The sequence below is a fragment of the Vibrio sp. PSi01 genome, from assembly GCF_054960695.1.
Genome location: NZ_JBHNYN010000017.1, coordinates 1 through 57,671 on the forward strand (window position 1 = coordinate 1; position 57,671 = coordinate 57,671).

At 44.0% G+C, this 57,671-nt stretch carries 46 protein-coding genes, 1 tRNA gene and 1 pseudogene (1 of these 48 running past the window's edge); 28 read left to right on the forward strand and 20 right to left on the reverse strand.

Annotated elements, in window-relative coordinates; genetic code table 11:
* Positions 1-26: 26 nt before the first annotated feature.
* Both ACFI6G_RS18120 and orn read right to left on the reverse strand, forming a co-directional pair.
* Positions 27-102: transfer RNA gene (locus ACFI6G_RS18120), tRNA-Gly, on the reverse strand.
* Between the two features lie 179 nt (positions 103-281).
* Entirely contained in the window at positions 282-827 is a 546-nt protein-coding gene (orn, locus tag ACFI6G_RS18125; RefSeq protein ID WP_462710386.1) for an oligoribonuclease, read from the reverse strand.
* A gap of 150 nt (positions 828-977) precedes the next feature.
* Between orn and rsgA the strand changes: the two genes are divergently transcribed.
* The 5 genes from rsgA to ACFI6G_RS18150 all read left to right on the forward strand — a co-directional run bounded on the left by rsgA (position 978) and on the right by ACFI6G_RS18150 (position 7,983).
* Positions 978-2,033: a small ribosomal subunit biogenesis GTPase RsgA gene (gene rsgA, locus ACFI6G_RS18130; RefSeq protein ID WP_010434062.1), complete on the forward strand. Its 1,056-nt coding sequence runs from the start codon at positions 978-980 to the stop codon at positions 2,031-2,033.
* A gap of 125 nt (positions 2,034-2,158) precedes the next feature.
* The gene (asd, locus tag ACFI6G_RS18135) at positions 2,159-3,076 is read left to right on the forward strand and encodes an archaetidylserine decarboxylase (RefSeq protein WP_010434059.1); all 918 of its coding nucleotides are present in this window, start codon (positions 2,159-2,161) and stop codon (positions 3,074-3,076) included.
* Positions 3,077-3,369: 293 nt separating this feature from the next.
* Positions 3,370-4,785, forward strand: coding sequence for an SLC13 family permease (locus ACFI6G_RS18140; protein ID WP_016790130.1), 1,416 nt, complete (start codon positions 3,370-3,372; stop codon positions 4,783-4,785).
* A 295-nt stretch (positions 4,786-5,080) separates the two neighbouring features.
* Complete coding sequence (locus ACFI6G_RS18145) at positions 5,081-6,961, forward strand: methyl-accepting chemotaxis protein (RefSeq protein ID WP_010434053.1); 1,881 nt, start codon at positions 5,081-5,083, stop codon at positions 6,959-6,961.
* A gap of 134 nt (positions 6,962-7,095) precedes the next feature.
* Positions 7,096-7,983: a DMT family transporter gene (locus ACFI6G_RS18150; protein ID WP_065612690.1), complete on the forward strand. Its 888-nt coding sequence runs from the start codon at positions 7,096-7,098 to the stop codon at positions 7,981-7,983.
* Positions 7,984-8,152: 169 nt separating this feature from the next.
* Here the strand turns inward: ACFI6G_RS18150 and epmA are convergent, their stop codons facing one another.
* Positions 8,153-9,124, reverse strand: coding sequence for an elongation factor P--(R)-beta-lysine ligase (gene epmA, locus ACFI6G_RS18155; protein WP_016793743.1), 972 nt, complete (start codon positions 9,122-9,124; stop codon positions 8,153-8,155).
* Positions 9,125-9,641: 517 nt separating this feature from the next.
* Here epmA and frdA point away from each other — a divergent pair.
* Genes frdA through frdD form a run of 4 tightly spaced genes read left to right on the forward strand, consistent with a single transcriptional unit; the run spans position 9,642 to position 13,013 of the window.
* Positions 9,642-11,465, forward strand: coding sequence for a fumarate reductase (quinol) flavoprotein subunit (gene frdA, locus ACFI6G_RS18160; RefSeq protein WP_010434045.1), 1,824 nt, complete (start codon positions 9,642-9,644; stop codon positions 11,463-11,465).
* Positions 11,465-12,229 carry a succinate dehydrogenase/fumarate reductase iron-sulfur subunit gene (locus ACFI6G_RS18165; protein ID WP_016787274.1) on the forward strand — a complete coding sequence of 255 codons (765 nt, stop codon included), beginning with the start codon at positions 11,465-11,467 and terminating at the stop codon, positions 12,227-12,229. Before frdA ends, ACFI6G_RS18165 begins: the two co-directional genes overlap by 1 nt.
* Before the next feature lies 1 nt (position 12,230).
* Complete coding sequence (gene frdC, locus ACFI6G_RS18170) at positions 12,231-12,614, forward strand: fumarate reductase subunit FrdC (RefSeq protein ID WP_010434039.1); 384 nt, start codon at positions 12,231-12,233, stop codon at positions 12,612-12,614.
* A 12-nt stretch (positions 12,615-12,626) separates the two neighbouring features.
* On the forward strand, positions 12,627-13,013 hold the full coding sequence (gene frdD / locus ACFI6G_RS18175; RefSeq protein ID WP_010434036.1) for a fumarate reductase subunit FrdD: 387 nt from the start codon (positions 12,627-12,629) through the stop codon (positions 13,011-13,013).
* Positions 13,014-13,287: 274 nt separating this feature from the next.
* Here the strand turns inward: frdD and efp are convergent, their stop codons facing one another.
* Positions 13,288-13,854: an elongation factor P gene (efp, locus tag ACFI6G_RS18180; protein ID WP_009847919.1), complete on the reverse strand. Its 567-nt coding sequence runs from the start codon at positions 13,852-13,854 to the stop codon at positions 13,288-13,290.
* Positions 13,855-13,887: 33 nt separating this feature from the next.
* Here efp and epmB point away from each other — a divergent pair, with 33 nt between their 5' ends.
* Together epmB and ACFI6G_RS18190 are read left to right on the forward strand one after the other, a co-directional pair.
* The gene (epmB, locus tag ACFI6G_RS18185) at positions 13,888-14,910 is read left to right on the forward strand and encodes an EF-P beta-lysylation protein EpmB (RefSeq protein ID WP_010434032.1); all 1,023 of its coding nucleotides are present in this window, start codon (positions 13,888-13,890) and stop codon (positions 14,908-14,910) included.
* Between the two features lie 202 nt (positions 14,911-15,112).
* Positions 15,113-15,601 carry an MgtC/SapB family protein gene (locus tag ACFI6G_RS18190; protein ID WP_016787276.1) on the forward strand — a complete coding sequence of 163 codons (489 nt, stop codon included), beginning with the start codon at positions 15,113-15,115 and terminating at the stop codon, positions 15,599-15,601.
* A gap of 205 nt (positions 15,602-15,806) precedes the next feature.
* Here the strand turns inward: ACFI6G_RS18190 and ACFI6G_RS18195 are convergent, their stop codons facing one another.
* The 7 genes from ACFI6G_RS18195 to ACFI6G_RS18225 all read right to left on the reverse strand — a co-directional run bounded on the left by ACFI6G_RS18195 (position 15,807) and on the right by ACFI6G_RS18225 (position 25,982).
* A complete protein-coding gene (locus ACFI6G_RS18195; protein WP_081304418.1) occupies positions 15,807-17,267 on the reverse strand; it encodes a sensor domain-containing diguanylate cyclase in 1,461 nt (486 codons plus the stop codon).
* Between the two features lie 252 nt (positions 17,268-17,519).
* Entirely contained in the window at positions 17,520-18,077 is a 558-nt protein-coding gene (locus ACFI6G_RS18200; RefSeq protein ID WP_016787278.1) for a VC2662 family protein, read from the reverse strand.
* Between the two features lie 265 nt (positions 18,078-18,342).
* Complete coding sequence (locus ACFI6G_RS18205) at positions 18,343-19,989, reverse strand: methyl-accepting chemotaxis protein (RefSeq protein WP_010434020.1); 1,647 nt, start codon at positions 19,987-19,989, stop codon at positions 18,343-18,345.
* A gap of 351 nt (positions 19,990-20,340) precedes the next feature.
* A complete protein-coding gene (locus ACFI6G_RS18210; RefSeq protein WP_016801074.1) occupies positions 20,341-22,038 on the reverse strand; it encodes a two-component system response regulator in 1,698 nt (565 codons plus the stop codon).
* A 16-nt stretch (positions 22,039-22,054) separates the two neighbouring features.
* Positions 22,055-22,483 (reverse strand): response regulator, encoded by a 429-nt coding sequence (locus ACFI6G_RS18215; RefSeq protein WP_010434014.1) that lies wholly within the window; start codon positions 22,481-22,483, stop codon positions 22,055-22,057.
* The gene (locus ACFI6G_RS18220; protein WP_016787280.1) at positions 22,480-24,279 is read right to left on the reverse strand and encodes a sensor histidine kinase; all 1,800 of its coding nucleotides are present in this window, start codon (positions 24,277-24,279) and stop codon (positions 22,480-22,482) included. The genes ACFI6G_RS18215 and ACFI6G_RS18220 overlap by 4 nt, the downstream gene beginning before the upstream one ends.
* A 140-nt stretch (positions 24,280-24,419) precedes the next feature.
* Entirely contained in the window at positions 24,420-25,982 is a 1,563-nt protein-coding gene (locus ACFI6G_RS18225; RefSeq protein WP_010434009.1) for a sensor domain-containing diguanylate cyclase, read from the reverse strand.
* 767 nt (positions 25,983-26,749) lie between these two features.
* Here ACFI6G_RS18225 and ACFI6G_RS18230 point away from each other — a divergent pair.
* Positions 26,750-28,093, forward strand: coding sequence for a sensor domain-containing diguanylate cyclase (locus tag ACFI6G_RS18230; RefSeq protein ID WP_462710387.1), 1,344 nt, complete (start codon positions 26,750-26,752; stop codon positions 28,091-28,093).
* Between the two features lie 54 nt (positions 28,094-28,147).
* Here ACFI6G_RS18230 and ACFI6G_RS18235 read toward each other — a convergent pair.
* Positions 28,148-29,209, reverse strand: a pseudogene (locus ACFI6G_RS18235) (sensor domain-containing diguanylate cyclase).
* A 338-nt stretch (positions 29,210-29,547) separates the two neighbouring features.
* Here ACFI6G_RS18235 and ACFI6G_RS18240 point away from each other — a divergent pair.
* Positions 29,548-30,843 (forward strand): methyl-accepting chemotaxis protein, encoded by a 1,296-nt coding sequence (locus ACFI6G_RS18240; protein ID WP_016795236.1) that lies wholly within the window; start codon positions 29,548-29,550, stop codon positions 30,841-30,843.
* 420 nt (positions 30,844-31,263) lie between these two features.
* Here the strand turns inward: ACFI6G_RS18240 and groL are convergent, their stop codons facing one another.
* Together groL and ACFI6G_RS18250 are read right to left on the reverse strand one after the other, a co-directional pair.
* Positions 31,264-32,910 (reverse strand): chaperonin GroEL, encoded by a 1,647-nt coding sequence (gene groL, locus ACFI6G_RS18245; protein WP_010433999.1) that lies wholly within the window; start codon positions 32,908-32,910, stop codon positions 31,264-31,266.
* A 206-nt stretch (positions 32,911-33,116) separates the two neighbouring features.
* The gene (locus ACFI6G_RS18250; protein WP_010433998.1) at positions 33,117-33,407 is read right to left on the reverse strand and encodes a co-chaperone GroES; all 291 of its coding nucleotides are present in this window, start codon (positions 33,405-33,407) and stop codon (positions 33,117-33,119) included.
* A gap of 218 nt (positions 33,408-33,625) precedes the next feature.
* Here ACFI6G_RS18250 and ACFI6G_RS18255 point away from each other — a divergent pair, with 218 nt between their 5' ends.
* Both ACFI6G_RS18255 and ACFI6G_RS18260 read left to right on the forward strand, forming a co-directional pair.
* The gene (locus ACFI6G_RS18255; protein ID WP_016790146.1) at positions 33,626-34,969 is read left to right on the forward strand and encodes an MATE family efflux transporter; all 1,344 of its coding nucleotides are present in this window, start codon (positions 33,626-33,628) and stop codon (positions 34,967-34,969) included.
* An 83-nt stretch (positions 34,970-35,052) separates the two neighbouring features.
* Complete coding sequence (locus ACFI6G_RS18260; RefSeq protein WP_462710388.1) at positions 35,053-35,574, forward strand: methylated-DNA--[protein]-cysteine S-methyltransferase; 522 nt, start codon at positions 35,053-35,055, stop codon at positions 35,572-35,574.
* A gap of 93 nt (positions 35,575-35,667) precedes the next feature.
* Here the strand turns inward: ACFI6G_RS18260 and ACFI6G_RS18265 are convergent, their stop codons facing one another.
* The 3 genes from ACFI6G_RS18265 to ACFI6G_RS18275 all read right to left on the reverse strand — a co-directional run bounded on the left by ACFI6G_RS18265 (position 35,668) and on the right by ACFI6G_RS18275 (position 39,757).
* Positions 35,668-36,237 (reverse strand): hypothetical protein, encoded by a 570-nt coding sequence (locus ACFI6G_RS18265; protein ID WP_016790148.1) that lies wholly within the window; start codon positions 36,235-36,237, stop codon positions 35,668-35,670.
* A 496-nt stretch (positions 36,238-36,733) separates the two neighbouring features.
* The gene (gene gpmM / locus ACFI6G_RS18270) at positions 36,734-38,266 is read right to left on the reverse strand and encodes a 2,3-bisphosphoglycerate-independent phosphoglycerate mutase (protein WP_016787290.1); all 1,533 of its coding nucleotides are present in this window, start codon (positions 38,264-38,266) and stop codon (positions 36,734-36,736) included.
* A gap of 447 nt (positions 38,267-38,713) precedes the next feature.
* On the reverse strand, positions 38,714-39,757 hold the full coding sequence (locus ACFI6G_RS18275) for an alkene reductase (protein WP_462710389.1): 1,044 nt from the start codon (positions 39,755-39,757) through the stop codon (positions 38,714-38,716).
* Between the two features lie 183 nt (positions 39,758-39,940).
* Between ACFI6G_RS18275 and ACFI6G_RS18280 the strand changes: the two genes are divergently transcribed.
* From ACFI6G_RS18280 to ACFI6G_RS18320, 9 genes are all read left to right on the forward strand, one after another.
* The gene (locus ACFI6G_RS18280) at positions 39,941-40,405 is read left to right on the forward strand and encodes a DUF6998 domain-containing protein (protein ID WP_462710390.1); all 465 of its coding nucleotides are present in this window, start codon (positions 39,941-39,943) and stop codon (positions 40,403-40,405) included.
* Between the two features lie 634 nt (positions 40,406-41,039).
* Complete coding sequence (locus tag ACFI6G_RS18285; protein WP_462710391.1) at positions 41,040-41,687, forward strand: hypothetical protein; 648 nt, start codon at positions 41,040-41,042, stop codon at positions 41,685-41,687.
* Between the two features lie 166 nt (positions 41,688-41,853).
* A complete protein-coding gene (locus ACFI6G_RS18290; RefSeq protein WP_462710392.1) occupies positions 41,854-42,753 on the forward strand; it encodes a helix-turn-helix transcriptional regulator in 900 nt (299 codons plus the stop codon).
* On the forward strand, positions 42,750-43,661 hold the full coding sequence (locus ACFI6G_RS18295; protein ID WP_462710393.1) for a dynamin family protein: 912 nt from the start codon (positions 42,750-42,752) through the stop codon (positions 43,659-43,661). Before ACFI6G_RS18290 ends, ACFI6G_RS18295 begins: the two co-directional genes overlap by 4 nt.
* A gap of 49 nt (positions 43,662-43,710) precedes the next feature.
* Positions 43,711-45,999 (forward strand): dynamin family protein, encoded by a 2,289-nt coding sequence (locus tag ACFI6G_RS18300; protein WP_462710394.1) that lies wholly within the window; start codon positions 43,711-43,713, stop codon positions 45,997-45,999.
* Positions 46,000-46,050: 51 nt separating this feature from the next.
* Positions 46,051-46,989: a hypothetical protein gene (locus ACFI6G_RS18305; RefSeq protein WP_462710395.1), complete on the forward strand. Its 939-nt coding sequence runs from the start codon at positions 46,051-46,053 to the stop codon at positions 46,987-46,989.
* 10 nt (positions 46,990-46,999) lie between these two features.
* On the forward strand, positions 47,000-50,242 hold the full coding sequence (locus ACFI6G_RS18310; RefSeq protein ID WP_462710396.1) for an ATP-binding protein: 3,243 nt from the start codon (positions 47,000-47,002) through the stop codon (positions 50,240-50,242).
* A 2-nt stretch (positions 50,243-50,244) separates the two neighbouring features.
* The gene (locus ACFI6G_RS18315) at positions 50,245-50,931 is read left to right on the forward strand and encodes an HNH endonuclease (RefSeq protein WP_462710397.1); all 687 of its coding nucleotides are present in this window, start codon (positions 50,245-50,247) and stop codon (positions 50,929-50,931) included.
* A gap of 17 nt (positions 50,932-50,948) precedes the next feature.
* Positions 50,949-51,365, forward strand: a complete 417-nt coding sequence (locus tag ACFI6G_RS18320; RefSeq protein WP_462710398.1) for an SMI1/KNR4 family protein — start codon at positions 50,949-50,951, stop codon at positions 51,363-51,365.
* Positions 51,366-51,729: 364 nt separating this feature from the next.
* Here the strand turns inward: ACFI6G_RS18320 and ACFI6G_RS18325 are convergent, their stop codons facing one another.
* From ACFI6G_RS18325 to ACFI6G_RS18335, 3 genes are all read right to left on the reverse strand, one after another.
* Positions 51,730-52,494 (reverse strand): hypothetical protein, encoded by a 765-nt coding sequence (locus ACFI6G_RS18325; RefSeq protein WP_462710399.1) that lies wholly within the window; start codon positions 52,492-52,494, stop codon positions 51,730-51,732.
* Between the two features lie 58 nt (positions 52,495-52,552).
* On the reverse strand, positions 52,553-52,918 hold the full coding sequence (locus tag ACFI6G_RS18330; RefSeq protein ID WP_372007068.1) for a hypothetical protein: 366 nt from the start codon (positions 52,916-52,918) through the stop codon (positions 52,553-52,555).
* Positions 52,919-53,035: 117 nt separating this feature from the next.
* Complete coding sequence (locus ACFI6G_RS18335; protein WP_241904387.1) at positions 53,036-53,596, reverse strand: hypothetical protein; 561 nt, start codon at positions 53,594-53,596, stop codon at positions 53,036-53,038.
* A gap of 200 nt (positions 53,597-53,796) precedes the next feature.
* On the opposite strand from ACFI6G_RS18335, the gene ACFI6G_RS18340 reads away from it, so the two are divergent.
* From ACFI6G_RS18340 to uhpC, 4 genes are all read left to right on the forward strand, one after another.
* Entirely contained in the window at positions 53,797-54,111 is a 315-nt protein-coding gene (locus ACFI6G_RS18340) for a hypothetical protein (protein WP_372007067.1), read from the forward strand.
* Between the two features lie 179 nt (positions 54,112-54,290).
* Positions 54,291-54,917: a response regulator gene (locus ACFI6G_RS18345; RefSeq protein WP_372007066.1), complete on the forward strand. Its 627-nt coding sequence runs from the start codon at positions 54,291-54,293 to the stop codon at positions 54,915-54,917.
* 3 nt (positions 54,918-54,920) lie between these two features.
* Entirely contained in the window at positions 54,921-56,558 is a 1,638-nt protein-coding gene (locus tag ACFI6G_RS18350) for an MASE1 domain-containing sensor histidine kinase (protein ID WP_462710400.1), read from the forward strand.
* A 148-nt stretch (positions 56,559-56,706) separates the two neighbouring features.
* Positions 56,707-57,671, forward strand: partial view of an MFS transporter gene (gene uhpC, locus ACFI6G_RS18355; protein ID WP_171343879.1) — the 5' portion only. It continues 367 nt past the right edge of the window; the window shows 965 of its 1,332 coding nt (coding positions 1-965); its start codon is at positions 56,707-56,709; its stop codon lies beyond the right edge, outside the window.

Here is a 57,671-nt window from a genome sequence, read left to right on the forward strand (position 1 = left end):
TCCAACATCAATCCTAAGAAAGAAATTGGAGCGATACATCGGGTTCGAACCGATGACCTCAACCTTGGCAAGGTTGCGCTCTACCAACTGAGCTAGTATCGCAATCTGAAACGTCTTTCGCCGTTCAGGGCTGCGAATTATAAGAGCATTTTTTTGTGATGCAAGTCCTTAATGCAAAATTACGAAAGTTTTTACTCAACTGCTGTAAAAGCACACAGATTTGCAAAAAAATTGGCTCTTATGTCCCTGAAAAGTTAGATAAACGTGATCGTTTGATCTGATTAGATGTTAATAATCGTTTTTCGGTAGTACTGCAGCTCAGCAATCGACTCACGAATATCGTCTAATGCAAGGTGGCTTCCCGACTTAGAAAACCCATCTAACACTTCAGGTTTCCAACGGCGAGTCAGCTCTTTCAAAGTGCTTACGTCAACATAGCGGTAGTGGAAGTACTCTTCCAACTCAGGCATGTGTTTGTATAGGAAACGGCGGTCTTGACCAATGCTGTTACCACAAATCGGTGACTTACCTTTTGGTACCCATTTCTCAAGAAACTCAATGGTTTGTTGAATCGCATCTTGCTCTGAAACCGTGCTTTCTTGAATTCGCTTAACTAGACCACTGCCGGTATGAGTCGTTGTGCACCACTCATCCATCTTGTCCAATTCACTCTGAGGTTGGTGAATAGCCAAAACAGGTCCTTCAGCCAGGAGGTTAAGCTCACTATCGGTAACGATAGTCGCAATTTCAATGATTTTGTGAGTTTCAGGATCAAGTCCAGTCATCTCTAGATCAACCCAAATCAGGTTCTGATCGCTAAAGGACATAAGGCGTCGCCTATTTGTTTATGTGTAAAAGAGGTACTATACCCAAATAACTATACTCAAACTAGCTCTAGGGCCATCGAAATCATATGGCACCAGCAACACCTTGTTTGAGTCCCCAATCATCAAGTTAGATGTGTTAAGTGAAAAATTGTGGCTAAAAAAAAGAAGTTAACTAAAGGTCAGGTACGTCGTGTACGTAGCAACCAGAACAAGCGACTCAAGAAAGAAGATTCTATCCAATGGGATGAGAACATGCTTGGTGGCACAAAAAGCGGATTGGTCATTACGCGCTTTGGGCAACATGCTGATATCGAAGATCTTGAAACTAACGAAGTTCATCGTTGTAACTTACGCCGTAGTATCGAAACCTTAGTTTCTGGTGACCGAGTAACTTGGCGCGCAGGCTTAGAGTCGATGGCTGGTATTTCAGGTGTAGTAGAAGCGGTTGAGCCAAGAACTTCAATGCTGACTCGCCCTGATTACTACGATGGCCTAAAACCAGTTGCTGCAAACGTTGACCAAATGGTTATCGTATCGGCAGTGTTACCCGAGCTATCACTTAATATTATCGACCGTTACTTAATTGCCTCAGAAACCGTCAACATTGCCCCACTTGTGGTTCTCAATAAAGTCGACCTACTGACTGAAAAACAGATTGCTGAATACCGCGAAACACTGAAAGTGTACGAAAAAATCGGCTACAAGGTGATGTTTGTGAGTAAAGAGTCGGGTTACGGCATCAAAGAGCTGGAAGCTGAACTCAAAGATCGCATCAACATTTTTGTTGGTCAATCTGGCGTGGGTAAATCAAGCTTAGTGAATGCACTCATGCCAACACTAGATATCGAGGAAGGCGCCGTTTCTGAAAACTCAGGACTGGGTCAACACACGACAACGGCAGCACGTTTGTATCACTTCCCTTCTGGTGGTGATCTTATCGATTCCCCAGGGGTACGTGAATTCGGCTTATGGCATTTAGAACCAGACGAAATCACTGACGCTTTCATTGAATTCAAGCCATTTCTAGGTGGTTGTAAGTTCCGTGATTGTAAACACAATGACGACCCAGGATGCCTTCTACGTGAAGCAGTAGAAGACGGTAGAATCAGCCGTTTACGTTTTGCTAGCTACCATCGCATTATTGAAACCATGGCTGACAACAAAGATAACCGTCAATACTCACGAAGCAAGAAAGCCGATCTCTAATCGCGTTTTTGTGAACAAATGTGTGCATTTACTGACAATTGGCGTGAATTTAAGTAACATCTCGCGCCCTAAACCGTCATCGACAGATTTAATTGAAAAACAATTAGCATTGGAAAATTAATACAATGGATAAGATTAAAGTTGGATTGCAGTACTGGATCCCACAGCATGGGCTAACTCGCCTAGTCGGTAAACTGGCGTCTGCTAAAGCGGGTGGCTTAACGACAGCGATCATCAACTGGTTCATCAAGCAATACAAAGTAAACATGGATGAAGCTCTGCATAGCGATCCAAAACACTTTAAAACATTCAATGAATTCTTCGTACGTGAATTGAAAGAAGGCATGCGTCCTATTGCTGAAGGTGAGTCTGTTATTGTTCACCCTGCTGATGCACGCGTAAGCCAATTTGGCCCAATTACTGACGGCCAACTTATTCAAGCTAAAGGCCACAACTACTCAGCTCGCGAACTATTGGGCGGTGATTCAAGCCTAGCGGATGAGTTCAAAGACGGCGAATTCGCGACACTTTACTTATCGCCAAGTGATTACCACCGTGTTCACATGCCATGCGATGGCACACTGCGCCAGATGATCTACGTTCCTGGTGACCTTTTCTCTGTAAACCCGCTAACGGCAGAGAATGTTCCAAACCTATTCGCACGTAATGAGCGTGTGGTTTGTATCTTCGATACAGAGTTTGGCCCAATGGCACAGGTGCTGGTTGGCGCAACTATCGTCGGCAGTATCGAACAAGTATGGGCTGGCACTATCACACCACCTCGCGGTAACTCTGTTTACAAATGGGACTACCCTGCACAAGGTGATAAAGCAATCGTCTTGAAAAAAGGTGAAGAGATGGGTCGCTTTAAACTTGGTTCAACGGTTATCAATCTATTTGCTAAAGATGCCATCAAGTTTGACGAAACGATGCAGAATGGTGAGAAAACCGTTCTAGGCACCCCTTTCGCGCATATTGCAGGCAAAAACGCTGAAGTAAGTGAAGACGCGGCTGAAACAGTTGAGAACACAGACCAAGCATAGCTTCTTGAGTTCGTTCATAGACATTCTAAAGGCGCGTTATTTCTAGTAAATAACGCGCCTTTTTCGTCACTGACCATACTGTTCGTAGCGCTTCGTAACAAGTTAATAGCCATAAATAACAAGCTCATAGCCCTTCGTAACAAATACAGACCTCTTCATTAAAAAATTGACCAAAAACAAAACAATTGTCGAAACCTTCAACAACTTTTCGATTTTACAACCCGTCTCCAAGTACCAAAAATCCAGATAACTTACTCTATTTGAAGATATTTTATTCATAGGGTCTTTGTATCATGCCTAAACTCAATGTTGGCGTATTGGTCAAGCTATTGATTTGTTTTGCGATTCCCTTGGGCGTGCTATTCATGCCTATCGACTCGATCCCCATAGATAACCTCACCTTGATTCAGCACCGCTTACTGGCGATATTTCTATTAGCTGCGCTACTTTGGGTTCTGGAACCGGTTCCGGTATTCGCGACGTCAATCCTGATCATTGCACTTGAATTGGTGATGATTTCCGACAAAGGCTTACATTTATTCAGAAGCCCACCAGCAGGACACGATCTCGGTGAGTTAATCAAATATACCGACATATTCGGTGCGTTTTCGTCACCAATCATCATCCTCTTCATGGGTGGTTTTGCACTCGCTATCTCGGCATCCAAGTACGAACTCGACAACAACTTAGCCCGAGTACTGCTCAAGCCATTTGGTACAGAGCCGCGCTTCATTATGCTTGGCTTAATGCTGATTACTGCCGTGTTCTCGATGTTTATGTCGAACACCGCGACCACAGTCATGATGCTTGCTCTACTAGGCCCAATCGTGGCTTCTGCGCCTAAAGGCGACATGGGGATTAAAGCACTCGTGTTGTGTATTCCAATTGCGGCCAACACCGGTGGTATCGCCACTCCAATCGGTACACCGCCCAACGCAATAGCATTGCAGTATTTAACTGGCGAAAACAGTATCGACTTCTTAAGTTGGATGATGATGGGCTTGCCCTTCGTAATCATTCAACTCACTATCGCTTGGTTCCTTCTTCAGAAACTCTTTCCTTCCAAGCAGAAGAACATGGTACTCAAGCTCAATGGACAGTTTAGAAAAAGTTGGCGAGCGATTGTCGTTTACATCACCTTCGCCGCAACGATTCTGTTGTGGATGACGACAAAACTGCATGGTATGAACACCTACGTAGTCTCTATTATTCCACTGGCCGTCTTTACACTGACCGGCATCATGGGCAAAGAAGAACTTAAGCTAATTAACTGGGACGTGTTGTGGTTAGTCGCCGGTGGTATCGCGATTGGTATCGGTTTGGATAAAACAGGCTTAGCGGCGGCATTGGCACACGCGATTGACTATGAATCGCTCTCACCTGCAGCTGTGGTACTGACATTGTCTATCGTGTGTTGGTTAATGGCGAACTTCATGTCGAACACCGCGACGGCCAACTTACTGATGCCTATTGCCGCTGCGATCGGCGCATCGATGGAAAGCTTAGTCGCAATTGGTGGCCTACAAGGCTTGCTGGTTGTGGTCGCCTTCTCCGCCTCACTGGGTATGATTCTTCCGGTATCGACACCGCCCAACTCGTTGGCTTACTCAACCGGGCTTATCGAAAGCAAAGACATGGCGAAGATGGGTATCATCTTAGGTATCGTAGGCTTATTAATGGTCTACATCGCGCTGTTTATTATCACCTAACACGGCTTATTATCACCTAACACGGCTTATTATCACCTAGCACGTTAACTTTTCACTACAGCCCTCCAGATAGCAGTCCTAATTTCGCTAGCTGGAGGGTTGATCAGTTTTCAATCGATAAATAACTGTGATTCCACTTCACTGTTTGTCAAAAAGTAGGATCGATATATTTAGAATTTATGATTTTAAGCACATTTATTCCACTTGAGAGAGCGGCACTATACACGCATCAAAGACACGTCAATTCACCATTAAGTACGTAATTAGGTTTTTGTCTAATAGAGAGGAATGGACCTTGAGACATACTATTAAATTTAAAATTCAGATCGCCATTGCGATCATTATCGCCGTTGTGAGTGGTACCCAAGCTTGGATATCGGTTAATCAACTCACTCAAGAAACTGAAATCGCGATCAACCAAGAAATGAAAAATGTCAGTGTTGGCACCACAAATTATATTGCTGATTGGCTCTCCATCCGTAGTGATATGATGCTTGCCAATGAATCGACCATTTCAAGCAATAGTAATTCTGACCGCGAGTTATTAATCACCAAACAAGCCGGGCAATTCCTGTCTGTTTATGCAGGGTTCAGCGATGGCACAATCGCTTATGGCGACAAAGGTGAAGATTGGCCAGCAGGCTACGATCCACGTACCCGCCCTTGGTATCAAGATGCCAGCGCAACATCAGACCTCATCATTACCGAACCTTATCAAGATTTTGACGGCAGTATCGTCATCAGCTTTGCCAAAGCATTCAACGGTGAAAAACAGGGCGTCCTCGCGGCGGACTTAACCGTTACCAGCATTATTGATACCGTACTCAATGTAAAACTCGAGAACGATGGTTTTGCATTTTTAGTGGATGGTAACAACAACATCGTGGCGTACAGTGATGAAGCCTTGAGTCAAAAACCCCTGACCAGTTTGAATCCGGAACTAACAACCAGCAAGGTGTCACAACTACTCCAAGACCAAATGATCACTACGCTAACTTGGCCTGGTCAAGGCGATAAACTGGTCTATATTGCCAATGTCCCGAACACCGATTGGTCGCTAGGTATTGTTATCGATAAAGAAATGGCGTTTTCTGCAGTATCCGATGCCATTCAATTCATCACGCTGACCTCTTTGATTTTGTACATCATCATTTCAATAGCGAGTACCGTGGTTATCAACCGCCTACTTTCTCCATTACAAACACTGTCTACAGCGCTGACTCAACTCGCTCAAGGCAGAGGTGACCTCACCCAACGTATTGATATCACACGTATGGATGAGATTGGCAAACTTGCCGAGCTTGTGAACCAGTTCTTGAGTCAAATGCAAAGCATGTTGAAAGGCGTCATAGAGCACAGCCACGACCTCAACAACCATGCAGAAAAAGCCAATCAACTGGCCACTCAATCTTCTATCCGAGTTGAGAATCAACAAAACGACATCAACCAGATTGCGACTGCGATTCATGAGATGTCGGCCACCGCAGCCGAAGTCGCTAGCCATGCCGAATTAACCGCATCCGCCTCTCAGGCATCTGCGACCGCTTGTAATGAAGGCCAAGAAGTCATTCAACAAAACCGTGATGCGATTACTGGCCTCGCAACTCAAGTTGAAGACGCCGCCAATGTGATTCGTGAATTAGAGAGTAATGCGCAAAGCATCAACCAGATCCTATCCACCATTCAGGGCATTGCCGAGCAAACTAACCTGTTGGCATTGAATGCAGCGATTGAAGCCGCCCGTGCAGGTGAACAAGGTCGCGGGTTTGCCGTTGTGGCCGATGAAGTACGAGTACTAAGTCAACGAACGCACGGTTCGACCGAAGAAATCCGCGTGATGATTGATACGCTGCAAAAGAATACTCAACATGCCGTTGAAAGCATGACCACCAGCACTCAACTGGCAGAGAACAGTGTTGGCTTCGCAGAACAAGCCCATGGCAGCCTGACTAAAATCACTCATGCGATCACTGAAATCAACGACATGGCGCTGCAAATCGCCAGTGCTGCAGAAGAGCAACGCGCGGTAAGCGAAGACATCAGCCGTAATACGCAAGGCATCAAAGATGCCTCTGACGATCTTGCGCAGCAAGCAGAAAGCAGCCGCAACAGTTCAAATGAAATGAGCAATGCAGCAGAGTCGATGCGCCAAGATGTGGAGCGCTTTAAGGTGTAACGCGTCATTAATCACATCAAGCTAAGCCGAACTGTCCACGTTCATGGTTCTTTTGTTAAGAATCACTTTGTTCTCAGTTCGGTTTGATGCATATTGATGAGCTAATTTATCCCAGACACAAGGACGTTAATGACATGGGATTTGAATGGTTAGCTCTAGCCGCCGCTTTTCTATGGGCGATAGCGAGCCTGATGTCAGTAAAACCCGCTCAACACTTAGGTTCTTTTGCCTATAGCCGATGGCGTATGGGTTGCACCGCAATCATCTTATCGAGCATGGCTTGGTTCACAGGTGGGTGGTCAAGTGTCGAAGCCGACCTCGTCACACCTATGATGCTGTCTGGCCTGATTGGTATCTTCATTGGTGATACCGCCCTATTCGCGTGCTTGAATCGCATGGGGCCACGCCAAGCCGGTTTGCTGTTCTCTTGTCACGCGGTATTTTCCGCGATTCTCGGCTACTTCCTGTTTAGTGAAAGCATGACTTCGGTTGAGCTTATTGGCTCAGCGTTGGTGTTTAGTGGGGTATTAACCGCCATCTTCTTTGGTCGTCGTGGACAAGCGAAAAACCAGCTCGAAACCATCAAAGGCACAGTGTGGATTGGCGTTGCTCTGGGAATTACAGCCGCTATCTGCCAGGCGCTAGGTGGCATCATTGCAAAGCCGGTAATGCAAACCAACATCGACCCTGTCGCCGCTTCAGCCATTCGAATGATCACCGCCTTTGTGGCTCACTCTCTGTTTCGTTTAACGGGCGCTAAACTTTCACGCGCAATCAACCCAATGAATAAACAGATATTCGCAATTACTGCGGTTAATGGCTTTTTAGCGATGGCCGTGGGAATGACACTGATTTTGTATGCGTTGCAGGAAGGCAATGTCGGTATGGTCGCACTGTTATCTTCGACCACACCCATCATGTTGTTACCAATACTCTGGTTGTACACCAAACAGAGGCCAAATGCCTACGCTTGGATAGGTGCCATTGTTGCCGTGGTGGGCACTGGGATTCTGGTCAACTAGTGGGTACAGGTATTTTGGTCAGATAGAGCACCGGGATTCTGGTCAGCTAGTGAAGCGAGTTGGAAGCTGAGAGTTAATAGTTAATGGTTAATGGTTAATAGTTAATGGTTAATAGTTAATGGTTAATAGCTAATGACCATTAACTCTCAATAAAAACAAAAGCAAAAAGCTAAGAACGCGGGAACGGAAAAGCCGTCACGTCATCGATATGGTCGTAGCCCAAAGCCAACATGATCAGACGATCAATACCTAAAGCAACACCTGCACAGTCTGGCAAGCCCGCTTTTAATGCCTCAATCAAATGATGATCAATCGGTTGAGGCGATAATCCCATCTCGATACGTTTTGCATTGTCATCTTCAAAGCGCTTAAGTTGCTCTTGCGGTTTATCTAACTCGTGGAAGCCGTTAGCTAACTCGATGCCTTTGAAATACACCTCAAAGCGATCCGCGACTCTTGAGTCATCAGAATTGATCTTGGCTAACGCTGCTTGCGATGCCGGGAAATCATAAACAAAGGCCGGAACATCTTGGCCTATTTTCGCCTCTACCCCAATACTGAAAAGAAGCTGTAATAGCGTATCGCGATCTTCTTCAGGATCCGCAATATCACTTAACCCAAGTGGTGCAGCCGCTTGCTTCAGCGTATCCATCGAGTCTTCCAGCGGACAAACACCCAACACATCAATAAAGGCTTGCTGGTAAGTCATTCGCTCCGCTTTGTCAGACTTGAGAATTTGCTGCAATAGGAGGTCCATTTCGTCCATCAAATCGTGGTGATCAAACCCCACGCGATACCACTCCAACATGGTGAACTCAGGGTTATGATAACGACCATTTTCTTCGTTACGGAAAGACTTACAAATTTGGTAGATACAACCACTGCCCGCCGCTAACAGTCGTTTCATATGAAACTCTGGGCTCGTCATAAAGAACAAGGGCTGACCGTGCGCATAACCCGGCCCTACGAATTCAGTTTTGAAGGTATGTAAATGCACGTCCGTCACCGTGGCGTGACTCATGGCTGGCGTATCCACTTCCATCACGTCTCGCTTTGCAAAAAAATGACGGATTTGATTAAGGATATCAGCACGTTGCTTTAACTGCTTAATGGTTGCGGCAGGTTGCCATGTGGAGTGCATTATTAAGTTCCATATCACTGAATTCTAGGCGACGAAAATTACCACTTTTCGTCTCTTTTGTAAGCTTCTATCTTTGCCTTATCAAACCAGCATGTTTTTTTGATGAAGCCAGAAAATTACGTACTACAATACATTTACTAATATTTAGCCGCTAGCCACATTGATAACAAAAATCATACTCAACAAGCCGTTAACACGACTCTTGTGGGGGAATCGTTATCAACAATTCATTGCCGTGATTGCAGTCACATAACCTATAATTTCTATGCCCCCATATGCATTACCGACCTAAAAACCCAAATACATCAACTTTTAGAATACCTTCCTCTCGTACACTGAACCTACCACTTAAGGCTTAGAGGTGATAAGCGGTTGATACCGTTTACGTACTATTAGTTAGTAAGTGCTATCGATTAGTAAGTGCTCTCAATAAGTAAGTACTGCCAATTAGTAAGTGCTACCAATAAGCTTTTTATAATTACAAGCGGAATACTCCGCATCACACTGGAGAATAACTGTGAAGACAATTACCACAGATATCGCAGTCATCGGCGCAGGCGGCGCTGGTCTTCGTACAGCTATCGCTGCGGCTGAAGCTAATCCTGAATTGGAAGTAGCACTGATTTCTAAAGTTTACCCAATGCGTTCGCACACGGTAGCAGCAGAAGGCGGTTCAGCAGCAGTAATTAAAGACGAAGATAGCCTAGATAACCACTTCAACGATACTGTTGGCGGTGGCGACTGGCTATGTGAACAGGATGTTGTTGAATACTTTGTTGAAAACTCGACTCGCGAAATGATCCAAATGGAACAATGGGGCTGCCCATGGAGTCGTAAAGAAAACGGTGAAGTAAACGTACGCCGATTCGGCGGTATGAAGGTAGAGAGAACGTGGTTCGCAGCGGATAAAACTGGCTTCCACATGCTTCATACTCTGTTCCAGACTTCGATGAAGTACGACACAATCAAACGATTTGATGAGTACTTTGTGGTGGATTTGATCGTTGAAGATGGCGAAGTACAAGGCCTAATCGCGATTCACATGTCTGAAGGTGAGCTTGTTACCATCAAAGCAAAATCTGTTGTTCTAGCAACGGGTGGCGCAGGTCGTGTTTACCACTGTAATACCAACGGCGGCATCGTAACTGGCGACGGTATGGCAATGGCTTATCGCCACGGTGTACCACTGCGTGATATGGAGTTCGTTCAATACCACCCAACAGGCCTACCAGGCACTGGCATCTTGATGACCGAAGGTTGTCGTGGTGAAGGCGGTATCATCGTCAACAAGAACGGCTACCGTTACCTCCAAGATTACGGCATGGGCCCTGAAACTCCAGTGGGCGAGCCGAAAAACAAATACATGGAACTGGGTCCTCGTGACAAAGTTTCTCAAGCATTCTGGCACGAGCAGCAGAAAGGCAACACCATCAAGCACCCGCTTGGTGATGTCGTACACCTTGACCTTCGCCACCTTGGTGAAGAGTACCTGCAAGAACGTCTACCGTTTATCTGTGAGCTAGCAAAAGCGTACGTAAACGTCGACCCAGCAAAAGAGCCAATCCCAATTCGTCCGACCGTTCACTACACCATGGGTGGTATTGAAACTAACGGTACCTGTGAAACTCGCATTAAAGGTCTATTCGCTGTTGGTGAATGTGCTTCAGTTGGTCTGCACGGTGCAAACCGTCTAGGTTCTAACTCTCTGGCTGAGTTCGTTGTATTTGGTCGCGTAGCGGGTGAACAAGCCGTGAAACGTGCAGCAGAATTCAAAGGCTGGAATGAAGAGTCTATCGCGAAGCAAGTGAAAGCGGTTGAAGATCGCATCGCAGGTCTACTAAGCCAAGAAGGCGATGAGAACTGGGCTGATATCCGTACTGAAATGGGTCACACCATGGAAGCGGGTTGTGGTATCTACCGTCAAGAAGACTTGATGCAAGAAACCATCGACAAAATCACTGAGCTAAAAGCACGTTACAAAAAGATCAGCATTAAAGACAAAGGCCAAGTGTTCAACACGGACCTACTTTACGCTATCGAAGTCGGCTACGGTCTTGAAGTTGCTGAAGCGATGGTTCACTCAGCTATTCTTCGTAAAGAGTCACGCGGTGCGCACCAACGTCTAGACGACAACTGCACAGAACGTGACGACGTGAACTTCCTGAAACACTCTCTATCGTTCTACAACGAAGATGCAGCACCAACCATCGACTACAGCGGCGTTAAGATTACTAAATCTCAACCTAAAGCTCGTCTGTACGGTGAAGCTGCTGAGAAAGCCGCTGCCGCTGAAAAAGCAGCAGAAGAGAATGCGAAGAAGAGCGAAGAGGAGCAAGCATAATGTCAGCGAATCGAATCCAAAAAATTGAAATCCTGCGTTATGACCCTGAGCAAGATGCAGAACCTCACTTTCAAACCTTTGAAGTTCCGTTTGATGAAACCATGTCAGTACTTGATGCGATTGGTTACATCAAAGATAACCTAGATAAAGACCTGTCTTACCGTTGGTCTTGTCGTATGGCGATTTGTGGTTCTTGCGGCATCATGGTTGATGGCGTGCCAAAACTGGCGTGTAAGAGCTTCTTACGTGATTATCCAAACGGCTTCAAAATTGAGCCATTGGCTAACTTCCCAATCGAGAAAGATTTGATTGTCGACATGACACCGTTCATCGAGCGCCTTGAAGCGATCAAGCCTTACATCATCGGTAACGACCGCAAACCAGAAGACGGCACCAACATCCAAACTCCAGAGCAAATGGCGAAGTACAAACAGTTCGCTGGCTGCATCAACTGTGGTTTGTGTTACGCGGCGTGTCCTCAGTTTGGTCTAAACCCTGAGTTCATCGGCCCTGCAGCTCTTACTCTGGCTCACCGTTACAACCTAGATAGCCGTGACAACGGTAAAGCTGAACGCATGAAGCTGATCAATGGTGAAAACGGCGCTTGGGGTTGTACGTTCGTTGGTTACTGTTCTGAAGTTTGTCCGAAGAAAGTAGACCCAGCAGCGGCCGTTAACCAAGGCAAAGTTGAGTCTTCAATGGACTTCGTTATCTCGATGTTCAAGCCAGATGGATCGCAAGTAAAATCAGCAGAGGAGGCATAAGATGAGCAAACGTAAACCTTATGTTCGTGAGATGAACAGAACGTGGTGGAGCAACCATCCGTTCTACCGCTTCTACATGTTACGTGAAGCAACTGTACTGCCTTTGATTCTGTTCACTGTATTCCTAACCTTCGGTTTGGGTTCATTGGTGAAAGGCCCTGAAGCATGGGCAGGTTGGTTAAGCTTTATGGCTAACCCTGTTGTTATCGGTATTAATATCGTGGCGCTACTGGGCAGCTTAATGCACGCTCAAACCTTCTTCAGCATGATGCCTCAAGTAATGCCAATCCGCCTTAAAGGTAAATTGGTTGATAAAAGAATCATCGTATTGACTCAGTGGGCAGCGGTCGCTTTCATTTCTTTAATCGTTCTTGTTGTGGTGTAAGGAGCTTTCGTTATGAACACAAATTACAAAGTGAAACCTGTTAACCACGATCCTAAACGCTCTGATGAGCCAATCTGGTGGGGCCTATTTGGCGCTGGCGGTACTTGGTTCGCGATGATCACACCTATCACGATTCTAGTGTTAGGTATCTTAGTGCCAATGGGCATTATCGATGCTGACGCAATGAGCTACGAGCGTGTGTCTGAATTCGCCACCAGCATTATCGGTGCGCTATTCATCATCGGTACGCTGGCACTGCCAATGTGGCATGCAATGCACCGCCTTCACCACGGCATGCACGACCTTAAGTTCCACGTCGGCGTTGCTGGTAAAGTGGGTTGCTACTTCTTCGCAGGCCTAATCAGCGCACTGTCTGTTATCTTCATTTTTATGATTTAACAGTTAAGAGCAGATTCGAGTAATCGAGATTCAAAGCACTTAAGAACAGAAAATCGAAAGCAGAGCTAGGTTATCCAGCTCTGCTTTTTTATTGTTTGTCGAATACCACGCATCTAGCTCACTCGCTCCTGAGCTTCCCGCGCTTCGTATCTCGCATCTCGGTTACTCGCATTTGCCCCTACCGCTTCTCCCGATCGCCAGATACAAAAAAGGCCGCGATAAGCGACCTTTTCTATTTCACTGAGCCACCTTAAACAAGATGGACACAATCAAATTACTTCACACGACCAACGTATTCGCCAGTACGAGTATCAACTTTAACAACTTCACCGATAGCGATGAATAGAGGTACACGAACAACCGCGCCTGTTGCTAGAGTTGCAGGTTTACCACCCGTACCCTGTGTATCGCCTTTAAGGCCAGGATCAGTTTCAGTTACTTCGATCTCAACAAAGTTTGGCGGAGTAACAGTGATAGGGTTATCATTCCACAACGTTAGAGTACAAACGTCATTTTCAACTAACCATTTTGCTGAGTCAGCGACTGCTTTTACGTCTGCTGCGATTTGCTCAAATGTTTCGTTGTTCATGAAGTGGTAGAATTCGCCATCGTTGTATAGGTAACCTAGTTCAACGTCAACAACATCTGCAAGCTCAAAGCTTTCGCCTGATTTGAATGTTTTCTCTAACACTTTGCCTGACAGCAGTTTACGAAGTTTTACACGGTTAAACGCTTGGCCTTTACCTGGCTTAACGTATTCATTGTCGATAATTGCGCAAGGCTCATTATCTAACATGAATTTTAAACCGCCTTTGAATTCATTGGTGCTTACTGACGCCATGATTTTCTCTTCCACATCTTTGAGTTAATTTCAATGCCGCATATCATAACCCGAAAAGTCGAATCTGTTGAGCAAAACTGGCTCAAACAACTATCGAATGCGATCTCTGACCCGACAAAACTGCTTGAAGCATTAGAAATAGACCCAACACCGTGGCAAAAAGGATTCGCGGCACGAGAGCTGTTTTCACTTCGAGTACCCCTAAGCTTTGTAGAGCGAATGGAAAAAGGCAACCCACACGACCCTTTATTGCGTCAGGTGTTACCACTCAACGAAGAGTTCGAGGTTCATCAAGGCTATTCAGCCGATCCGCTAGAAGAGCAAGAAAACGCAATACCTGGACTGCTGCATAAATACAAAAACCGCGCACTGATGATTGTAAAAGGGGGGTGCGCTGTAAACTGCCGCTACTGCTTCCGTCGCCATTTCCCTTATCAAGACAACAAGGGTTCTAAGTCTGTGTGGCAAACCAGCCTCGATTATGTGGCTCAACATCCCGAGATCAACGAAGTTATCTTATCGGGTGGCGACCCTTTGATGGCCAAAGACAGCGAACTCGAATGGCTTATCCATGCTATCGAACAGATCCCGCATGTAAAAACCGTTCGAATTCATAGCCGATTACCGGTTGTGATCCCTGCTCGAGTGACTGATGAACTATGCCAATTGTTAGCTCAAACTCGCCTCAATGTGGTCATGGTCAGCCATATCAATCACGCCAATGAAATCAACGTGGAGCTCAAACAAGCTTTCCATAAGTTGAAACTCAGTGGTGCGACTCTGCTTAATCAGGGCGTGATGCTAAAAGGCGTCAACGACAGCGCTAACTCATTGAAAGAGTTGAGCGAAAAGCTATTCGATGCCGGTGTTTTACCGTACTATATGCATGTTCTTGATAAGGTTCAGGGCGCCGCTCACTTCTATATCTCCGATGAAGAAGCAAAGGCCCACTTTAGGGGGTTAATCTCTGAAGTTTCTGGTTACCTAGTGCCTAAGTTAACTCGCGAGATCGGCGGCCGCAGCAGTAAGACACCACTCGATCTGCACATTGAATAACTCTATCTCGAGCAATGGTCGCTTCTTATCGTCTTGAATACCAAGAAGCGACAGAAACAGAAGCCCCTACTTTCTCATTGACCACCACTGGCTGTTAAACCTCAAGCAGACAATCCAATCGTTAAGACAAAAAGTTTTTGTTCGATCGTCCGGTCTATTATTAGCATACTCGGCTCTATTCTAAATTTTTAGGAGGGGTGATATGCCACAATTTATAGAACAAACTCTCAACCTTGCCCCCTTTAGCTGGGCAGGCCTCGCGGTATGTATGCTGTGTGGTTCGTTAATCGGAATCGAAAGGCAAACCCGCGGTAAACCCGTTGGAATACGAACCTCAATTTTGATTATCAGCGGTACTTATTTCTTTCTCACCATGGCGATTAGCTTATCTCCTAACACGCTCGATCAAGCCCGTGTGCTTGGTCAGATAATAACGGGGGTCGGGTTTCTTGGTGCAGGAGTAATGATGACATTGGATGGTAAGATTCATGGCGTCACGTCTGCCGCGATCATCTGGGTGCTGGCGGCTTTGGGGATGATGATAGCCTTAGGGCACCTATCTCAGTCTGTTATCATCACGCTAATGGCGCTGGTTATCTTGCTTGGTGTCGATAAGGTAGAAAACAGCTTCCAGAGCCTGCGTCGTGGTGTGCATCAGAAATGGATGAACAAGGGCCGCATCAAGAAATAGCGTCGCATCTTAGAGGCATTGCTATCGCAGAACGTATTTCATCTTAGAGGCATTTCTTAAGTGGCACCTTTTAGATAAAAGAGCGCTTAGGCTTAGATAGTCGATAGTCGATAGTCGATAGTCGATAGTCGATGTTAAATACATAGAAAGAAGCCTAGTCAAACGACTAGGCCCTCATTGGTTCTCACAAACTGCTCACTGCGAATTAAAACACGTGAATACACACTTGATTCTTGCCCGCGGCCTTCGCCTTATAAAGCTGCTCATCCGAAGAACGAATGCTCTGGTTTTCCCACAAGTGACCAACACTGTCGAACTTATACAAAGAGTAGAGCGTTGCTCCCCCTGAAACAGAAATATTCACCTTATCCCCCGTCGGACATCGGTAACTTTGCAGGCTAATGTCGTTTTGAATCCGTTGAAAAATCGATGACAGCAATTCAGATGATTCTCCCGTGATCGCGACAACAAACTCTTCACCACCAAACCGAGCGACAATGTCTTGCTGCCTAACACTGTTCATCATCAACTTGGCGACATGGCAAATCACTTCGTCCCCGACCTTATGCCCGTGAACATCATTGACCACTTTAAAATCATCAATATCGAAGACACCCACACCAATGATTGGCTCTTCGTCTTGCGCCAGCAACCGAGCTTCAAAACCGCGTCGATTCAATAGGCCAGTGAGTGGATCATGCATTGCTAAGTTATTTAAACGATTGTGTTCTTGTTTGGTATAAAATCGCCACAGCCATAAGGCGGAAACCACATACAAAGCCAAAAGTATCGATAACTGAACTCTTTCCATCTCCAATACATGCAAAAAGTGCTCACTCTTGTCTTCTTCAATACTGAGATAGAGCTGAGTATTGATACCATCGACATACAAAGGTCGCGAATGGGTAAAGTCCATGAAACCGTATTTGTTTGCTCCGCGAGTGCTCGTCACCTTATAACCATGTTTAGGGTTCGACACTAAATTCGCAACATAGCCATCAATACCGAGTACCCCTTTAAATTCCCCATCAACATAGATGCCTTTGGTTAGCGTCACGACTTTTTTACCCGTCAGGTAATCATCGTATTGCCCGGTATACACCACTTGATCTTGTCCCTGAGCTAAGCCAAAACGCACCGTATTCACCCAGTACGGGCGGCTATTCACCACAGAATCGAAGGTATCCCCTTTAATCGTGCTGGCAAAATCCGAAGGCGAAGAGATGATGAATTTATCTTTCGAAATAAAGTAAATCGCAGAGATGGTATCAATGGTATTGGCAAAATAAGCCATGGTTGGAGCGATGAATAAACGCTTACCCGCTTCAGCACTAAGCACTGATTTAGGATCACACATCTCGCGAGGGCCAGAGAACATAAAATCAAAACGTGGGGCTTGTTGCTCCTCACTGATGAAATAGCACGTTTCTCCCTCTACCTTTTTGCCATGCGAGAACACATACGTATCGCCGTGCAGTGGGTAGAGCGCAGTAATGTTGTACTCAAGCGCATTAATGATCTGTGTGAGTTCCGCTAAAGAGCGTGTCACGCCTTGGTTTTCGATTCCATACTGTTTATCTGATTCTTCCGCTGAATCAACGAGCAATATACTCAAAACGACTAAAAAACTGGCGGTAAGGCTTACGAAAGCCTTTTTAAAATCGATGGTATGGTGTTTTATCAAAGCATATAAGTCGACGTTGTTAGTTTAGCGCACATTGTACTTATAAGTAGAAATACTGCAATAGGGAATATAAAACCAAGCGCCTATTGAGTCAGATGAGGAGTATGGGTTAGAAGTGGAAGTGGAATTGAAGGTGAAGCTAAACTGATACTGATACTGATACTGATACTAAATGGAAACTAAAAGTAATAACGCCTAAACAAGAGCTTAGGCGTTAAAAGGCTTGGCTACGTTTTACTTAGCAAAGTTCACAATCGGGAAGCACGGGAAGAAACCGTTGTCAGCACAGTTGATCAGACCAACTTGTACGCCCTCGATTTTTTTAGTTTTGTTGAAGATACCAACCTGAACCGTAGACACTTCAGAAAGGTTTGCGGCACCAACATCAACCAGAGTGTCGCCTTCCGAGTAGTTTACAAAACTCACGTTAGCGCCTTTCACATCGTTAGTGATGTTAACGGCACCCAAGTTCAAACCTGTGGTTTTTCCTGGGTTCCAGTTGAATATACCCAGTGAAGCACCGGTCATTTCTTGGTTTACTTTATGCGCACCAAAAATACCCAAGTTTACACCTGTCGTCGTTTGCGTCTCAGACATACCAACAATAGCAAGATCGACACCTTTAAGGTCGTTTACTTGTCCGTGAAGTAAAGCCAAGCGCACACCACCAACCGCATCGGAATCTGGTGCGTTAAAGCCGTTGATCGTTGAAAACATAACAGGCGAAGAAGCAAATGCTGCTGGCGCCATGACCGCTGCAGAAACAGCAAGTACCGAAAGTAGTTTTTTCATTGGGAAGTCTCCACTGACTTATTGTTAACTTGATTAATCCATTTTCAATCAAGCATTTATTATCCTTTACTCAACAGCTATCCATGTTAAATCAATGTCATAACTGTACTGTTGAATATAGGCCTAAAAAACAACAAAGGGCAATGAAAGTTCACACAGTCTACTCAAGTGTCGCATACAGCAATCTTCTCAGTTACGCTTTCTAGATCCTAAGTTACCTTCTTTAGAGCCTAAGTTACGCTCTTTAGATTCTCAGTTAACTTCTCTAGACCTTAAAAAACTCCAGCTCTTTTTTCTGCTCTACCGCCAATTGAGATAACTCTTTGGCCGCTTGTTGAGTTTGATGAATACCCGATACATTTTGGTTCACTAGGTCAAAGGCATTGTTTGTATTCAATGCTATACGCTCAGTTAAACTAAACTGCTCTTGAGAAGTGCTTGTCACTAGCGTATTAATTTCAGAAATAGATTGCACAGACTGTTCAATATGACTGAATGATTGTTGGACATTTTCTGACAATGTCACCGACTCTTGGATCTGCTCAACATTGCTGATCATGTTGTCATTGGCTTTTTCTGATTGAGCTTGAAGCTTGGTAATAATATCTTGAATGCTCTTCGTTGAATCTTGCGTCTTAGATGCAAGGTTACGAACTTCGTCAGCAACAACGGCAAAACCACGTCCGTATTCACCCGCTCGTGCCGCTTCAATGGCTGCATTCAAGGCCAGCAAATTCGTTTGATCAGAAATGGTACTGATCACGGCCGTCACTTCACCAATATCCATCGCATTTGTTTTAAGATCGACAATCATACTGGCGGTTTGTTTTACAGAGTCATTAATCTTATGGGTAAGCTCAATAGACTCCTCTAAGGTTTGGTTACCTTTAAAGACATTATCAATCGCTTTTTTAGCCTCTTGCTCGGCATGAACAGCGTTTGATGTTACTTCTTTTGATGTGCTTGATAACTCGCTAATCGCATTAGAGATTTCCTCAACTTGCGTCAATTCATGTTGAGCATTGTTCGCGGTATCAACCATCACCCCAGTCAACTGCTCAGCTGACGTGGCAACTTGTGTTGAAATCCCTCGGCTGCTTTTAATGACAGTACTCACCTTATCATTAAGGATAATTAACGAGCGATAGATGCCAACGGCCTCTTCTGGTTTGATAAAGCGTTGGGATAAATTACCTTCAGAGATTTTCTTGATCATTTCAGAAATCTCCCATGGTTCACCACCCAAAGAAGCTCTGAAACTGCGTTCAATAATAAAGCCGACGAATAACGACATCGTCAATGCAATCGCAGTCAGCAACAGCATCAACTGTTGAAAGTCACCCGCAACAATTCGAGCCTCAGAGGTTAACTTTTGGCTTTGTTCTTCTTGGTAATCAATAAATTCGTTGATGGCAGCAAGCCATTGAATAAAAGCAGGTCGAGCTGAATCGAGGATAGAATCGGTCATTACAGTACCCGACTTCTTATCCCTAATAATCTCATCAACCAAGGGTAAAGTGTATTGTTGTACCTTATCGATTTTCGCAAGAATACGTTGTTCATCGGCCGTAAATACCTCACCTTGCGAACGCATTTGGTTCATTTGAGCTTCAGATTCACGATAAAAAGCTTCGAGCTGCTTAACTTCTTGCTCTAGAAGAGAAATCTCTTGAGAGGTTCTGGCTATCGCAATATCACGAATAGTAATCGCGCGGTCATGAACACTGCCACGGTAGTTAATGGCATAACGCTGCTTAAGTGAGTTTACATCGGTAATTTCCGTCAGGGTCTCATCGATGAAGTTAACTTTTTGAATACCTAATACTGTTAAAAGCATCATAAGAAAAAGCGTCGTGCCAAACCCAATAGCCAGCCTCGCTTTAATGGTGAGTTTTGATAGATTGTCCAACATATGATCTCTTTTTATATTAATTCAACGTTAAGGTACGAATACCGCACTTAAGCATCACCCGTACTTATAAATATCAGCAAGTATCTGGCTCCAAGCTATAATATAAAGAAATCGTAAGGACTAATACATAGTTAAAATTCACTGACTTAAAACTCTCTAGATTCCCACTATTTAACCCAACAGCATAAGCTAAAAATAACAGGCTTTTATGCTGATTCACGGACAGCGGCCTGGCATAATTTAGCACTATCCAAAAAGATAAAGCCCCCATAACATCTGCTCCTTGAAGCAGTCATTATGGAGGCTATTGAGAGAGACACTGAGCCTCTCCTATATCGACAAACGAGTCCGCTAATCGAAAAAGTATTTGCCTTCAAAGTTCGATACAGATAACGGTTTGGAGTAATAGAAACCCTGCAAGCGTGTCACTCCGACCTCTTTACATATGGCATCATGAATATCCGTCTCTATCCCTTCTGCGACCGTTTCGTATTCTAAGCTGTGTGAGAAAGCACAAATTGCCGTAAAAAGTTGCCTTGGTTTTGTCAATTCAATACGCTCAACGAAAGAGCGATCGATTTTGATCACATCAATCGTGTAATCCTTCAAATGAGACAGTGAGGAGTAACCGGTTCCAAAATCATCCACTGCGACTTTCACACCTAAGTCACTGATTTTCTGCAAAGCTTCAGATGCCCACTCGCCAGAAATAAGATTACTTTCCGTAATTTCAAACTCCACATTTGAAGCTGGAATTTCATAAATATTAAGAAGGTTTTTAACTTTTTTCGCTAAAAAACGGTCGGTTAACTGACTTGGAGATAAGTTAATCGCTAATGTAAAATCATCTCTCAACGTTTTCTCATTCAGCCAATATTGTAACTGTTTCAAAGCCGTTTCGATGACCCAAAAACCGATATCGACAATCATCCCAGTTTCTTCTGCAACCGGAATGAAGCTATCTGGCGGAATCATTCCTAACTTCGGATGTTTCCAACGCAACAAAGCTTCTGCCCCTATTAGCTTCATATCCGCATTAAACTGAGGTTGGTAATAAAGCTCCATCTCGTTCTTTACTAGAGCTCGCTTCAGGTGTCTTTCAAGCTCTGCTCGGCGATTCATTTGTTCATGAAATGCTTTTGAATAAAACTGGGCCTGATTTCTTCCCTTATCCTTAGCACGATACAAAGCAATATCAGCGCATTTTCGTAACTCAATAGAGTTCGATGCACATTCTGGAAAGCTTGCAATACCCACACTAACCGTTAAATCTAATAACTCTCCGTCCACACATATCGAAGAACTAAACTCAGACATGAGTCGGTTGACCATTTTTTGGACGTACTGCTTATTATTTCCGATAGGGAATAATAATGCGAATTCGTCCCCCCCCAATCGGCATAAAATATCATTGTATCCGACGCAGCGGTTAAGCTTACTGGCCACCTCTTTGAGGGCGCCATCTCCTAAGACATGTCCGTGGCGATCATTAACATCTTTAAATTTATCGACATCAATCAGCATTAAGACAAACGAAGAGTTATCTTTTGCTGAGGAAAGCAGTTGTTTGGTTAAACGCTCTTCAAAGAAGTGGCGATTATTCAAACCCGTTAAACTATCGCGCTCTGCTAATCGCTTTAGCTCGGTATGCGTCTCCAGCACTTGTTGCTCGAGTTGATGGCGTTCAGACGCAATAACAATCGCTCGTCTCAGCCTTACCGCCGTAACTTCACTTTTCATAATGAAGTCCTGAGCGCCTGATTCAATGCATTTCAGAGCGATCTCTTCATCGTCATTGTGGCTCAACATAACAATCGATGTAGAGAAATCATTTTTCGCGCGCAGTTCGATTAACAATTCAAAACCGTCGGTTGGAGGAAGTTGATAATCCAGTAAAATGACATCAAATTGTTTCTGAAATGCCAACTCTAGACCTTTAACGCCGGTATCGGCAGTCTCAATAGTCGCTAGAGGTAAGTCTGTATTTTTCAACGTCCTGACAATAGACAAAGTATCTACCTGATCATCATCAATGATCAATACCTTCATTTGAGCCCCCTTGGCTTTAGCATTTTGGTAACTCAACAATGTTCCAATAGTTCTCTAGAAAACGAATAAGTTGTTTGTAATCTTGGTTAGATGAAGACTTCACAATGTAACCAGCAATATTTTTCTTGTAGGCTGCAGAAATTTCTTCATCAAGTTGGGAAGTCGTGAGTACAAAAACCACAATGTCACTCAAATTCGAATCCGACCGAATGGCAGATAAAAACTCCATGCCATTCATTCGCGGCATGTTTAAATCCAGAAGCACAATAAAAGGCCGAGCAATGGCATCGTTTTTAAGCACTTCTAATGCCTCTAATCCATCACGAGTTCGATGGATTGGATTAAGCAAATTGAATGACTTCAATGAACGCTGAATTCCGATGGCATCAATATCATCGTCTTCAACTAAAAGAATACTGACGGTTTTCATATAGTTATGATTCATATGATCTCCTTTTTTTCTAATAACTCTTCTGTGGGCCAGGTGAAAACAAAAGAACACCCACCTTGTGAATTAGAGTGTAATTCGAAATGGCAGCCGTAAAGCTCCAAGGTTTTTTTGATGATAGACAAGCCCATACCACTTCCTTCGACGCTATCGCGAGGTTGCAGTGTGTGGAATAACTCAAACACCTTGTCATAGAGTTCAGTTGGAATTCCAGGCCCATCATCTTCGACACAGAACTTGTAATGGTCACCTTGATAAACACCAGAAACCTTAATATTGGCGTGTGCTTTATCGTGGTGTTTAATCGCGTTGGACATTAAATTTCGCAATATTAAATCTAGCGGGACGACCAACGTACGAAACGGGCCAATGCTATCGTCACAAATAAGCGTCGCCTTATTATTCATATTCAATAACTCGAATGTCTCTTGGACATTGCTCGCTAAAGAGAACTCTTGAATCTCATTCTTTTTTCTACCAACTCTAAAATACGACAATAAGTCATCGAGCAATCGCTCCAACCTGACAACTCGCCCCTGCAAAAGGCGACTATAATCCTTTGTTTCAGGGGTTAGGTGCTCCTCAATGTCTTCATTGATCCATGACACCAATTGCGAGATCCCTCTCAGAGGTGCTTTCAAATCGTGCGATGCGACGTAAGCAAACTGATCGAGGTCTCTATTCGCTCTTTCTAGAGCAAGATTTCTTACTGCTAAGTTTTCTGAGGCTTTTTCTAGGCTATCCGTTCGCTCTTGCAAATCTCGACTTAACTTTCTTGCATAGCCTTGGGCTTTCTCTTCCCCGTTACGCAATATAATAAGAATGGCAAATAGCATGACATTAACGAGTAGGCCGAACATCAGAATCAATGTTGGTTGATTACTATGCTGCTGAGCTTCAAATAAAGGTGAAGATTGAAAATCAAAGAGCCACCTTCTCCCATACATATTGACTTCCAACTGTTCATCGAACATTGGTTGATGGTTCAGGGCTTCACGAGAATTTGTAAGCTCATCGTAGAGTGAAATATTGTCATCATGGATACTGAAATTGATAAGACGATTAACATCCTCAAGCGTACCGTTCATTAAATGTTGAACAATAAAAGGGGCATAAACTAACCCCAAAAAGCCATCACTTTCATCACCATAATATTGCGGGACTTTTCTCTTATCGAACCATGGAACATAAAAAAGAAAACCAGGTGTTTGCTTAGAATCTTGAACCAAGGTTATTGGCCCTGTAATTTGAGGGGTTCCCTTTGTTCGAGCTAGCCTTGCTGCCGCATATCGATTATTTTCATGGGCCATATCCAGACCAACCGCTGCTCGGTTCTCTTCTTCTGGTTCAATGTACGTAATAGGCCAATAATCTTTGGCGATACGAATTGGGTGCATGTCATACGAAGGAAAGCTTTGTTGTTGCCAAGTAAGATAACTCGTCACTTTTTTCTGAGGGACGTAATGAATCACACCTATCCCGCTCACTCCAGGGAAGTGGGATGATATATCAAACTGACTAGCAAACGTTTTCCAACTCTCTCGATTAACCGGGGCCGAAAACATATGGATTGCTGATACGCCCGCGGTCAATGCTTCTTCATATTTGCTCATCCTATCTTGAACAAGCCCGAGTAATTGACTCACTTGAAAATCAAATTGAACTTGAGATTTTTGATGTGTTTGATGAAGAGTAATTTGCCAAGCGGTAATAGTTAGGATTAGAGAGCAGACGAGAACAAGCCAATGAAGCCAAGATAAAGCGGTTGACGACTTTTTGATAAAAGTAAGCATCCTTAACCTATTGCACAGAGTGCATAATAATATCGAATAACCCTGACGCTAACTTTTATCTAACGAAATGTAAATACTATATTTACATTCTTCACTTCACTGCTCTAAATTACATATTATACAGAATGACAACCCTAGATTTAATCGCTACTTAAAAGCTCAGAACGGTTTCTGCCGTTATTTTTTGCGCGATACAAAGCTGTATCCGCTTCTTTTAAGGTGACCCTAATGGATTGCTCCTCACCGCCCCAAAAAGCGACGCCAATAGAAACAGTGACGCCTCCTACATTGGCAAATTCATATAACTCGACCTTTTTACGTAACCGTTCTGCAAATTTAAAAGCATCTTGAATATCGGAATTGAGCAGAAAAATAATAAACTCTTCCCCACCAGAACGAAACAGCAAGTCTTGATCTCTAGATTGCTCTTTCATCAATTGTGCAAAGCTTTTTAATAAATCATCACCAGTATCATGGCCAAAGTTATCGTTGACCGATTTAAAAAAGTCGATGTCCAATGCGAGAACAGAAAATGGGATAGCCTGATGTTGTAATTGATCAACGGCTTTATCTAAACCTCTCCTATTTAACAAGCCCGTCATCGAATCCGTTAAACTTGCCGTATGAAGCGAGTCAATCGTTTCAAACGCGATCCCAAAGGCCTTGATAAAGCTGCTCTTCAGTTGTGATGCTTCAAAATACCAAGAGTGAACTTGCTTTACATTATTCACCGTATTTGAGTTACGATCACTACCTGTAACCGCCAGTGCTAACTGTCTTAATGGTTTAGAGATAAAGCTAGAAAATACCCAAATAAACATTAACGTCAACACCCCAACAGGAATCGTCGTTACAAACACCTCTTTCATTTGTTGATTAACCATAAGTAGAGTACTTTGCTTCGATTTCTGCGCAACCACTCCCCAACCAGCCTGAGAGACCGGGGCGTACCCTGCCAACATTTGAATACCCAAAGAGTTCACAATATCTAGACTGCCACTTTCGCCTTTTGACACAGTATTAATTGCGCGGTTATTTGTGATTATTTGGCCGATCCTTGACTCATTTGGGTGATAAATCAATGTTCCATGACGATCCACAACGTAAAGGTAAGAGCCATCCACGTAACTATGTTCATTCAATAATTTCCCTAGGATATTCTCAGCTTCTAGATAAATAGTGCCACTGATGTAGCCGAGATACTCTCCCTGATTCGAAAAAATAGGGTACGACAGACTAATCAGATAGTTACCTGCGGGAGATACGAAAGGGTCCGTCACCAAAGGGGCTTGGGCTTTTAGAGATTGGAGTGAGTTTTCATTCGTTAACTTAATCCCTTTCACTTTCACTGTCTCTGGAGAGACCGCCGTAATTACACCATTAGAATTTACAACGACAACGGAGTTAAACAACTTGGTTTGATTTTTGAGTCGTTTCGTTTCTTCTGTCAACGCACGCTGATCATTGGTGCTGTCGGATAGAGCTTTGGCGCTGTATTGGAGCTGGGTCATCGCGGAATCAAGAAAAACATCCGTCATTTCTGCCATCTTTTTGGCATAAACTCGGTTCGACTCTAGTGTCGTATTGATGATGATATCGCGCTGCACTTGATAGAGTGAATAGAAAGCGTTTAATAACGTAACCATTGCAGAAAATACACACAAGACTAGAATTAACTTTCTCAAATTAACCTTTTCTAACATTGTTTTTATCCATTTCTTACCGCTATATTTTGCGCAACATTAACATTTAAAATTAGGACTTTCAGCCTATTCCTCATCGAAGTTGGAATATAGCTCATAAGCTAAATTTATTATCTACACTCATCACGACGTATATTGTGGTCACTACAAAGAAAATCTTAGTCATAAAAAAGAAATTTTTTACCATAAAAAAAGATAACACAGCCTCAACCTCCCCTATTGCGATAAAGTAAAGCCAGTTTAAATTAATATAAACAACTCTAAGCTATGAGACTTAACACTTAATATACAGAACTAAATCCCTCATTTGACCTAAGAAGGGTGCACTAATCCTTATTACCTCTTATTTTCAATGGTTAATATAATGCGAATTTGCAAAACAACATCCTGAATGAGGCGTATTATTCCAGATCGACTTAACGGTCGAATACCATTAATATATTTAAGGTCTTACTGCTGCATTCAGCGTGGATATTTACGACATACAAACAGCTAGACAAAAAACAAACAAGAACTGGCTTACTATTGGCAGCGGTGATAAGTTATGTAACGTGTTACTTATATTTACCCTCCAAACCAGTATATTGTTTTGAGTGGTTAAATATCTAATCACGGGTCATCATGTTCGAAAACGCTTTGAAGGAATACATCAACGCCCAAACATGATTCACGACCAGAACAAAGCAATTGATGAAAAGGATAGACATTGTATTGCAACCCAAATATCACCTTAGTTATCGATATGTCCTTGGCGTAGAGGTATTTGCATGACGAAACTAACGATCAATTCCACCTACGGGATCGCCATATTAAAAGACTTTCATTTGGTGCATGCCGATGACAATTATGCGCATATTTTCGGCTATAAATCCGCTCAAGAATTAATGTCAAGTATTGACTCTATACTTGATCTTATTGTCCCGGACCACCATCAAAGTGCAAAAGACAATTATTACCAACAAGTCGAAAGGCGCGCCAACCCTCGCGGGCGTACCTTTACTAACCGCGACCGTTTTGGGCGTGAGTTTACGGCCTTCACTATCGACCATGTCATAAAATGGAAAGGCGAACCCGCACTTCAAGTCACCTTGATTGATTTGTCTGTCCAAGAGCAAGCACTGAAGCAGTTAGAGCATAATAAACGTCAATATCAACGCTTAGTCCTGTCGTCATTGCAAGGCATTAGTGTGCATCGTAATTTCAAGCCCATTATGGTCAACCAGGCATGGGTGGACTTGATGAAAGCCCCTTCCATTGAATTCGTCTTAGAGAACGTCTATTTATTGGATTTGATATACGATGATCAAAAAGAAGAAGCCATAGCTCGCTATCAAAACTTAATTTCTAGCAGTCTCCCTGGCGCACATAATGTGATCAAAAATATCTGCTTTGATGGTAAAGAACGTTACTTTAGCATCTATGATAATGCCATTGAGTGGGATGGTGAGATGGCAGTCCAAGCCGTGATTGAAGACATTACCGACCGAGTTGAACTCGAAAAAGAACTGGCTTATAAAGCGTCACACGATTCACTGACCGGCCTTCTCAACCGAGACGCCATCTATCAATGGGTAGAAGCGCAAGCTCACCAACAAAATACACTGGTTTGTATGATGCTTGATGTCGATGACTTTAAATCCGTCAATGATCAACATGGCCACTTAACGGGTGATGCCATGCTCCGCAACATCGCCAACTTATGTAAACAAGTGGTATCAAACCATGGCGTGACGGGACGCTGGGGCGGTGAGGAATTTGTTATTTTCTTGTCCAATGTGCGTCTTTCTCAAGCCATTGAACTTGCTGAAGAGCTTCGCCAACGCTGTGAATCTTTTGTTTGCTCAACCGCAGAAGAGAACGTTCAACGTACCGTCAGTATCGGGGTCAGTGTGTGCCAAGAGGATATCTCACTTGCAGAGAAGCCCCAAAAAACAGGTCAGCTCCAAAAAACAGAGAAGCCCCAAAACGAAGATCAGGTCCAGAAATCCGATCAGGTTCAGAAAGCAAATCAGCTGATTAAGCACCTTGTTTCTCTCGCCGATAAATTTTTGTACCAAGCAAAATCGCAAGGGAAGAACAAAGTGGTCACCGCTCGTAATCTTGACTCATAGCGTTGTGCACAATAAAGCTTCATAAGCGGTGCTCTGAATGCAGTATCCTTCCGGTCAAATATGCAGAGTTTTCACGCCGTTTTTGCCGTTTCTCTTAATTTGATACATGGCCAAATCAGATTGCTGGTACACGTCATCAAAGTGATGCTCACCTTGATTAAAGAAGCACACACCAATACTCATGCCGATGGCGACGTCCGTCAGCATTCGATTGCTCTCAGGTACAGCCGTTTGCAACAACTCTTCACAAAAGTGCGTGACTTGATCGGGTTCCGCCTCAGGAAACAAAATGACAAACTCATCTCCGCCAATCCGCCCGATTTGCGCCGGTTCAGAGGATGGTTTAGCTAAATCAGAAGCTTGCGGCGAAGCGAAACCAGGAGCTTGCAGAGCTAAAACAGAAGCTAACGAAGCTGCATTTGAAGCTAGCGTGACCAAGCGCTGAGCAATAAAACTCAGCAACTGATCGCCCTTCTGGTGGCCTAAAGTGTCATTGACCGCTTTAAAGTTGTCGATATCAATAAAGATCATCGCCGCTCGAACTAACTTATCTGTGCTTTTCATTTCACGAAAACGTTGTTCGATAGCTTGTCTATTGAGTAGCCCCGTCAACCTATCGGTAGAGGCCAAGGCCGCCAATTGTTGTTCAAAGCGTTTTTCTTGCGTGATATCGATATGCGTACCCATAATCCTAAGCGGTACTCCATTGCTATCAAACTCGACCACACGACCTCTGTCGTACACATAGCTATCACTGCCATCTTTATGAGTCATTCGGTAAACAACTTCATATAAGTCACTGCTTCCTGACAGGTGATCTTCAAAAGCTTTCATGGCCTGCTGATAATCATCAGGGTGTAAGTTATTTTTCCAAGTTTCAAACGTCGCAGTCAGCTCATACGGTTGGTAGCCGAGCATTTTTCCCCAATCCATATTAAAGATAGTGAGCTTTCCTGACGGAACATGATGCTCCCATAGACACAACCCATTACTGTCGAGTGCGGCATTCAACTTTTCTTACAGGCGAGCATTGCTTCGCTTGAGCTCAGCATTCTCTTTTTCGAGTCCTGCAATTTTCTTTTCGAATTCGGCAATGATGTTCAAATCGGTTTGCATGATCTTGACAACAATTGTGGAAGTGGCATTTTAATATAAAGAAAAAAATCGCGGGTTTCTATGCCCTTAGTAACACATCTAATTTTAATGTCTTACTCTTTATTGGCCAGATCTCACGTTATCGAAGGTGCGACTTTCCAATACGGATGAATAACCTTAGTGCTTTCATTGGCATCGCTCACACTTATACTCATATCACTCTCATATCATACTCATACTCAAGCAGACTGAAGCACACCGATGCGCCCCTCTTAAACATTGATTGCAAATGTGTATAATTGTGTCAAAGTCATGCTGAGCAATATATCAACTATTTTTCTGTTTAAATAAGGTCCGCGGTGTTTTTTACTAAGAAGCAAAAACCAGAGATAAAACCTAGCCATTCCGACAATATCTACCAGTCCTTAAAAAAGCATGTTGCATGGATCGAGTTTACCCCTGAGGGCGTTATTCAAGATGCCAGTGCGCCCTTTTTAACGCTTGTCGGGTACTCATTAGATGAGATCAAAGGACAACACCACAAGATATTCTGCACTGATAGCTATGTCCGCTCTTCGCCTTATCAAAGCTTTTGGCGAGAGCTTGCCAATGGCATCTCAAAAGAAGGCACGTTCGAGAGAGTAAATAAGCAAGGTGACACGGTTGTTCTAGAAGCGACCTATTTACCGATCAAAGATTCAGATGGTCGTGTCACTGGCGTAGCAAAACTGGCTTCTGATATCACAGAGATCAACGACCAAAACAAAAAAAATGATGCGCTGTTCTCTGCCTTAGACAAGTCACAAGCGATTATTGAATTTGATCCTGAAGGAACAATACTGACCGCCAACTCAAACTTTTTAAATACGTTGGGTTACAGAGAAAACCAGGTGGTCGGTAAACATCATCGCATGTTCTGTTTTGAGGAGTTCTATAGTAATAACCCTCACTTCTGGCAAGAATTACAAAAGGGACAGCTAAAATCAGGCTTGTTTCAGCGTCGCAGTTCTAATGGATCCAGTATTTGGATTGAGGCCAGCTACAACCCCATCATGAATGAAGCAGGCAAGGTCGTGAAAATCGTCAAGCTTGCCAGTAACATAACGGATCGCATTGAACGCAGCCATGCGATCGCTGAAGCTTCAGAGGTGGCCTACTCAACCTCACTAGAAACCGCGCAAATAGCCCTTGAAGGCTCTAAGCTGCTTACCGATTCGGTCGAGGTTTCTTTAACGGTATCCCAAAAAGCGGCCAGTACCTCTCAAAAGGTGCATTCACTCAATGACAGCTCGAAAAGCATTCAAAACATTGTCGCTACGATTCAAGAGATCGCAGATAGAACAAATTTATTGGCACTCAACGCTGCTATCGAAGCCGCAAGAGCCGGTGAGTATGGAAGAGGCTTTGCCGTTGTCGCTGACGAAGTAAGACAACTCGCGTCCCGAACTTCAGACTCGACTAATGAGATAATCAAAGTTGTAGAAGAAAACCAGAAGCTCATCAACGAAGTGACCACCATGATGGCTGAAATGTCGTCCATTACGGAAGAAGGCAATGCCAAAATTACCCAAGTCTCGACCGTCATGGATGAGATCCATAAAGGTGCAGAGAATGTTTCGAGCACGGTGATGAATCTGTCTAATAGCCAACAGTAATCAACAAATTAGCGATAGAGCAATTTACGACGTGATAAGCCCGCAAGCAGGTCGCTCCGTGTTAACTCAGCGCGAGGTAAACACCATTGAGTATGCGATCGGTTAGTCGGCTGTTCGGTTAATGGGCTAATAGGTTAATAGGTCAGTCGGTTAATGACAGAGCTTAAGCTAAAACCTCAGCCTTGAATAACCATAAACTTTGGAACTGAAACCTTGTCATTAAAGGCAAAGAAAGGATCCGAACCGTGGTTGATACATCGAATAGAGTTGTGCATTTTATTGGATGTCTTACTTGTTGGATTTCTTACTTGTTGGATGTCTTATTTGTTGGGTGTGTTAGAAAATAGAAACTAAAAAAGCCCCGTAAACACAACGTTTACGGGGCTTTTCAGACTTTATAGGATTAAGTCAGGGGGATGATTACATCATGCCGCCCATACCACCCATACCGCCCATGCCGCCCATATCAGGCATTGCAGGAGCTGAATCTTGAGGCTTGTCAGTGATCATCGCTTCTGTTGTGATCATAAGACCAGCAACTGATGCTGCGAACTGAAGTGCAGAGCGAGTTACCTTAGTTGGATCTAGGATACCCATTGCAATCATGTCGCCGTATTCGCCAGTCGCCGCGTTGTAACCGTAGTTACCTTCGCCAGCACGAACGTTGTTAGCAACAACAGACTCTTCATCACCTGCGTTCTTCGTGATTTGACGGATAGGCGATTCCATTGCACGTAGTGCAACACGGATACCGACGTTTTGCTCTTCGTTGTCGCCTTCAAGGCCAGCAACTTTAGATGCAGCGCGGATAAGTGCAACACCACCACCAGCAACCACACCTTCTTCAACGGCAGCGCGAGTTGCGTGAAGTGCATCTTCAACGCGGTCTTTCTTCTCTTTCATCTCAACTTCAGTTGCAGCGCCCACTTTGATTACTGCAACACCGCCAGCTAGCTTAGCTACGCGCTCTTGAAGTTTCTCTTTGTCGTAGTCAGACGTTGCATCTTCGATTTGTTGACGGATTTGAGAAACACGACCTTGGATCATTGTTTCTTCGCCCGCGCCATCGATGATGGTTGAGTTTTCTTTAGTGATAGTTACACGCTTAGCTTGACCTAGGTCTTCTAGCGTTACTTTCTCTAGGTCTAGGCCGATCTCTTCAGAGATAACCGTACCGCCCGTTAGGATAGCGATATCTTGTAGCATAGACTTACGACGGTCACCGAAACCAGGCGCTTTAACAGCCGCTACTTTCACGATGCCACGCATGTTGTTCACAACAAGCGTTGCTAGCGCTTCGCCTTCTACATCTTCAGCGATGATAAGAAGTGGACGAGATGCTTTTGCTACTGCTTCTAGAGTCGGAAGAAGCTCACGAATGTTCGAAATTTTCTTGTCGATAAGAAGAATGAATGGGCTTTCTAGATCAACAGAACCCGCTTCTTGGTTGTTGATGAAGTAAGGAGATAGGTAACCGCGGTCGAACTGCATACCTTCAACTACGTCTAGCTCGTCTTGTAGAGCCTGACCTTCTTCAACAGTGATAACGCCATCACGGCCTACTTTTTCCATCGCTTCAGCAATGATGTTACCCACTGTAGCGTCAGAGTTTGCAGAGATAGTACCTACTTGCGCGATAGCTTTCGTATCTGCACATGGAACAGAAAGGTTCTTCAGTTCTTCTACAGCCGCGATAACCGCTTTGTCGATGCCGCGCTTAAGATCCATTGGGTTCATACCCGCAGCAACCGCTTTTAGGCCTTCAGCGATAATCGACTGAGCCAATACTGTTGCTGTTGTTGTTCCGTCGCCCGCCGCGTCATTCGCTTGCGAAGCTACTTCTTTCACCATTTGTGCGCCCATGTTTTGGAACTTGTCTTCAAGTTCGATTTCACGTGCAACTGAAACACCATCTTTAGTGATAGTCGGTGCGCCAAATGATTTGTCTAGAACAACGTTACGGCCTTTAGGACCTAGTGTTACTTTTACTGCGTCAGCCAGAACGTTTACACCTTCTAGCATTTTAATACGTGCGTCATTACCAAATTTAACGTCTTTAGCAGCCATCTTAATTTCCTTTCAAATTCTTTGTTTCGGGGCGTCTCAGCGTTATCGCGTCATTCTGAACAGTGAGGGACGAACGTGATTCAGAATCTACTCAAATCGCACTCTGTTTAGATTCCAGATAATTCGTTCCTCATTTCTGGAATGACGATATGAATCATCCAATACTGGCTCTGATAACTTTTACTGAGAGTTAAATGAAAAATAGATTACTCGACGATCGCCATGATGTCGTTTTCAGACATGATCAGAACTTCTTTGCCGTCGATTTTTTCAGTTTTCGTGCCGTAACCTTCAGCAAAGATAACGGTATCGCCAACTTTTACGTCCAACGGTTGCACTGAACCGTTTTCTAGAATGCGGCCTTTGCCAACAGCTAGAATGATACCGCGAGTCGATTTTTCTGCGGCAGAACCAGTTAGAACGATGCCACCAGCAGATTTAGATTCAACTTCTTGGCGCTCAACGATAACTCGGTCATGTAGAGGACGGATATTCATCGGTCTTATCTCCTGATAATTTCCATTTAAATTTTGATAGTTGCCACGATTAGCGTGGGTCAAACAATATGTTGGGGACAATGTGATGAATCCCAAGGGGGTAACGAAAAAATTGTGAGCTAAAGTGCAGATTCTCACCCCTCATCTTTCCCTGCTTTTCGTTTACTCGTATCCCGCATCTGTTTATCCTACGGTTTTAGTTTCAATCGGCGTTTTACATGCAAGATAAGCACGGGCTATTAACCGCCCCTATTGAGAGTACATTGCGTACCATGACCATACCGACCATATTCGGTATGGTGGCGATCTTGATGTTTAACCTCGTCGATACTTTCTTCATCTCATTGCTTGGCACCCAAGCCTTAGCAGCGGTGAGTTTTACCTTTCCAGTCACCTTTGCCATCAACTGCATCACCATGGGGATTGGTATTGGCTTATCGACATGTATCGGCCGGTTACTTGGCCAAGGCAGCGCACAAAATGCAGCACGCTTTACCTGTCATGGCTTATTGCTGGCTCTGCTTCTGGTCGGCTGCGCGTCTACGCTAGGTATTATCGCCTTAGAACCTATGTTTACCCTGTTAGGAGCAAAGCAAGAGTTGTTGCCGCTGATATCGGAATACATGTCGGTGTGGTATCTCGCGATCCCATTGTTGGTCATCCCGATGGCAGGCAACAGCGCGATTCGAGCGACCGGTGATACAAAAACGCCCGCCAAGATCATGCTACTGGCTGGCCTTATCAATGGCGTTTTAGATCCGCTACTCATCTTCGGGTATGGGCCTTTTCCTGAACTGGGGATTCAAGGCGCTGCGATTGCCAGTGGTTTCAGTTGGTTTGGTGCTTTGTGTGGCTCACTCTACGTATTGATGGTGCGAGAAAAACTGCTTGCGCCGCCTAAGCTGACAAACATCGTCAGTGACTGGCGACAAATCCTAAAAATAGGCACCCCAGCGGCTTTGTCTAACGCACTGAACCCACTTGCCGGCGCTATCATCATGATGATGTTGGCCAAGCAAGGGACTGAAGCGGTGGCAGCGTATGGCGCAGCCCAACGTATCGAGTCCATTCTTATCATTGTGTTGATGTCTCTTACTTCGGCTCTTACGCCTTTCATGGCGCAGAACTTTGGCGCAAACAACCCTCAGCGCAGTTTTAAGGCCCTATTTCTAAGCATGCGCTTTGCTCTACTATTCCAAGGGTTGGTCTTCTTAATGATGGTGCCACTGAGCATCCCTTTGGCCGCCCTGTTCTCTCAAGAAGAGTCGGTGCGAGGCATATTGTGGCATTACCTGCTAGTCGTGCCCTTTAGCTATGGGTTCCAAGGCATTGTGATGATGTTGATCAGCGGCATGAACGCCATGCATCAACCACTTAAAGCCTTCCAATGGAGCTTCATGCGTCTGTTTGTGTTTACCTTACCCTTTGCGTGGATAGGCAGCCAAATCGACGGCGTAGAAGGGCTGTTTATTGGTTTAGCACTCGGCAATGTTCTGGGTGGTATATCCGGGTATTGCTTTGCGCTTCGTGTTAGAGCTCAAGCCTATGCGGAATGCGAGTAACCGAAATACGAAAGGCTTTAAAGTAACAGCAGATCAAAGACTAGAAGACTAGAAGACTAGAAGACTAGAAGAAGGAATATGACATGGAAGACACCACTTACAAAATGCTCTACAACGCGCCAATTGGCAAAATGGTCATCATAAGCAATGGCGATGCAATCATTGAAATTGACCATCTCAATACCGAACCAGAGTTGACTGAAAACCCCGACTCGTTATGCCTTGAAACCGCTCGCCAACTGGACGAATACTTTGCCGGCCAACGCACCAGCTTTGACTTACCTTTAGAACCCAAAGGTACCGATTTCCAACGCAAAGCCTGGGTAGCCTTGACCAGTATCCCTTATGGCGAAACCATCAGCTACGGTGAACAAGCAAAAAGAATGGATAACCCGAAAGCCGTAAGAGCGGTTGGCGGTGCGAACGGTAAAAACCCGTTTAGCATTGTTGTCCCCTGCCATCGAGTGATTGGAGCGAACGGTACATTAACGGGCTACACCGGCGGCATGAACCGCAAAGAATGGTTGTTGAGCTTTGAGTTAAAAATGGTAAACAGCGAGCTGAAAATGATAAACAGCGAGCTAAAAATGGCAAACAACGAGTAATGGCAAACAAACAGGTAGCCGAATAAACCAAGATAGCTATTTAAGTGCGCTTAAAATCTTCGCGGCAGCCCTTTAAACCTTCGCAACAGCCCTTTAAATCTTAGCAACAGCCATAGCGGAACGTTGTTTTTTCGCCACCCATAGCCCACCAACGATAAGAACAAAAAACAAAATATGCAGCCATAATTTTGGTCCGACATCGGTGTTCAGTGCAGATAACGAACTGATAGACGGAAATTGTTTTGTCGTTACCAGTTTCACTACCCATTCATTGGCTGGCGTTGCAATCAGCGTGGTTATCCAACCCAACACGGCGATTTGGATGAGGTTGACGGAAAGCGATGAATTGAAGATAAAAATAAGATTCGAAAGAAAGGCATAGCACAATGAAACGCCAACATGCACAACCCACGACAATACCAGTGCACTCGTTGGATCGTATCCGCCTAACGTCACGTACGCAGCAGCGTGTCGAGATGTCAGGGTCGACATACCAAACAAAGGCTGAATCAAGATAAAAGCGATACTAGCCATCAAGCCGATAACAAGTGTCATGATAAGTGTCTTTTTATTCATATTTTTAACTTCCAGTAGAGAAATAGAACCACTTGAATAGAAAAACACACCAAGGTTTATCGCGTTTATCTTCATCAAATCAATCATATTAAGCCGTATTAAGCTGCATTAAACCAAAGTTTGATTAAAAACTTGAACGACCGTTCAATAATTGGCAAATTAGCACTAACAAAATGGATGTGCAAGGTTTTGTTCATTTGCTAAACAATGGGGGATGAATGGATTTCGCTTTGATGTTTATAAGAAGGTTCATGTTTATAAGCAGACTCATGCTTATGATCAGAATCAGACTCATCAAGGTCGGGGCCGGCCATCTTGGCCATGAAATAGAAGCAGGAAAAAGCTTGAGAACAAAGCTGCTTTTTCGACAAGAAGTTTCGATAAGTCGTTATTCTACAATCAAAAGTTCTAACGACGTTATCGAGGTTTTTAACAAGCCAGGGAGGCCCGTTATTTACTGCGATTGGTATAGCATTGGGTCAAAAAAATCACAAAAAAACGGCCACACTCGCGTGCAGCCGTTCTAGTATTCGATAAAAGTTAAAAAACTATTTATCTAAAACAGTCATTACTTAGCTACTGACTATTTAACGATCACGTCACCTGACATTTCTGCTGGGATATCAATACCAGACAGAGAAAGCATCGTTGGTGCTAAGTCAGACAGCTTACCGCCTTCTTTGAACTCAACGTCTTTGCTGCCTACATAGATAAGTGGTACTGGTAGGTTAGTGTGTGCCGTGTGGATGCCGCCCGTTTCTGGGTTTACCATCATTTCCGCGTTACCGTGGTCAGCAGTGATAAGCAGTTGGCCATCGGCTTCTTTGATTGCTTCAACGACTTTACCCAGGCATTCGTCTAGCGACTCTACCGCTTTAACCGCTGCATCGTAAACGCCAGTGTGGCCAACCATGTCACAGTTAGGGAAGTTACACACGATAGCGTCGTATTTGCCGCCTTTGATTGCTGCAACCAACTTTTCAGTAAGCTCTGGTGCGCTCATTTCTGGCTGTAGGTCGTACGTTGCTACTTTTGGAGAAGCAACAAGCTGACGCTCTTCGCCTTCAAACTCGTCTTCTTTACCGCCGTTGAAGAAGAACGTCACGTGCGCGTATTTCTCTGTTTCAGAGATACGCAGCTGCGTTTTGCCTTCTTTCGATAGCCATTCACCGTAAGTGTTCTCTAGAGAAGCCGGTGGGAATGCACAAAGCAGTGGAATGTCTGCTGCGTATTGAGTCAGCATCACAAAGTCGATTGCTGGGAATACGCTACGCTCAAAACCGTCGAAGTTAGGTACGAATGCACGTGTAATTTCACGCGCACGGTCAGCACGGTAGTTCATGAAGATAACCGCATCGCCATCAACGATAGCGGCAGACTCTTCGCCTTCCGCTTTGATTTCAGTCGCTTTCACGAACTCATCGTTTTCGTCACGAGCGTAAGCCGCTTCTAGGCCAGCAACCGCCGTGTCGAATGTGAACTCCGCTTTTGCTTGAGTCAGCAGGTCGTAAGATTCTTGAACGCGATCCCAGTTGTTATCACGGTCCATTGCGTAGTAACGACCAATAAGCGAAGCCACACGGCCTTTACCCAGTTTAGCGAACAACGCTTGGAAGCGAGCTAGTGTGTTTTCTGCGCTACGTGGCGGCGTATCACGACCGTCTAGGAATGCGTGTAGGTAGATTTTCTCTGCGCCACGTTCTGCTGCCATTTCAACCGCTGCGTAGATGTGATCTTCATGAGAGTGAACGCCACCTGGAGACATAAGGCCCATGATGTGAACCGCTTTCTCCGCTTTTACTGCTTTATCGATAGCATTCACGAGTGTTTCAGTTTGACCGAATTCACCGTCTGCGATTGATTTAGTAATACGCGTTAAATCTTGGTATACCACGCGACCCGCACCGATGTTGGTGTGACCCACTTCTGAGTTACCCATTTGACCATCTGGTAGGCCTACATCTAAGCCAGAAGCCGAGATTAGCGTGTTAGGTTGGTTAGCAATAAGACCGTCTAATACTGGCGTATTAGCGTTTGCGATAGCGTTGTCTTGGTTGTCTTCACGGTAACCGTAACCGTCAAGGATCACTAGAGCCATTGGCTTCTTAGCTGACATAGGACTGACCTCGTTCAATTCAAAATAAATCGGTATAAAAACAAATTAGCGTAATTTTACTACAGTTTACAGTCAAAACTGTAGTGGAAGATCAAGAAACGTTTCTAGCGAGCCGAACTGAGATGAAAAAAAGCATCATTTGATGAACAATGAAGAAGATCTGTGGTTTCGAGCGGATTTGACCTAAGCAATATTTGACCTAAGCAATCCTAAGCAATCCTAAGCAATAATGGGGGCATTTATGAGGGAGAACGTGCCACAGGTATTGCCAAATAATTGTTTAAGAGCTCATGCGATGAGTAAAATCGCACTAACTAACAGGCTTGGTTAAGGCGCGTACTAAGTGCCGTTACGTTAAATGCCCGTGACGCAATAACAAAAAAGGCCACCCACTGGCGACCTTCAGAACTCGTATACAACGGTGATGGTTAAATTCGAATATCGAGCTTATATCAGCTCATCTAACATATCAGCACTATATTGGGTGAGCGCTTTACCACTTTTAACTTTTTCAATGTAATCTGAATTAGCAATCAGTGGGCGACCAATTGCGATCAAATCGAAATCATTATTTTCGATATGTTTGGCAGCTTGCTCGGCTGAATAGCCACCTACAGCCATAAAATGACCGGTAAATTGCTTGCGCATGTATTCTGACACTTTGCCGCCTAAATGCTCATACACCACGCTGTCATCAAAAATCCCCGCGTGTACATACGCTAAGTTTCTGTCAGACAATTTCATCAGTAAGTAATCGAACACCGCTTTATCACGAGCATCAATTTCAATATGAGTGTAAGCCGCGGGTGACAAACGAATGGCGGTACGGTCCTGGCCAATGGCAGCGCAGATTGAATCGGTGATCTCTAGGGCAAAACGAGCCATGTTTTCTGGTGTTTGGCCGTACTCATCATCACGAAGGTTCGTGTTGAAGTGTAGGAATTGATCGATTAAATACCCATTAGCCGCGTGTATTTCAACCCCATCAAAACCCGCCTCAATCGCATTTTTAGCCGCTTTAGTGTAATCTGCGATTAATTGAGCGATCTCTTCCTTATTGGCCGCTTTTGGCACTTCATATTGTAAATCACGAGCTCGTGGTAAAGTCCCCTCAATTTGTAAGGCTGAAGGGGCATAAACCGTGCCTTCTCCAAAATAATGCGAATGAGCTTGGCGACCTAAGTGCCAAAGTTGAACGAAAATTTTACCCCCTTTATCATGCACTGCCGCGGTGACTTTTTTCCAACCGTCAATTTGAGCTTGAGTAAATAGCCCTGGCGTATTGGGAAAGCCTTGGCCATCAGCACGAATAATGGTGGCTTCACTAATAATTAAGCCCACATCCGCTCGGCGAGCATAATAGGCCACCATCTGATCCGTCGGGACTAGATCATCACTCGCCATGCAACGAGTTAAAGGTGCCATTGTAATTCGATTCGATAATGTTAGCGTATCGTTTAAGTAATAAGGTTGGAATAAAGTGTTGGGCATAGTCAATAATCCTAATGCAGCATCAATAAAAGTAGTGTGGCATCGGTACACTCTATTCACCATACGGGTAGATAGCGTTTAGAAAATCGTTATCTTCAAAGATAACTTCACTTTTCACCTAAATTCATCCACCGATGGTAGAGTGGGTAAAAATTCACACTCGTAAGAGTAATAAGGTGAGATATGGAAATCCATCACGCTGTCAAAGAAATGCTAAAAATTGTTGAAGCCCTTCAAAAGCAATATAGCAAAAAAAAATTTACGTTAGATGGAAGGTTAGTTGGTGATTTGGGGGAGATTCTAATCGAAAAAGACTATGACCTAGAACTGTACCCCGGCCTAGAAAAACATCATGACGGAAAAACACCTGATGGTCGAAAGGTGCAAATCAAGACCACCATGAAAAACTCTCTGACATTTCCAGTCGACCATACTCCAGAATACTACATAGGTATTAAGATTCTTCCCGATGGCAGTTACTACGAGGTATTCAATGGCCCCGGAAGTGTTGCTGGTAAAGCCGTCAAGAACAGAAAACCAACTAAGAATAGCCTTCATTCAATCACATTATCCGCTTTGGAAAAGCTCAGTAAAAGTGTGTCAACACAAGATCGAATCCAGAGAAAAACAAAACCCGAATACAAATAGCTGTGGATAACCAAGTCACTTTTCCCTCGGGTTTGTGTCGACCTCTTTGGATATAAACATCAGTGACTTCTCACCGACCGAATCGGGCGGTGCTTCTTATTTCGTTAACCAATGTTCGATAGTATCGAGTCTTACGCAGCTTCCATAAGTAGAAACGACCGTCCAGCCGCTTTTAATTCCAGAATGCCTTTGTCACGCAGGTTCAGGTTGCATTTAAGTCCCGATCTATGTCTGTAATTCCGCAAGATGGGTAATCCCATTTGCGAACGGATAAAGGCATTTCTTCCACTTTCTAACTCGCAATACACGTAACAATTTAAGGTGGGTAAACCATGAGGAATTAAAGGTTAATCTATCTTACCCCAATCTACGACTGTCGACGCTATGCACAAAAAAGTACGGTGCCGCTCGAGTAGATAAAAAGACAAGCCCCCCCCCCCTTATCACCACATAATGCCGCTATTAAACGGTTACGCTCTCCAAACCGTACGTACTGAATCCATTCAGTAGAGCATTGAATAATTCCACCCAACGATGTAAGTATTGACTAAATCATAGTTTTATAATGAACCTATTGCATAATTCATTCATTAGTGCAATGTTAGAGCATAGTTCAGTATCGGAGAATTATTAAGTGTATCAGCGACTTAAAGAACGTCATAGACGGGAGCGAGAATCCTACCCACAATCCCTTTCATTACGCGTCCATCGGGCTCTGAGCTGGCTTAATAAAGCGGAGCAATGTGAAGATTATGACTCTCAGTTTATATTCCTTTGGATAGCTTTCAACGCAGCTTACGCTCAGAACTTTGACTCTAGGCCTGATTTTAGTGAGCGCGGTCTGTATCAAGAGTTTGTGGCAAAAATAGAGCGCTTAGATACATCGAAGAAATTATCTGAAATCGTCTGGTCTCAATATTCTACGTCTATCAGGCTGATCTTAAACAATGAATTTATTTTACAAGCTTTTTGGAAATTTCAGTCTGGACAAATCACTGAAGAACAATGGAAGCAAGAACAATGGAATGCCAAAGCCGCAGCAAATAGTGCACTGGCGAGTGGAGATACAACTACGGTTTTGAGTATCGTTTTTTCAAGACTCTACACTCTGAGAAACCAAATACTTCACGGTGGTGCTACATACAACAGTCAAGCAAATCGTGAGCAACTGCGTGATTGCACCTCATTATTATCCAATATTGTGCCTACCATTATTGAACTGATGATGGATGGTAACAAAGAGTTATGGGGTGACGCGGTATATCCGTTAGTACAAGCATAAACCGTAAAAGAGCTCAGTATCTTGCCCAAATAATAGTGTGAAAAAGATCACAGCAATGAAATGAATGAGGAAAAGTGAGTACGCAGGCTTCCAAAGAGACACAACCTGTCCATACCTCGCTGTATATTTCGCACTATCAATCAAATTCTAGGTATAACGTCAATTTATGAAGAGCCATATCCTTGCCAATCGTTTAGCCGACATTACTGCGAGAGCATACGCTGGGCAGTCCTTAAGTATCAAGGATTTGGCTGAACAATATCAGGTAAGCACGAAAACAATACGCCGAGACTTTGACCGCTTATGCGCCATACTCGAACGTTGCCCAGAAACTGGACACTACCACCTGTCGATATCAGCTAGAAGCCAGTACAACGAACAAGATCTTGTTCGTTTGATTGATGATCTTGGGCTGAAAAAAGCGCTTCCCCTTAAAGCTGCTCAATTTCTTCGAAGTTTTATCAACGACTTGAGTCATGATTGCTATCACTTTCAGGAGCAACCTCTTGAAGCCGACTTTATTTCGTCGCTTCATAGCTCCTTTGAAGCTGCAATTAAAAACCGACGAAATGTTAGCTTCTTATACAAAGGTAAATCACGAACAGTTTCGCCATACCTCATGGTTTACAGCCATGGTAGTTGGTATTTAGCGGCAATATCAGAAGGAGTACTAAAAACTTTTTCACTTGCACGCATCAAGTTCGTTTGTGTTCAAAAAGAACATTTTGAGTATGACACGTCAGTCGTCGAGAAAATTAAAGAGCAAGACACTATTTGGTTTGGGCATTCTACCTTTAACGTCACCCTAGAAGTGTCTCGTAAAATTGCCTTTTATTTCGAACGTAAAGCCCTATTTCCTAGTCAAAAAATCATAGAAAAAAGGCCTGATGGTTCTCTTGTTATTGCAACTTCAGTATGGAGTTACAACCAAGTAGCCCCAGTCATTCAGTACTGGATACCTAATATCCGCGTCATATCTCCTTGTGAACTCAATACCTACATACGAAAAAATTTAACGTCTTGGATAGACCAAACAAACAACGAAACGGAAAGCGCTGTGTCATGAAAAACAAAACAAAAAACATACTCGTAGCCGCCTCCATGAGTGCAGGAAAAACCTCGCTGATTAATGCTCTTCTCGGGAAAGAGTTGTTACCAACAGGGAATGAAGCAACAACCGCTAAAGTCGCACGCATAACCGTAGGTTCAAAAACAAAACCAAGCGCAAGGGCTTATTCCCACTCAGGCTCCATCTTTGAGTCAACCCAAGCTCCTTGCGACGAACAAATAAAATTATGGAACAGTTCTGATGAAATCAGCGCTTTTGATGTGGTCATCCCACATTCAGGCAACAAACGTCACTCAATGTTAGCGGGACACACATTGATTGACACTCCCGGCGCCAACAACAGCAGGGACAATAAACACAAAGAGCAATTTATTAACGCGATCAAAGCTTACCCGAAAAGCCCGATTCTTTACGTCCTTAATGCAACCCAGCTGGGCACAACTGATGACGCTGAGATCATTCGCACCATTAGAGAAACCAACCCAAAACAACCCGTCATTTTTGCACTGAATAAAATGGATGCTTTAGACGAAGAAAAGGGAGAGACCGCTAAGCACTATGTTTCTTTGGCACACAAATATTTAGAAGGTCTTGGCTACAAAAAACCTAAGATCATACCACTCATGGCACAACCGGCTTTGATAGCAAAAAAATCGCTCAATCTCATCCAGCTAAGGCGTACAGAACGAAACATTCTCGCAGCTGAATTGGTACGTTTTCGAGAAAAACCCTTTCACTTTAATAGTGCAGCAACCGCACCGCAAATAATGAAGAAAAATGTGCGGAAAAGGCTCGTGAAAATTGCCAAAGGAAAAACCCCAGCGATGAGTAGAGAGGAGCTAAATGCATTCGTTGACTATACCGGCTTGAGTATAGTGAGTGCCCTCCTCATGGCTACGGCCTAGACGCTATCAGTTTAAAACTCTTTATCTCATATCAATACGAGACTTTACTATGAATCATATTATCATTACGCATAACCCATTTTTAGTTGAAACCGAATTCCTCATCGATGGTTCTACACCTTCTGAAAGCTCTAACATGACTGCCTACGCATCAAAACGTTTGCAGGTATGGGTAGAGTCCGTTTTTGATGACTTGGAGACGTTTTTTAATGGCAGTAAAGACTTCTTTATTGAGTTCACAGGCGTTGAATCTGATTTCAATGACATTAAAGAAGCGGCCGACAACGCGAGCCAAAAAGGCATGCATATTGAGCTTAAGTTTAATCCAATGGCTCCAGCAGAAGAGCGCCTAGAAAAAATCAAAACGCTAATGGGCCGGGTCGTTGAAGAGTCACCAAAATTCGCCGACTACCTAGCGAACAGCGACCAAAAAGCCAAGCAAGATTTCGAAGACGCATTGAACAATAACTTTGATGCATATGTGGTTGCCACTATGTCTTCTGGTAAATCTACTTTTATCAACGCGATGTTAGGACAAGATTTACTGCCCGCAGCTAACGAAGCAACCACCGCAACGATTGCCCACATTTTTGATGACAAATCGCAAGGTGGGGATTTTTATGGCGAACGTCACGACAATCACGGTAACCTCATTGAGCAACAAGAAGTCGTTGATTTATCGACAATGAAAGCATGGAACCTCGATACTGAAACAAAGACTATAACGTTGAAGGGCGATATACGTGCGATCAAGGAAAACAATAATGTTAACCTTGTGTTGACCGACACTCCAGGGCCGAATAACAGCCAAGATCCTGAACACCAACGCACGACATTAGGCTTTATTCAAGATTCAGCACGTAACCCCCTTATTATCTATGTATTGAACGCAACACAGTTGGGTACGAACGATGACAGTCAGTTGCTCAAACTGGTAGCTAACATCATGAGCAAGGGCGGTAAACAAAGTAAGGATCGTTTCTTGTTTGTTGTAAACAAGATGGACATGTTTGACCCTGAGCGTGGTGAAAATATTGAAGAAGCGCTAAATCGCGTGAAAAGCTATCTTGAAGAGAACGGCATTCACGACCCGAATATTTACCCCGTTTCAGCACGCATGGCCTACCTACTGCGCAAGCAAGGTGAATTAACCCGTGCAGAGCGTAACGACAAAACGAATATTGCCGACCTCTTGCTTGAAGAACCCAGCATGGCTTTACCGCAATACCTATCAGTAAACTCATCCATCATGTCCGCCATGCAAGATAAGGCGCAGAACGATGAGGCATTGCAAGATAAAACTTTATCGCGAGCCCTGTTGAACAGTGGTCTAACCGGCGTTGAAGCGGTTATCGATGAGTATATCAACAAGTACAGTTTCCCAATGCGACTAAACCGAGCTCATTTGGCAATGACTGCAGCTATCGAAAGAGGTCTGCAAGAAGCAGAGTTAACCAAACAATTGGAAATTGATGAGCAAGCGCTTTCTCAGCTTCAGTCAGAGATTCAAAGCCTAAAATCGCGACGAGATAAGGGTTTCAGCACGCAGGCATATAAAACACAGCTACAGCAAGAAGGCCGAGATTTACCAATCAAGGTGCATAACGAACTGAATGAGCTAGAGAGCAACGTTAAGACATTGCTCCGCAATATTGGAACAAAGTTTAGAGGCGAAAAAGCGGTAAGTGAAGCTGAGTCTCAAGTCAACATAGCCTCACAAGAGCTGAAATTTGAATTTAACCGGATCATCAACGAGTACGAACAATCATTTCAACACTCACAACACCTTATCAAACAAGAGTTACTTGAAGAATATCAAAACCATGTGGCAGCTCTGTTTCCGGATAGTCGAGAATTAGATCTGCCTGCTTTTCAAGCTCTCAAACACTCCATTGAATCTATTCCTTTCAATATAGAGGTAAGCCAAAGCGACATTCAAAAAAAATCCGTCGTGAGTGGATATAGAACCGTCTCGGATTCTAAATGGTATAACCCGTTTTCGTGGGGGCGCACTCGCGAAGTAAAAACTTATCGTCAAGAAGAGTTTGTCAATCTTCAAGAACTATGGAAAGCAAGAGGGAAAGTTGTTCGCGACCAATTTGAATCACTCAAGAATCAAGCCAAGCTCCATATCAAAGAAGACAAGGACAAGTTGATCGACAACTACCTTTCATTTTTGGATGGCGAATTCAACGCCAAGTTTGAAGTCGTTCTAAACGACCTAAGCCAAAAGGCTAACAACCAAGCTGAACGCGAGCAAGCCATAACTCAGGCGCAATCTGATATCGAAGAGATTCGATCCATCAAGCAAGAACTTGAAGCCATCTTACAGTTTTAAACAATTACGTGCCCATTGAAAGTATCAATGGGCCTTTAAGGGATTGATCCTATGGACAAAATAAAAAATTTTACTGCACCATCGCTAACCAGTGCAGAATTTAAATCCCAAATTATTGGCTTTATAAGAAACCCAGATTTTAAAGCCGAACTATTGCACCAGATACTGGCGGAGCTGCCCGAAGACAAACTGGCACTTTTTACATCTTACCGAACGGACATATCTACGGATCCGATAAGCCATGACCCGATGGAATGGGAGCGCAGCTCCTACTTCTTAAAACAAGTCCATATCGCGGAAAAAAACTTTTGCTTAGAAAGAATTAAGCACCTTATTGAGGTGAAAAGTTATCTAACAGAACGTAGGGTCGCTGGTTTTCTCTCACCAACGTCTAATCCGGCAGCAAGCCATAAGAACACGCCGAGCACAAAGGAAAACACTATGAACGCTGATTTTTCATCTGTAGACACTACGGGGTTTAGCCCATCCCACTCACTAAAAAACAGCGTCAATAATGACGATATTTCTTCCATCCGAAATGCTTTGTTTATGGAAATGAATGACGACCATTTATCCACTGCCGCACTGCGTAAGACCATTGCTTGGACGTTATCCGAACATCCAAAATTATTTGTGCCTTATGAAGAAAACGCCTACTCCCAAGGCATGGTTCACGACTCAGCTAAATGGGACCTCCACTACTATGGCATGCAAGAAGTATATGCTTCTTCCAATTTCTCTTTAGAGCGCATCCATCACATGGTCGCGGTACGTGATCACGTATTTACCCTCCCATCAAATCAAGCCTCTTCTGCGCCTATGCGAAGTGCTCCATCGAGAAGCACACCGCAACATCAAATGAAGCCAGAGATTGGTGGCAGGCAACACCATACAAATCCTAAACCTCAAAAGAGCGTTCTGAATTCAATGTTGATGATTGGAGGGGCGGTGGCTGCTATCGCCTTGGTCATTCTCGCCGTCATTGTGTAATGGAGTTTAAATGAATTTATCAAGCACCGAAATGGAAGACTTTCCTTTACTTCCCGCGCAACAAGAAGCATTGACCGCGCTCTCTACGGCTCATGCGTTAATTAACAAGAGTTATCTTGCTGAGCTCAAACACTACGATGTGCTTCAGGTTGAAAACCAACACAACGTGCAGCTTAACCGAGGCGGTGACGTGCGTATTTTCCGCGTTGAGCGCCTTGTACAGGAAAATAAACAATCGGTATTAGAAAGCACCACGGCAGCATACACTGCGTTGGGCGCAGCAGGATACACCGTGTTCCTTTTCTTAAAATCAGACGGCAAAGAAACCCTACTTTATATTGGTGCCCGTGGTGAACCGGGGAAAATGCTGGGGCAAAACTCGGGAGATTTATTACAAGAAACCTTTAAAGGACACTTCCCTGGCAGCAAACTTACCTCACTAAATGGGGCCGATGTAGGCGCACTATTAGATGGTATTGATGAAGATAGTTTAAGTAAAACAGTTACTGCAGTAAGCAGTGTTCCGGGGCTTTCGACACAAGACCAAACACACTTTATGCAAGGGCTGGAGCGCTTTATTGATGCAGCAGAAAACCGCACGTACGAGGGACTTATCCTCGCCGAGCCCGTCTCCATGCAAGCACTGAACACGGTTCGTACAGGCTATGAGCAGGTAGCCACTCAACTATCCTCACTATCGAGTCGACAATACAGCTATGGTATTCAGGACAGTGATGCCATCAACCTCAGCATTAGTGAGGGACTCAGCCACTCTCTGGGTGAAAGCTTGGGGCTGACAGAAACGACGGGCACTAGTGAAAGCACCACGACGTCGACATCTAAATCTAGCAATACGAGCACAAGTAAGACCACACCGAATAAAAAAGATAAAGTGATAGGTATGGGAGCAATGGCGATTGGTTCAACACTCGGCATGTTTGGAGGGCCTCTAGGGGCCATTATAGGTAGTCAAGCTGGTGGACAAATCGCAAGCTTATTTCAAACTACCGACACCAACGGCACCTCAACGTCCAACTCTGACAGCAAAAGCACCAGCCACTCGACGAATAAATCAAGAGCGACGAGCTCTACAACGACGAAAACCGACACACTAAGCACAACGAATACGAAAGGGGTAACCCAAACACAAGGTTCGACAAAGCAAGTCAGTTTTGAGACAACAGACAAAGGTATCTTGAATATGCTGGAGAAAGTTGATCATCACTTAAACCGCATTAACGAAGCCAAAAGCCATGGCGGTTGGCTTAGTACGGCTTATTTTGTCAGTGATAGTGCCGCCTCTAGTGAAGCGTTATCTAGCATTTTCTTAGGGCTGACCCGTGGAACTCAGTCGTCAATGGAAGACTTTGCATTGACGACTTGGTCAGGCCAAAAGGCGAATACAATCACTCAGTGGTTGGGAAAGCTGACGCACCCTCGACTCGAACCGAGTTTTAGTCGAAATGCACATATCCCCTATCTCACGCCTGCAACTCTGGTATCGAGTAAGGAGATGGCTCTTCAACTTAGTCTGCCTCGACGCTCTACGTCTACTGTAGTGGTACAGGAAACGGCAGCATTTGGGCGTAAAGTACAGATGCCTACCGCAGAAATCACTGAAGTTGATTCACGAACAATTTCGTTAGGTCATGTGCGTCACTTGTGGACTGACTTACCACAAACTGTAGAGTTAGACCTCGACCAATTGACAAGCCATACACTGATAACAGGTTCAACCGGCTCTGGCAAAAGTAATACGGTTTACACCATACTGGAGCAGGCAATACAACAAGATATTCCTTTTTTAGTGATTGAACCGGCGAAGGGAGAATACAAGCATGTTTTTGGAAATCGCCAAAATGTACGTGTTTTGGGGACAAACGACCGATTTACAGAGCTTTTGAAAATCAATCCGTTTTCCTTCCCTAAGCAAACCCATGTACTTGAACATGTAGATCGATTGATTGAAGTGTTTAACGTCTGTTGGCCGATGTATGCCGCCATGCCAGCTATTCTTAAAGACGCAGTACTGAGAAGTTATGAAGCTTGCGGGTGGGATTTACGCGATTCAACCTCAATCTACAGCTCACGGCTTTTCCCTACGTTTACCGACTTACTCATACAGCTCGAGGCAGTGATATCTCAATCGGCTTACTCAGACGAAATGAAGAGTAACTATACCGGCGCCTTGGTCACTCGTGTTCGCTCACTAGTCAACGGGCTGAACGGCCAAATCTTTGCTGCCGATGAAATCAGTAATGAAGATCTTTTTGACCAGAATGTGATCGTAGATCTGAGCCGAATTGGGTCTCAAGAAACCAAGTCCCTTTTGATGGGGCTTTTGGTGATAAAACTTGGTGAATTCCGAGCTGAACATATGCAAATGAATCAGCCTCTTAAGCACATTACTGTTTTGGAGGAGGCGCACCACATATTGAGAGCGACCCCATCTAGCAATGGAGCTGAAGGTGGCAGTGTTGCCGAAAAATCGGTAGAAATGCTGTCTAACGCTATTGCCGAAATGCGAACTTATGGCGAAGGGTTCATCATTGCCGATCAGTCACCATCTGCGGTACATATTTCAGCTATTCGCAATACCAACACTAAAATCCTGATGCGTTTGCCTGATGAAGTCGACCGCTTATTGGCAGGTAAGTCAGCAGGACTGACGGATGAGCAAGTCGAAGAAATCGCTCGTTTACCTCGAGGGGTCGCCGTTGTGTATCAAAATGAGTGGATCGAAGCTGTATTATGTAAAGTCAGTCGATTTTCAGGACAAGAAGAGCTCTACCGATATCAAGCATTGCCAACGAAAAGAATGCATGAAGTAGAGTTTCGCTTTAATTTAATCACTCACCTTTTGGGCGGGTATAATCAACTAAAGTTAGAGACCAATGAAGTACAACTTACTCAAGAACTCTTCCGAAGCAACTTTCCAACAGAAATGAAGATTAGGCTCAGACAATATTTGTATGCCGGTCTAAATGAGCTTCAATTCCGCGACTTTGCATTTCTAGTACCGTATATCTTGGATTGTAAACAACAATTAGAAAGTATTATTCACGAGGTTAAGAGTGTAGAGCAGATACATTACCATCTCAAAATATTGATATTGGAAAAGTTCAAGCATGCGTCTCAAGAGCAGGTCACTATGATCATCCAACCGCTACTTAGATCATTAATCCCTAATGGCGAAGAATACATAAAACTCTACTCAGAATGGATACAGTTTGCTAACAAGAGGGTCGCATAACAATGGATTTATTAGCGATAAAAGAAGTTGCAACCAAAATGCCACCAGAGCTCCAACCCGAGCTTCTAAAAGCGCTTGAGAGTATCGATGAAAAAAATATCGACTTAAATGAACTTGATCGCCCGATTTTAGAACAAACGGCTCTAAAGCCCGATCCTGAGGTTTTAGAGAGCGAAGCCCGACCTTTAACTCAGGAAGAAAAAGATGACTATAGAGAAAAGTTAGGTTGCTCACCCAGCTTACTGGAAAGCGCAACAATAAGTGAAGATGGAAAAGTTCGCCTAAAAACCATTAATGAAGGTAAAGAAGGCCAAATAGGTGAAGATGGCGTTGAGTATGTCCGTAAAACGTTTGAAATCAATGGCATTGAAGTTGAGGGGGTTTTCCCGCAATTCGAGAGTGCCATAGATGTGCAACTTCCTAACGAAATGACTCAAGCGACGGATTCAGAACAAGCGAAACATGGAAACCAACAACTAAAAGAAAAGATACAAAGCGACCCTGAATTCTCAAAACAATTTAACGAGGAACAACGGGAGCAAATTGAAAATAATGATACCCCCGATGGCTATACATGGCATCACAATGAAGAGTCAGGAAAAATGCAACTGATTAGCACGGAAGACCACCAAAACAATCGACACACTGGTGGAAAAGCCATTTGGGGTGGTGGTAGAGAAAACCGTTGATTTTGAGGATAAAAAAAATGAAAGAATGGCGTTACATAAAACCTTTAGCGACGGAAAATCTCATTCCGGATGCTGAAAAAGCATTAGGGTATCAGTTTAACGATACCTATATCGAGTTTGTTAAGCAGTATAACGGTAGTCGCCCTCCAATCAGTGTATTTAAGACGAATACATCGCAAGAGAGAACGATTAAATCTTTTTTATCATTCAACCCTACGGATGCGGAAAACATCATCAGATTGAACAAAGGAGTGACTAAAATCTCAGCAGACCTCGTAGCGTTTGCAATAGATAACTTTGGTAACTACGTATGCTTCGACAAAAAAAGTCACGAGATCTTGTTCTTGGATTTTGAAACAGGAAAAACGGAACTTATCGAAAAAGCGTTTGATGATTTTTTACAAAAAATAGGGCAACCAAAAGACATCAAATAAAAAACATCGCCAAATAGAATGAAAGTTTATTGCTAGTTAAATAGTAAGCGTCTGCGAACCGAATCATTGACTTCCTAATATCAAAACAGATACCGCCAACTAAGACGGTATCTGTCATTCTGCACGGCATTTTTTGAGAGACAGACTATTCCGTTTTTAGCATGCTCCAAGGAAGAAGAAGATGACCATGTTCATCCCCCACTCTTCAATTTTGGGCTTTCTCGTAGCACGCATTCAAGGCACTCACCCCATTACTCGATACAGGGTCAATGCCTCGTGCTTCAATATCAACATCAGAAATGCGGTATAGTTCAATTCAGTTATCATTATATTTACGATTAGAATGATAAAGCCGAATGATTTATCACTCATCCCAACGTCGACGAAGTGTGCTTATTTTTGCATCGGCACGTAATGAATTCCCCTCGGGGTCGCAAAGCTTTACTGACCCTTCCGGCAGCCCAAAAACACCTTCTATTGTTGTGCGAATCGATCCAACTTTTGCGTCTGCTCGGACCGATCGAGATCGGGTATAAATACCTTTAGAGTATGATGCAACAAGGATCTCTGGATTGACGACATCGTCGATTTCAGAATCCTTCGCTTTGGCTGTCTTTTTTAACAAATCCCCGGCTTCATAAACCTTAGCCTGACTTGGGTAATGCTCAAAATCGTGTTCACCATACTGGTCACTTTCATCATCGCTCTCTGCAATACCCTCTATCGAAGAGGCGACAAACCAAGTTACGTCATCTTCCTGCTGCCAAACCAAACCATCCTCTATGTGAAGTCTACGACGAGATTGGTTTGTGAAAATAGAATCTCCGTAGCGAGCACCTATCCCAGGTATGGATTGGAATCCATTCAAAATTAACGCTAAGGCATTTGGGCTTCCAACCACACCAATAAAAACTGAACAGCCTGCATGGCCAAAGTTGACAGACAATGCCTGTTGTACATAAACGGTGGCGCGCAGATCCGGTGATGACTCAGCCAATGGTCGCAAAGTCTCAGTAACAATATCGATGTAGTCGTAGTACCCCTTCGGAAGGCTATCTATGTCCACTTCAATGGTGTCTACAGGTTTTGGGGAATTAATGAAATGTAACTCATTAATCAATCGTTTCATGTTTAGATCTCCAAGTTCTCAATGAGGGTAATGTTCAGGTGTAGCAAAATCGGAAAGCTTAATCACTCAGACGCTTATTTTCGCTCGACAAGGCGTCCATAATGAGACCCATCTGTTTCAGCATTTGGGTATCAGAATCTTCTAACCATTCATGATGTTTGGCCATCGCGTTCAGCTGTCTCTCAAGTGAAAACGATTTTCTCATCAGTTGCTCTAGCATAGGTCGGCTTTTTAATGTGATGGATGCAGAGTACGCCGTCCTTGCAAGGTGACATATATTTTGAAGATATAACTGAAGCTCAAGGATCGAGTTTTGTTCACTTAGTGATTGGGAATGTTCTTTCTTTTCATCTAACAGCCGATAAAGACTGGCCATTAGGTGAGAGAGCTTAATTGGCAGTTCAGGAAAATCGGTCTTATTCATATTGAGTCTGTCGTCCAAGCTTTTAAAATAAGCAGAGAAAATAAAAGTAAATTGAGAGTACGATTACGGATGTGCACCGTCGTATCAGGCCCACAGCGCACCACTTACTGACGATGATTAACCGACAGCGTAAGTGGTCGCTCGATAAGTAGAAGCAATAAAACGGAATGTTCCCTTACCAACAATATGATTTAACACTCTCACATCTTGACTGGAGCTCGTCGAGCATGATAAAGCTCGATGGTACAAAGCACTAAAGGCCACCAAGCCTTCTCCCCAAGTAATTTCCCTTGTAGGGGCTATCACGGCATTACAAAATGACTTATGGTATTCGAATATTTCTTCAACACCTTTTGCGACATCGCAACTCGAAAAGCATAGACAGGTATCTTTCAAGTGTGGCCACGCTATCTCATCAAACTCTTGCCACGTAATGAAGCCGTCCGTTAACGCAATACCCTCTTCAGATCCATGCCCGCTAAAATGCACATACTTGATGTGTTTATTTGCTGCATATTTAATGGCTTTTTCAAAGTAAGCTTTATTGACCACTTCAAAATGCTTTGCTGAGACCCCTTGTAACTTCAAAACCTCTTTAAGAGTCGCGCCTTCATATCTATCGTCAAAAATATCTTTTGCACTTCTTGACTCAATAATTAATATTTCATGTTTAGCCACAATCCATCGACCTAAATCATTATGTTTAACATTAACAGTATCTTAGGTCATTTTTATAGTCATGTCTTTGACATAATAGACAAGATGCATACAAAGAGTTTAAAACAGGCTTGGTCAGCAATGTTCTAACCCAAAAATCAGGAGATAAATGATGTTTTTTTGAGGTGGTTAGGGCACCAATCATATTGGAGTATTAAAAATTGAAAGTTACCGAGTTACGAGAATATAAAATCAGCCCCGGAAAAACGTCTGAATGGCTACGTTGGATGCACGAAGAGCTTCTCCCCTATCAACGATCCAAAGGTATGGTCATAGTCGACACATATATCCGAACGGACGACACCGACACTGACTTTTTTGTCTGGCTCCGAGAATTTGAGAATGAAGAAGCTAGACAGCGGATTTATGAAGAAACCTATAATGATTGGTGGATTAGCGAGATTCGCCCGAAAGTCTTTACATTGATTGACGAGACCTCAATTAGTGTCAAATTACTTCACTCAGTTGACTTATAAATCAACCGTAATGAAATCACGGTTCCTCTACCATTGATATGAGTTCAGGCTGAGCTGACACGACGAATTGATGGTATTCACCTTACCGATAAACGACTGCCATCACATATGCGCACCGATTAATTTGAAGGTTCACATTGCTTTTGCAATGATGCGGAACGACACAAAGGACATGTACGATGATTTCAGTAGCGTTAGTCGACGACCACATTATGGTGCGTTCAGGTTTTGCACAGTTGCTCAGTGTAGAAGCAGACATTCAAGTTCACAGTCAATACAGCTGCGCAGCCGACGCGTTCCACACTCTCGCCAACACCTCCATTGACGTGGCGGTGATTGATATCTCTATGCCAGATGAAAGTGGTTTGGTGCTGCTGAGTAAGCTGCGTAAAGCGCAACCGGACTTTCGAGCAATAATACTCAGTATTTACGATTCCGCCTCCTTTGTCAGCCAAGCCATTGAAGCAGGGGCCTGCGGTTACTTATCCAAACGCTGTGGGCCTGGAGAGCTAGTAGCGGCGATAAGAACCGTTGCCAACGGCGACCGCTATTTATGTGCCGATGCCCTGTTTAATTTAAGTAATGCATCGGCCACCCCATCCGTGCTCGATGAACTAACCAAACGTGAAGTTGAAGTCTTCAATCACCTGATCCAAGGCGAAGATGTCAAACACATTGGCACTGAGCTGTCGATCAGTCATAAAACCATTCACGTTCACCGTGCCAACATTCTCAGTAAACTCGGGTTGGCGAATAATGTTGACCTGATCCGCTTCGCGATCAAGAACAAACTACTCGCTGAATAAGCGATGGAACCATCACCGCTCCATACTCGCCCAATCTTTGCCGATGCGTTTTCCTACGCTTTTGGCTTTTTAGTTTATAGCATCAGCTGGTTTTGCTTATGGAATATTAGTCGCTATTTATCGCCCGATATCTTGCTGGCCGGTTTACTGTTGCCAAGCGGTCTGAAATTGGTCGCTTTCACGCTGGCGCGCCGTCCATTGTGGCGAGTCTTTGTGGCCAGCGAACTCATGGTATCAGGTGGCTTAGTCTACTTGTTGGCCGAGTTCCGCCATGAGTACTTGTTGCCCATTTTTGCTTTCTTGCCTTATTTTCTCGCCATCCCTTTTCATCGCTGCTGGAAAAATCTTACGGTCTATTGGCAAAAGATTCTGGCCCTCACGAGCCTCACTGTTATCCATGGTTTACTGTGTGGACTCACGATGTTGCTGTTGTTCAAACCGTTAGCCATGCCGGTGAGCTACATTTTTTCCACCACGATTTCAGCTTTAACCGGTGGTCTATTACTTGCACCGTTCCTTTATCTACTTTATGACTACTTACAGAAGAAAATTTGGTTACCACTGAGCCCTACCCTAATTCATCAAGAAGTGCGGTTACGTCCTTCTGCTTTACTGTGGGGAATCGCCTTCTTTAGCATTGGGTTAGTCGCAGAGCTCACCTTATTAGATCAAATGAAACCGCTGGCGCTGTTGATTATTTTGCTACCCAACATCTTCATGGCCTACCAATACGGTTGGCAAGGCGGTGTATTAGCCAGTGTGATCAACAGTATCTTACTCACAACGGCTAGGCAGATTAGCGGCTCCTTTGAGTCTGACCAAGAACTGCAAATTTTCATGATCACCCAAGCATTGGTTGGATTAGGACTTGGGATTGCGATCAGTCGTCAGTACTTACTCGCCAAGCAATTACAAAAGGTCAATAAGGATTTAGAGAGTGAGCTCGTCAATAAGCAACATTTGGCGCTTCAATTAGTGCAAGTCGAAGAAGCGATTCGAAAGTCCGTTGCCCGTGAGCTACACGATGAAATCGGACAAAATATCACAGCGATTCAAATTCAAGCGATGCTCGCCGATCGCACCAGCCAAGATGAGATGAGCAAAAACATCGCCAGTACCATCAATACGCTGGCGTTAAGAATACACAGCTCCACTCGTCAACTGTTGACTCAACTTCGCCCTCATACTTTAGATGAATTGGGGCTAGAAGATGCTATACGACAACTTAGCTCAGAAATGCGCTTTGCCGATCGACACATCGATTTTAAACTCAACTTCGGTCTGTCGCCCAATAAATTGGATGACATCACCGCCGTTACGCTCTACCGCATCACCCAAGAGTTGCTCAACAATGTCAGCAAGCATGCAAACGCCACGGAAGTAAAACTGAGCATTATGCCCGGTGATACGTTCAGTTTGGAACTAAGAGATAATGGTCAAGGGCTGCCTGACGATTGGCCCACGAAAGGCCAAGGGCTTAAAGGGATCAAAGAACGAGTCAGTGCGTTAGGTGGAGAGATGACCATTCAAACACGCCAGGGTAGCGTAGTGGTATCGGAGCAAAGCGAAAGACCGAATGAGCGAGATAGCACCTCATTCAACGGCACTCGCATCACCATCAACTTGCCAACGAGTACCTGACCTTAATGTCAATGATTTGTTAACTCGCCCACAAAAATCCCCCCTCAATGGAAAAACTAGGAATTTTTCTTAGTCGTTTATAAATTAGTCTCATTCATTATCTCAATCCGTCTAGTAACATCCAATCGTACTAAGGAGAACCAACCACATGATGGGGTTTCTTACAGCCGAGCAACCCGTTAAACCGATAGCGGATCAAAGTCAGATCAATGCCACTTATCACTATTGGCGACTGCACTTAATGCTGTCGATGTACGCGGGTTATGCCGTATTTTACTTTACTCGAAAAAGTTTAAATTTTGCGATGCCAGCAATGCTCAGTGACCTCGGTTTAGCGCATTCCGATATCGGCTTTCTCGGTACACTATTTTACATCACATATGGTCTATCCAAGTTTGTTTCTGGAATGGTCAGTGACCGTTCGAAACCCAGTTATTTTATGGGGCTTGGGCTCATCGCCACTGGTGTTATTAACATAGCATTTGGGTTGAGTTCCTCTTTGGTGATGTTTGCCACACTGTGGACGTTGAATGCTTTTTTCCAAGGTTGGGGCTGGCCACCTTGTGCCAAACTGCTCAACACTTGGTATTCGAGATCTGAGCGCGGTTTTTGGTGGTCTATTTGGAATACTTGCCACAATTTGAGCGGCGCTTTAATCCCTATCGTGATTGGCTTTACAGCCATGACGTGGGGGTGGCGATATGGTTTTATCTTGCCTGGGTTACTCGCCATTATCGTCGGCGGCGTTTTGTGCTTTCGCATGCAAGATAAACCAACCAGCATGGGGTTACCAAGCGTCGGACAATGGCGTCACGATGAATTAGAAAAACGTCATGAACAAGAAGGCAAAGGGCTGAATTTTAAAGCCATCCTTACAACTTATGTCTTGGGTAATAAGTACATTTGGTTACTGTGTAGCTCTTATTTTTTGGTCTATGTCGTACGCACCGCGATCAACGACTGGGGCAATTTGTATTTGGTGCAACGACATGGCTTCGAACTGTTTTCAGCCAATGCCGCTGTATCGATGTTTGAAATTGGCGGGTTTCTTGGGTCTTTATTTGGTGGTTGGGGATCGGATCGATTCTTTCACGGTAATCGTGCGCCGATGAA

Coding starts and splice junctions, on each gene's coding strand:
- orn (WP_462710386.1), bottom strand. CDS start 827: ATGTCCTTTAGCGATCAGAACCTGATTTGGGTTGATCTAGAGATGACT.
- asd (WP_010434059.1), top strand. CDS start 2,159: ATGGATAAGATTAAAGTTGGATTGCAGTACTGGATCCCACAGCATGGG.
- ACFI6G_RS18140 (WP_016790130.1), top strand. CDS start 3,370: ATGCCTAAACTCAATGTTGGCGTATTGGTCAAGCTATTGATTTGTTTT.
- ACFI6G_RS18150 (WP_065612690.1), top strand. CDS start 7,096: ATGGGATTTGAATGGTTAGCTCTAGCCGCCGCTTTTCTATGGGCGATA.
- epmA (WP_016793743.1), bottom strand. CDS start 9,124: ATGCACTCCACATGGCAACCTGCCGCAACCATTAAGCAGTTAAAGCAA.
- ACFI6G_RS18165 (WP_016787274.1), top strand. CDS start 11,465: ATGTCAGCGAATCGAATCCAAAAAATTGAAATCCTGCGTTATGACCCT.
- frdC (WP_010434039.1), top strand. CDS start 12,231: ATGAGCAAACGTAAACCTTATGTTCGTGAGATGAACAGAACGTGGTGG.
- frdD (WP_010434036.1), top strand. CDS start 12,627: ATGAACACAAATTACAAAGTGAAACCTGTTAACCACGATCCTAAACGC.
- efp (WP_009847919.1), bottom strand. CDS start 13,854: ATGGCGTCAGTAAGCACCAATGAATTCAAAGGCGGTTTAAAATTCATG.
- epmB (WP_010434032.1), top strand. CDS start 13,888: ATGCCGCATATCATAACCCGAAAAGTCGAATCTGTTGAGCAAAACTGG.
- ACFI6G_RS18190 (WP_016787276.1), top strand. CDS start 15,113: ATGCCACAATTTATAGAACAAACTCTCAACCTTGCCCCCTTTAGCTGG.
- ACFI6G_RS18200 (WP_016787278.1), bottom strand. CDS start 18,077: ATGAAAAAACTACTTTCGGTACTTGCTGTTTCTGCAGCGGTCATGGCG.
- ACFI6G_RS18205 (WP_010434020.1), bottom strand. CDS start 19,989: ATGTTGGACAATCTATCAAAACTCACCATTAAAGCGAGGCTGGCTATT.
- ACFI6G_RS18210 (WP_016801074.1), bottom strand. CDS start 22,038: ATGAAGGTATTGATCATTGATGATGATCAGGTAGATACTTTGTCTATT.
- ACFI6G_RS18215 (WP_010434014.1), bottom strand. CDS start 22,483: ATGAATCATAACTATATGAAAACCGTCAGTATTCTTTTAGTTGAAGAC.
- ACFI6G_RS18220 (WP_016787280.1), bottom strand. CDS start 24,279: ATGCTTACTTTTATCAAAAAGTCGTCAACCGCTTTATCTTGGCTTCAT.
- ACFI6G_RS18225 (WP_010434009.1), bottom strand. CDS start 25,982: ATGTTAGAAAAGGTTAATTTGAGAAAGTTAATTCTAGTCTTGTGTGTA.
- ACFI6G_RS18230 (WP_462710387.1), top strand. CDS start 26,750: ATGACGAAACTAACGATCAATTCCACCTACGGGATCGCCATATTAAAA.
- groL (WP_010433999.1), bottom strand. CDS start 32,910: ATGGCTGCTAAAGACGTTAAATTTGGTAATGACGCACGTATTAAAATG.
- ACFI6G_RS18250 (WP_010433998.1), bottom strand. CDS start 33,407: ATGAATATCCGTCCTCTACATGACCGAGTTATCGTTGAGCGCCAAGAA.
- ACFI6G_RS18255 (WP_016790146.1), top strand. CDS start 33,626: ATGCAAGATAAGCACGGGCTATTAACCGCCCCTATTGAGAGTACATTG.
- ACFI6G_RS18260 (WP_462710388.1), top strand. CDS start 35,053: ATGGAAGACACCACTTACAAAATGCTCTACAACGCGCCAATTGGCAAA.
- ACFI6G_RS18265 (WP_016790148.1), bottom strand. CDS start 36,237: ATGATTGATTTGATGAAGATAAACGCGATAAACCTTGGTGTGTTTTTC.
- gpmM (WP_016787290.1), bottom strand. CDS start 38,266: ATGTCAGCTAAGAAGCCAATGGCTCTAGTGATCCTTGACGGTTACGGT.
- ACFI6G_RS18275 (WP_462710389.1), bottom strand. CDS start 39,757: ATGCCCAACACTTTATTCCAACCTTATTACTTAAACGATACGCTAACA.
- ACFI6G_RS18280 (WP_462710390.1), top strand. CDS start 39,941: ATGGAAATCCATCACGCTGTCAAAGAAATGCTAAAAATTGTTGAAGCC.
- ACFI6G_RS18290 (WP_462710392.1), top strand. CDS start 41,854: ATGAAGAGCCATATCCTTGCCAATCGTTTAGCCGACATTACTGCGAGA.
- ACFI6G_RS18295 (WP_462710393.1), top strand. CDS start 42,750: ATGAAAAACAAAACAAAAAACATACTCGTAGCCGCCTCCATGAGTGCA.
- ACFI6G_RS18300 (WP_462710394.1), top strand. CDS start 43,711: ATGAATCATATTATCATTACGCATAACCCATTTTTAGTTGAAACCGAA.
- ACFI6G_RS18305 (WP_462710395.1), top strand. CDS start 46,051: ATGGACAAAATAAAAAATTTTACTGCACCATCGCTAACCAGTGCAGAA.
- ACFI6G_RS18310 (WP_462710396.1), top strand. CDS start 47,000: ATGAATTTATCAAGCACCGAAATGGAAGACTTTCCTTTACTTCCCGCG.
- ACFI6G_RS18315 (WP_462710397.1), top strand. CDS start 50,245: ATGGATTTATTAGCGATAAAAGAAGTTGCAACCAAAATGCCACCAGAG.
- ACFI6G_RS18320 (WP_462710398.1), top strand. CDS start 50,949: ATGAAAGAATGGCGTTACATAAAACCTTTAGCGACGGAAAATCTCATT.
- ACFI6G_RS18325 (WP_462710399.1), bottom strand. CDS start 52,494: ATGAAACGATTGATTAATGAGTTACATTTCATTAATTCCCCAAAACCT.
- ACFI6G_RS18330 (WP_372007068.1), bottom strand. CDS start 52,918: ATGAATAAGACCGATTTTCCTGAACTGCCAATTAAGCTCTCTCACCTA.
- ACFI6G_RS18345 (WP_372007066.1), top strand. CDS start 54,291: ATGATTTCAGTAGCGTTAGTCGACGACCACATTATGGTGCGTTCAGGT.
- ACFI6G_RS18350 (WP_462710400.1), top strand. CDS start 54,921: ATGGAACCATCACCGCTCCATACTCGCCCAATCTTTGCCGATGCGTTT.